Genomic DNA, 57,241 nt, shown 5'->3' with positions numbered 1-57,241 from the left:
GGGCCGAGCGGTTGCGGCAAGACCACGCTGCTGCGCATCGTCGCCGGGCTGATGCCCTACGACACGGGCGAGCTGCTGATGGGCGGGCGGGACCTCGGCGCCGTGCCGGCGCGCGACCGCGGCTTCGGCATCGTCTTCCAGTCCTATTCGCTGTTTCCCAACATGACGGTGGCCGAGAACATCGGCTACGGCCTGAAGATCCGCAAGGCGCCCGGCGACCGCATCGCGGCGCGGGTGAAGGAGCTTCTGGAGCTGATCAAGCTGCCGCAACTCGCCGACCGCTACCCCTGGCAGCTCTCCGGCGGGCAGCAGCAGCGCGTGGCGCTGGCCCGCGCGCTGGCCGTCGACCCGTCGCTGATCCTGCTGGACGAGCCGCTGTCGGCGCTCGACGCCCGTGTGCGCGCCGACCTGCGGGCGGAGATTCGCGACGTGCAGCGCCGGCTGGGCATTCCCACCATCATGGTCACCCACGACCAGGAGGAGGCGCTGACCCTGGCCGACAAGGTCGTCTGCATGAATCACGGGCTGATCGAGCAGGTCGGCACGCCGCAAGACCTCTACCTGCGCCCGCGCACCCGCTTCGTGGCCGATTTCATGGGCAGCAGCAACCTGTTGCCGACCGGCTGGGTGCGCGACGCCATGCCCCACCTGCTGCCCGGCCGTCCGAACGGGGCGGAGAACGCCTACGAGGCCTGCGTCCGCCCGGAGCGGGTCGCCGTGGCTGCCGCGGCGGAGGGGGAAGGGCGGGTGATCGACCTGACCTTCCTCGGCAACATCCGCCGGCTGCGCCTGTCCTGGCGGGGTCGGGAGCTGCTGGCCGAAACCCACCAGGACCCCGGCGTCGGGCCGGGTGCGGCGGTGGACGTGTCGGTGGCGGCGGACGCCTGCGCCTGGGTGCGCGCATGACCATGCCCGCCCTGACCCTTCCCGGCAAGACGCCCAACGCCGCCCGGCCCCGCCGCCTGCACCGCCCGCTGGACGAGCGGCTGCTTTACGGAGCCTGCGTTCTGGTGCCGGTGGTGGCGCTGGTCCTGTTCTTTCTGCTGCCGCTGGGCACCATCGTCTGGCGCAGCGTCCTGGAGGAGGAGGGCGGCGTCGGCCTCGCCAACTATCTGGCCCTGTTCCGGACGCCGGGCATCCTGCGCGCGGTGGGCAACAGCCTGCTGGTCGGCGGCGCCACCACGGTGGTCTGCCTGCTGCTGGGCTTCATGGTCGCCTACGCCGTGCAGCGGACGCGCATCCCGGGCAAGCGCTTCGTCGCGGCGGCCCTGTCGCTGCCGCTGCTGGCGCCGTCGCTGGTGCTCGGCCTCGGCCTGATCTTCCTGCTGGGCCGCAACGGGCTGGTCAGCAACCTGATCGGCACGCGGCTGAACATCTACGGCTTTCCCGGCCTGCTGATCGCCAACGTGCTCTACGCGCTGCCCCAGGCGGTGCTGATCATCCAGGCGGCGCTGCGCCAGTCCGACGCCCGCTATTACGACGCGGCGGAGGTGATGGGGGCGACGCGCTGGCAGCAGTTCCTCGGCATCACCCTGCCCAACGTGAAGTTCGGCCTGCTCAGCGCCGGCTTCGTGGTCTTCACCGTGACGATCACCGACTTCGGCAACGCGGTGACCATCGGCGGCGACTTCTCCGTCCTGGCGACCGAGATCTACAACCAGGTCACCGGCCAGATGAGGTTCGGCATCGGCGCCGCGGTGGGCATCCTGCTGCTGCTGCCCACGGGCATCGCCGTCTACATCGAGCGGGTGGCCGCCCAGCGCCAGTTCGGCACCGCCTCGGAAAGCGCCCTGGCGCCGGTGCCCGATTACGTGCCGATGCGCGACATTCCGCTGTTCCTCGCCACCATGACGCTGGCCCTCTCCATCGTCGCGGTGGTGGCGACGGTGGTCTTCGCCAGCTTCGTCCGGCTGTGGCCCTACCGGCTGGACCTCACGCTCAAGCACTATTCAATCACGCTCAGCGGCGGCTACGACCCGCTGTGGACCTCGCTCGCCGTGTCGGCGGGGGCGGCGGCGATCGGAACGGCGCTGCTCTTCGCCCTGGTCCTGGGGCTGCGGCGGATGCCGCCGGGGGTGGCGAAGGCGGTCTATCTGCTGGCCGTCCTGCCGGTCGGCGTGCCCGGACTGGTGCTCGGCCTGTCCTACATCTTCGCCTTCAACCTTGCGGGAACGCCACTGCACATGCTGTATGGCACGGTGCTTCTGCTGGCGCTGTGCAACTTCTACCACTACCACACGCAGGGTTTCCTCACGATGGTCACCGGAATGCGCGCCGTGCCGCCGGCGCTGGAGGAGGCGGCGAGCTGCCTCGGCGGCGGCGTCCTGCGGGTGCTCGGCGACGTGGTGGTGCCGGTGATGGTGCCGACTCTGCTGTCGGTCTTCTTCTTCCTGTTCATGCGCTCCATGGTCACGCTGTCGGCGATCATCTTCCTGGTCACCCCCTCGACCAACCTCGCCGCGGTGACGGTGATGCGGCTGGACGAGGCCGGCTTCGTGTCGCAGGCGGCGGCCTTCTCCACCTGCATCATGGCGGCGGTCGCGGCGGCGGCGCTGGCCATGCGCGGCGCCCTGTCGCTGGCGACCCGGCGCAAGGTGGCCTGAGCGATGCTTCAGGAGGAACGCCACCAGCGCATCCGCGCCCTGCTGACGGCGCTGCACCGTGTGTCCACCGACCGCATCGCCGGGGACCTGGGCGTGTCGCGCGAGACGGTGCGGCGCGACATCGTGGAGCTGGAATCGCGCGGCGAGCTGCGCCGCGTCCATGGCGGCGTCGTCGCCGTGGGGCCGGAGCCGGAGCCCCCGATCGCCGTGCGCAGCCAGGTCCGCCTGAAGGAGAAGCGGGCCATCGCCAAGGCGGCGGCGCGGCTGGTCTCGCCCGGCCAGACGCTGTTCCTCGACTTCGGCAGCACGGTGTCGGCCCTGGCGGAGGAGCTGGCGAGCCTGCCCGGCCTGACCATCGTCACCAACTCCTTCGACGTGGCGCAGACCGTCGCCAACCAGAACCGCAGCCGGGTGGTGCTGCTCGGCGGCCGGGTGGACGAGGGATTGCCCGCCACCTTCGGCGAGGGCACGGTGGCGGAGATCCACCGCTACCGCGCCGACATGGCGCTGCTGTCGCCGGTGGCGCTGCACCCCCGCTACGGCGCCACCAGCTTCGACCCGCGCGAGGCGGAGGTCGCCCGCGCCATGGTCGGCAACGCCGGCCGCACGGTGATCCTGGCCGACCACAGCAAGATCGGGCAGGCCAGCCGGGTCAGCTTCTGCCCGGTGGAGGGCATCGACACGCTGGTCACCGACGCCCGCTCCCGCGACCTGCCGGAGCTGGCCGCGCTGGCGGTGCCGGACATGGTGTTCGCATAGCCCGGCCCAGAGGGGCGGGACGAAGAAAGCGCTTTACAAATCAAGGAAAATAATCCTTAGTGCAGGCATCAGCACCCGAACTGCGCCCGCCCGGCTCCGCCGCGGCGGGCGTCGTCGTTTTGGCCGTGCGTTCCGCCGCCGGTGCGGACCCGTGATGACCCGCCGGCCTCGAACGACACCCGTCCCGATCCTTCGCAGGAGCGACCATGACCACCACCCTCCGGGCGGCGCCGCCGCCCGCCGCCCTCGATCTGGCCCGCCATTTCGAGGGTTTGTCCCGAACCGCCTACCGCTGTCCCGCCGGCGTCTGGACCATCGGCTACGGCCACACCCGGGCGGTGACCCCCGGCGACGCCATCACGACCGAACAGGCCGAGCGCCTGCTCGCCGAGGATCTGGCCGAGGCCGCCCGGGTGGTCGACGGCGCGGTGACCGTGCCGCTGACCGACGGGCAGCGGGCCGCGCTGATCGACTTCGTCTTCAACATCGGGGCGGGGCGGTCCAGGAAGGGCAAGGACCCGGGAAAGGACGGCTTCGTCCGCCTGCGCAGCGGAAAGCCCTCCACCCTGCTGCGCAAGCTGAACGCCGGCGACACCGACGGGGCCGCTGCCGCGTTCGGCGCGTGGGTCTATGGCGGCGGCCGGGTGCTGCCCGGTCTGGTGCGGCGCCGGAGGGCCGAGGAACTGCTGTTCCGTGGTGCGGACTGGCGGCGCGCCCTCGACGACGGACCGATGGCCCAGACGGTGGAACCGGCGACGCCGTCCGTGCCCGCCGGTGCCGTCCGGGCCGCGGCGGGGACGCTGGCGATCGGCGGGTCCCTCGGCGTGGTCGCCGAGGTGGTGGCGCCGGTGCTGCAGGTGACCCAGCAGGTGCAGGACCTTGCCGAGCAGGCGCAGGGCGTGGCCGCCCAGGCGCAGGGCGTGTCCGCCGGCATTCGCGGGCTTGCCGGGCTGTTCGGGTGGGCGCCGTCGCCGGCGGTGGCCGTGCTGTTCACCGGTCTGGTGGTGACGCTGGCCCTGCTCTGGCGGGAACGCCGCTCCCGCGGCTGACCGCCGCAACGGGCGGCGGAGCGGATGGCGGCGGAGCGGATGGGGCATTGGCGCGGACGCGAAGTCGCGTGCGTTGGCGGTGGCGGATGTGTTGTACTCCTTCCGCCGCTCCAACCCCGCCGCTCCCGAACCGCCGCCATGCCGACTCCCTCCGCTCCCGGACATCCCGCCCCCCAGACCGCCCCCCAAAGCGCGGAGGCCGTGCTGCGCGGCATCCTGGCCGTCGATGGCGGCAACGAGGAGGCGTGGCTCCGGCTGGGCGGCCTCGCGCTCAAGGAGGGGCGTCACAACCGCGCCGCGCGCTGCTTCGCGCGCGTCATGCTGCTCGCTCCGGACCGGGCGCAGGCCATGCACAATCTCGCCGAGTCCCTGCGCCTGACCGGGCGGAAGGGACGGGCGTCCATCGCCTTCACGCGGGCCTTGCGGCTGCGTCCGGACTATCCCAAGGCGCTGACGGCCTTCGCCATGATGATGCAGGACCAGGGCACGGGAGGCGTGGCGCGCCGTCTGGCCGTGCGCGCCCTGATCGCCGACCCGGCCTTCGCCATGGGATGGCGCAATCTGGCGGTTCTGTTCCAACCCCTGAACCAGCCGGACACCGTGGTCCGGCTGCTGCGCCGGGCGGCGCTGTCCGATCCCGGCGACACCGGCATCCAGGCCGCCCACGGTGTCGCCCTGTGCGAAATCAAGGAGACCCGCCGCGCCGTGGAGGCGCTGCACCGCGCCGTCGCGCTGGCTCCGGATCAGGCCGAGCCTCTGGGCCACCTCGCCTTCGGCCTGATGCATGCCGGCGATTGCGACGGGGCGCGGCTGGCGGCGTCGCGGTGCCGCCGCGTCGACCCGATGGCGGCGGCGGCGGACGCGCAGGAATCCCTGGCCTGGATGATGATGGGCGACTTCCGGCGCGGCGACGCGGCGATCCGGCGCGCGGTCACGCTCGACCCCGGCAATTCCGGGATCCTGGTCAACGCGGCCCTGCTCCGGCACACGCTGGGCGACGGGGCGGCCAGCGTGCGCTGGAGCAAGCGCGCCCTGCGGCTGGACCCGGACAGCGGCGTCGGGCGCTTCAACCTGTCGCTGACCCTGCTCCAGCAGGGCGATTTCCGCCATGGCTGGGCGCTCTACGAGGCGCGCTGGTCGATGTGGGGCAACGCCTTCCCGCGCCACGCCCCGCCCTGGGACGGCGGCCCGCTGAACGGGCGGAGCATCCTGCTGACCGCCGAGCAGGGCCACGGCGATACGCTGCAGTTCGTGCGCTACGCCACCCTGCTGGCCGAGCGCGGCGGGCGGGTCGTCCTGCACGTCCAGCCCCTGTTGAAGCGCCTGCTCGCCAACACCCCCGGCGTCGCGGCGGCGTACGGGACGGACGAGGAACCGCCGGCCTGCGACCTGTGCGCGCCGCTGCTCAGCCTGCCCGGCCTCGTCGGAACCCGGCTGGACAGCGTTCCCGCCATGCCCTATCTGCGGCCCGACGAGGCCGACCGCCCGGCGTGGCGGAACCGGCTGGCCGGGGAGCGGCGGCTGAAGGTCGGTCTGGTCTGGGCGGGCGAGCCGCGCAAGGAGGACGTGAAGGCCAACTCGGTCGACCGGCGGCGCAGCCTGACGCTGAACGCCCTGGCGCCGCTGGCTGGAATTCCGGGCGTGGTTTTCTACAGCCTGCAGATCGGCGCGGCGGGCGCCCAGGCCAAGGCGCCGCCGCCGGGGATGGAGGTCGTCGACTGGACCGGCCACATCCGCGATTTTGCCGACACGGCGGCCTTCATCGACGAACTCGACCTCGTGGTGACCGTGGACACGTCGGTCTGCCATCTGGCGGGCGGGCTGGGCAAGCCGGTCTGGGTGCTGTCGCGGTTCGACGCCTGCTGGCGCTGGCTCGGCCATCGCGAGGACAGCCCCTGGTACCCGAAGATGCGGCTCTTCTACCAGGAGGAGCCGGGTGTCTGGGAGCCGCCCATCGCGCGGCTGGCGACGGCGCTGAGCGCCCTGTCCGCCGGCCGCCGCGCCCTTCCGGGACCGGAGGCCCGGCCGGCTGCGGGGCCGGTTGCGGGGCCGGCATCGGACCCGCTGGGCGCCGGGCTGGCGGCGGCGCTCGCCGCCCACCGCTCCGGACGCCTGAGCGAGGCCGCCACCGGCTACCGCCGGGCGCTCGCCGCCGATCCGGCGAAGGGCGACGCGCTGCATCTTCTCGGGCTGACCGGGCTGGCCGAGGTTTTTCTGGAGGCGGCCGGGCGCTGGCTCGACCGCGCCGTCGCCGTCGAGCCGGCGCGCGCGGTCTTCCGCAATTCGCTGGGCGAGTGCCACCGCTCGGCCGACCGGGTGGAGGCCGCCGTGCGGTCCTACCGGCAGGCTGTCGCGCTCGATCCCGCCTATGCCGAGCCGCAGGTCAATCTCGCCAAGCTGTCGGTCGCCGCCGGCCGGCCGGGGATCGGAATCCGGCAGGCCCGGCGCGCGGTGCGCCTGTCGCCCCTGCTGCCGGACGGGTGGCGCAGCCTTGGTCATGCGGCCCTGGAGCAGGGCGAGGCGGTGGTGGCCGAGCGGGCCGGCCAACGGGCGCTGGCGCTGCTCCCCACCGATGGGGAAGCGCTGGGACACGCCGCGCGCCTGGCCGGGCGGCGCGGCGACCGGGACCTGGCGGAGCGGCTGCTCGGGCGCGTCCTGCGCCTCGGCCCGGACTCGGCGGCGGCGTGGCGCGAACGGGCCGATCTGTGTCTGAAGAAGGGCGGCCACGCCCTCGCCCTGCCCATGCTGCAACGCGCGCTCGCCCTCGCCCCCGATTTTCCGGAGGCGCTCAACAACCTCGGCGGCGCGCTGCTCGGGCTGCGGCGCCGCGAGGAGGCGGGACACCAGTACCGCCGGGCCATCCGGCTCCGCCCCGGCTATCCCGACCCCTGGAACAACGCCGGCAGCGCCTTGCAGGAGCGCGGCGACACCGCCCAGGCCCTGGATCATTACCGGCGCGCGGTGGCGCTGTCCCCCGACCATCCCGTGGCCTACGCGAACATGGGCGAGACGATCCGCTCCTCGGCGGCCGGGCTGGCGGATTTCCGGACGGCGGAGGCGCTGTGCCGCCGCGCCCTGACCCTGGTGCCGGACCATGGCGCCGCCCTCAACGCGCTGTCCGTGCTCTGCCTGGACCTGCGGCGCCTGGAGGAGGCGGAGGCCGGCTTCCGCACCCTCATCGGGCAGGACCCGGAAAGCGCCCAGGCCCACTTCAATCTGTCGCTGGTCCTGCTGACCGGCGGCCGCCTGCGCGAGGGGTGGGAGCATTACGAGGAGCGCTGGCGGATCGGCGAGATCCCGGTTCCCAAGGCGCCGGGCCGGCTGTGGACCGGTGAACCGCTGGAGGGCCGCAGCATCCTGCTGCACGCCGAGCAGGGCCATGGCGACACGCTGCAATTCGTGCGCTACGCCCCGATGGTGGCGGAGCGGGGCGGGCGGGTCCATCTGGCCGTCCACAACGGGCTGCGGCGCCTGATCGAGCGCATCCCCGGACTGGAGGGCGTGTACGACCTCTACGGCCGGTTGCCGGCGACGGAGGTGCATTGCCCGCTGCTCAGCCTGCCGCGGGCCTTCGGAACGGAGCTTGGCAGCATCCCCGCGACCGTCCCCTACCTGACCGCCGATCCGGCGGAGGTGGAGCGGTGGCGGGCGCGCCTGCCCGCGGACGGGCGGCTCAAGGTCGGGCTCGTGTGGTCCGGCGACCCGCGCCCGCACAGCCCGAAGGCCAACGCGGTGGACCGGCGGCGCAGCCTGACCCTGGCCGCGCTGGCCCCGCTGGCCGCCGCCGGGGACATTCTGTTCGTCAGCCTGCAGAAGGGCACTCCCGCCGCCCAGGCCAAGGGGCCGCCGCCGGGCATGGCGCTGATCGACCCGATGGACGCGGTGACGGATTTCGCGGACACGGCGGCGCTGATGCGCTGCCTGGACCTGATCGTCACCGTGGACACGTCGGTGGCCCATCTGGCGGGCGGGCTGGGCCTGCCGGTCTGGGTGCTGTCGCGATTCAACGGCTGCTGGCGCTGGCTCGAACACCGCACGGACAGCCCCTGGTACCCGACGCTCCGCCTGTTCCACCAGCCCGCCCCCGGCGATTGGGAGCCGGCCGTCGCGCAACTGGCCGGGGCGCTGGCCGGGTGGCGGCGCTCCCGCGCGGCCCATCCGTTCTGACCGGCCGGCGTGACCGGGGAGGGCCGTCGCGGGATCCGGTTCAGCGGAACCGTCCGCCGCCGTCCATGTCGACCACCGAGCCCGACAGGTAGGTGACGCGCGGCGAGCTGAGGAGCGTGACGAGGGAGGCGATCTCCGACGGCTCGGCGAGGCGTCCGAAGGGAAGATCGCCCAGGGCCTCGGCCCAGCGCTCCTCGTCGTCGAAGCGCGTTTTGGCGCGCTTGCGGTAGACCGCCGCGACCCGGTCGGTGCGCGTCGCCGAGGGGTTCACCCCGAAGACGCGGACGTTCCAGTCGGTGCTGCGGGCGCCCACCGCCTGGGTGAAGGCGATCAGCGCCGCGTTGCCCGCCGAGCCGCAAGCGTAGTCCCAGCGCGGCGTCATGCCCATCATGCCGATGACGTTGACGATGGTGCCGCCGCCGCGCTGGCGCATCGCCTCGACGAAGAGCTTCGTCATGTGGATGTAGCCGAAGACCTTCAGCTGCCACGCCGCTTCCCACTCGGCCATGCCGAGGTCGAAGACGCTGCCGCCGGGGATCGCCCCGGCGTTGTTGACCAGCACGTCGATCTCGGGAAGCGCCGCGGCGAGGCGTTCGCGGGCCTCACCGTTTGCAAGGTCGGCGGCCATCGTCTCGACCGCCACGCCGTGACGCTCGCGGATGCCCGCCGCCGCCGCCTCCAGCGCCGCTGCGTTGCGGGCGACCAGGACGGGCAGGGCGCCCTCGGCGGCGAAGGCCTCGGCGCAGGCGAGCCCGATCCCCTTGGAAGCCCCGGTGACGAGGACCCGCTTGCCGGACAGGTTCAAATCCATCGCTCAGCCCTCCGCTCGGTCGGTTGCCGGTTCCGCTGCCGCGTACCAGTCGGCGATCTGCGGGCCGGTGGCGAAGGCGACGTGCGGCGAGGCCTGCAACAGGTCCAGCATGGCCTCAAGCTCGTGCAGCCGGTGCGGCACCGCGATCAGGTGCGGGTGCAGGCCGATGGCCAGGACGCGCGGGTTCTCCGCGCATTCCCGCTCGAACAGCCGCAGCGTGTGGCCGAGCCGGCGCAGCATCTCGCCCGTCGCGTGCTTCTCGATAGCGTAGACGATGGAGTCGTTGATCTCCAGGTTGTAGGGCATGGCGAGCAGCGGGCCGTGGGCGGTGCGCATCCAGCTTGGCAGGTCGTCCACCACCCAGTCGAACACATGGTCGATGCCCTGGCGGCGCAGCAGGTCGGGCGTCTGCACCGTCTCGCGCAGGCCGGGGCTCAGCCAGCCGCGCGGGCGCGTGCCGGTGAAGCGCTCGATGCGGTCCAGGGCCGCCTCGATCAGCGCTTCCTCGCCGTCGCCGGCGTGGTTGATCGCCTTCTGGTGCATGCCGTGGCCGATGAATTCCCAGCCGGCGGCGAGCATGGCCTCGGCGGCCTGTGGGTAGGCGTCGATGACGCCGGCGTTGAGGCTGGTCGAGGCCGGCACGCCGCGGTCGCGGAACAGCGTCAGGATGCGCGGCAGGCCGCTGCGCATGCCGTAGTCGGCCCAGCTGAAGTTCGGCACGTCCGGCACCGTCTCCCGCCCGTGGGGCGGGGTGATGATGGTGCGCGGCATCGCCTCGTCGAAGCGCCAGTTCTCCACGTTGACCACCAGATGGGCGATGATCCGCCGCCCCTGGAAGTCGGGCAGCGCCGGCCGCGCGTCGGACAGGCGGTAGCTGATCCGGGGGTTGGTCATGCGTGTTCCTTCTGGGCTTCGCGCATCTCGGCCATGATGGCGGCCTTGTGCCGGATGAAGGCCGGGTCGGTGAGCTGATCGACGGAGCGGGGCCGCGGCAGGTCCACGGTGATCTCGCGGGTGATCCGCCCCGGCCGGGCCGACATGATGCAGATGCGGTCGGCGAGCAGGATCGCCTCGTCGATGTCGTGGGTGACGAACAGCACCGTGGTGCCGAGCGACTGCCAGACGTCGAGCAGAAGCTGCTGCATGCTCATGCGCGTCTGGGCGTCGAGCGCGCCGAACGGCTCGTCCATCAGCAGCGCCTTGGGGTCCATGACCAGGGCGCGGGCGATGCCGACGCGCTGGCGCATGCCGCCGGAGAGCTGCGAGGGCAGGGAGTGGGCGAAGCGCTCCAGCCCGACGAGGCGGAGAAGCTCGCGGATCTTCGGCTCGTATTCGGCGCGCGGGCGCTTCTGGACGCTCGGCCCGAAGGCGATGTTCTGCTCCACCGTCAGCCAGGGCAGCAGGGCCGCCTCCTGGAAGACGACGGCGCGTTCCGGGCCGGGGCTGTCGACCGTGCCGCCGTTGAAGGACAGCGCGCCGGAGGTCATCTCCTCGAAGCCGGCGATGAGGTTGAGCAGGGTGGACTTGCCGCAGCCCGAGGGGCCGAGCAGGGCGACGAACTCACCCTCGCCGATGTCGAGGTTGACGCGGTCGAGCGCGATGACCGGCTGCTTGCCGGGGTAGGTCTTCACGACCTCGCGGAAACGAATGGTGCCCATGTTTGTCTCCGTGCTTCAGCGCGAGGCGGATTGGAGGCGGCGCCAGCGCAGGGCCCAGTGCTCGACGGTGACGATCAGCCGGTCGCTCAGCAGGCCCATGGCGCCGATCGACAGCATGTCGGCGATGACCACGTCCATGCGGCCGACGTAGTAGGCGTCCCACAGCACGTAGCCGAGCCCAGACTTGACCGCGACCATCTCCGACACGATGACCGCCGTCCAGGCGATGCCCAGGCCGATGCGCAGGCCTGTGAAGATGGCCGGCAGCGCGGCCGGCAGGACCACGCGCCGCAGCACGTCGAACCGGCTGGCCCCCATCATCTCGGCCGCCCGGATCCAGTTGCGGTCGACGTCGCGGGCGCCGTGCGTGGCGTTCACCACGACCGGGTAGAAGCCGCCGAGAGCGATCAGGAAGATCGCGCCCATGTCCTGGATGCCGAACACGGCGATGGAGAAGGGCAGCCACGCGGTGATCGGGATGGGGCGCAGAAGCTGGATGGTCGGGTCCACCGTGCCGGACACGGCGCGGCTCCAGCCGATCATGACGCCTGCCGGGATGCCGATGGCCATGGCGAGCACGAAGCCCTGAGCCACCCGCATGGACGAGAACAGCACGTTGCTCAACCAGGTGCCGCTGTAGGGGTTGAGGCCCATGCCCTGCGGGCCGAAGGCCCAGACGACCCAGGCGTCCCACACCCGGTCGGGCGTCGGCAGTACGCCGCCGGCCAGCGAGCCGCCCGATCCGGCGAGCTGCCACGCCACGATCACCAGGATGGGCAGCAGCGCCGCGCGCATCGCCGCCCCGGTGCGTCCCGCCGGGAACAGGCCCCGGCTCTTCACCTTGGGAGCCGCCGGCACGGGGGCCGCGTCCAGGGCTCTTGCGGGCGCGTCATTCATCACTCCAGTCCTCCGCCATTCTTGTCGGCCGCCACGCTGTCGGAAGGCCGCCCGCCGGAGCGGGCGGCGGCGTTCCAAATCACTGAGCCTTCTCGACGAAGGAGGCGTCCCAGTACTTCTCGATCTCGCCCGACACGTCCTTCGGGATCACGCCCAGCTCGTTGAAGGCCTTGGCCTGACGCTTGATCTGGTCGACCGTGGTGACGGAGCCAAGCTCGATCACCTTGGACGCCTCGGCGGCGAGCTTGGTGTCGAGGCCGGTCAGCGACGCATAGGCCTTGGTGAACTCGTCCGGCGAGGCGGCGAGCTTCTTCTGCGCCTGCAGAAAGGCCCAGACGAACCGCTCCATGGCCGGGCGCTTCTCGGCCATCGACTTGCGGTTGGCGGCCAGCATGCCGAGCTCGGCGCCGACCGACTTGGACTGGCTGTATTCGAGATTCTTGGCGAAGAAGCCGTAGCCCTCCATCACCGGGATGGATTCGAAGGGCTCCCAGGTGACGATGGCGTCGACCTCGCCGCGCTGCAGGGCTTGGTCGAAGTTGGCGCCGCCGCCCTGGATGTTGACGGCCTGGAAGCTGTTGTAGGGGATGTTCTTCTCGGTCAGCGTCGCGGCGAACTGGAACCACACCGCCGAACCGGGGGCGATGGCGACCTTCTTGCCCTTCAGGTCGTCCCAGCTGTCGAGCTTCACGCCCTTGCGGCCGATCACGTATTTCGGCGAGCTGCCGACGCCCATGACGCCGACCATGTCGGTGGCGCCCTGGGCCAGCGAGATTGCGAGGTCGGCCGGCCCGACCGTCGCCATGTCGAGGGAGCCGGCGAGCAGCGCGGTGCGCGCGTCGGCGTAGCGGGCGAACTCGACCGTCTTCAGCTCGACGCCGAGCTTCTTGAGGTCGTCAGTGATCATCACCACCGGGGCGAGATGGCCCACCTTCTGATAGCCCACCGTCAGCTCGACCGGCTTCGGCAGGGGAGCGGGTTCCGCCGCGTGCGCGGCGGGCGACAAGGCCAGACATCCGGCGATGACCGCGCCGATGGTGTTGAGACCCAGATGCTTCCAGTTCATGACTTGTCTCCCTGTTTATGGTTCGCCGCCCCGTGGGGCCGATCCTCCGCGTTACTCTCCCTTGAACCCGGGTTCTCTTTTTTGCGCGAAGGCGGCACGCCCCTCCGCGTAATCGGCGCTGGCGAAGCAGCGGGCGACGAGGGCGTCCACCGCTTCCACGTCGGCCGGACCGTCGGTCCGCAACGCTTCCAGCATGGCCCGTTTCGCCGCGCGCAGCGTCAGCGGCGCGTTTCCGGCGATCAGGCCGATATAGTCCTCCACCGCGCCGTCGAAGGCGGACGCGGCGGCCACGCGCTGGACGATGCCGAGGCTCGCCGCCTCGTCCGCCGTCACGATGCGCGCGCTGAACAGCAGGTCGGCGGCGGCCGCTGCCCCCATCCGCTGCACGACGAGGCGCACCAGGGGAAAGCCGTAGCCGAGCCCGAGCCGGGCGCCCGGCATGCGGAACCGCGCGCCGTCGTCGCTGAGCCGCAGGTCGCAGCACAGCGCCAGCTCCAGCCCGCCGCCGAAGCAGATGCCGCGGATGGCCGCGACCGTGGGCACCGGGGCGTTGAGCAGCGCTTCGGTCGCCGCCGACACCGCCTCTTCATAGGCGGCGGCCTGGGCGGCGTCGGCCCGGACAGTGCCGAATTCGGAAATGTCGGCCCCGGCGGAAAAGGCGCGGTCCCCGGCGCCGCGGACCAGCAGGACACGGACCGCGGGATCGGCAACGGCGCGGCCGATGCGCTCGGGCAGGGAGCGCCACATCTCCAAGGTCATGGCGTTCAGCCGCCGGGGCTGGTCGAGCGTTAGACGGGCGACCCCATCTGACACGTCGAGCCCCACCACGCCGCCAACAGCGCCCGGTTCCTGCTCGGCCATCAGACGATTCCCTGCGCCTTGAGGGCGACGACGTCCGCCGGGGACAGGCCGATGGCGCCCAGCACCTCCGCCGTGTGCTCGCCCGCGTCGGGGGCGGGCCGCTCGATGCGGGCGGGCGTGCGCGACAGGCCGACCGGCTGGCCGACGAGGCGCATGGCGCCGCGCGCGGGATGCTCGCAGGGCACGGCGATGCCGAGATGCCCGACCTGCGGGTCGGCGAAGACCTCGTCCATGCGGTAGATCGGTCCCGCCGGAACCCCTTCCTCCTCCAGCCGCGCCAGCCAGTCCGCGGTCTTGCGGGTGCGGAACACCTCCTCCAGCAGCGGCTTGAGCGTCGGGCGGTTGCGGAAGCGCTGCTCCTGCGTGGCGAATTCGGGGGCGTCGGCGAGGTCCTCGCGCTCGATGGCCCGGCAGAAGGACCGCCACTGGCCGTCGCCGCCGACGCCGATGTTGAGGTGGCCGTCGGCCGTCGCCATCACGCCCATGGGGGTCGAATAGGGGTGGTCGTTGCCCGCCGGCTGCGGGACCTCGCCCTCCACCAGATAGCGCGCCGCCTGAAAATCCATCAGGGCGATCTGGGACTCCAGAAGCGAGGTCTGGACCCACTGCCCCTCGCCGGAGCGGTCGCGCTCCGACAGGGCGACCAGGATGCCGATGGCCGCATACAGGCCGGAGGCGCTGTCGGCGACCGCGATGCCCGCCCGCACCGGTCCCTGGCCGGGAAGCCCGGTCACGCTCATCAGCCCGCCCATGCCCTGGGCGATCTGGTCGAAGCCGGCGCGCTCGCGGTAGGGGCCGGTCTGGCCGTAGCCGGAGATCGAGGCCAGGATGATCCGCGGATTCACCGCCTTCAGCGCGTCGTAGCCGATGCCGAGGCGGTCCTTCACGTCGGGCCGGTAGTTCTCGACCACCACGTCGGCCGTGCGCACCAGCTCCAGGAACAGGTCGCGGCCCTGCGGGGTGCGGAGGTTGAGCGACAGCGACCGCTTGTTGCGGTGCAGGTTCAGCATGTCGTAGCCGTGCCGGGGGCCGCTCATCCCCTCGTTGCGGTCGACGCCCGGCGGGGCCTCGACCTTGATGACGTCGGCCCCGAAGTCGGCGAGCACGCGGCAGCAGGTCGGGCCGGCGCGCACGCGCGTGAGATCCAGGACTCGGATGTGCTCAAGAGCTTTTGCGGGTTCGGATCGGGTCATGAGCCACGCTGTGCAAGAGGGCTGGGAAAATCGGTGATCTCGGTTGGCCGCCGCCGGTGCCAGCCGGTCCGCGCCTGCAGCGCGGCGGCCAGCGCCAGCAGAGCGCCGTCCGTTCCGGGACGGCCGACGATCTGGAGCGCCACCGGCATCCCGCGGTCGTCGAACCCGACCGGGACGGCGACCGCCGGCAGGCCGAGGGCGTTGACGAAGCGGGTGTAGGCGCTGAGCCGGTAGAGCGTCGCCGCGTGGAAGTCCGCGGAGGCCGGGTCGGCCACCGCGACCGGCGGTGTGCGGATCGGCATGACCGGCAGCAGGAGGGCGCCGGCCGCGCCGAACAGGTTGTCCAGGACGGGTGCCGTGGCCTCGGCCAGCGCCGCCTTGGCCGCCGCGAGGCGGTCCGGCGCGATGTCCAGGCCCTTGGCGAGCCGCCGGGCGAGGGTCGGCTCCCGCGCGGCGAGGGCGAGCCCGCCATGCTGGGCCGCCGCCTCCGCCTGGAGAATGAGAAACAGGGGGTCGGACAGCGCTTCGATGGTCGGCAGGCCCGAGCGCTGTTCCAGGGTAACGCCGCAGGCGGCGATGCCCTCCGCCCCGTCGCGGCAGGCCGCCCGGATCGGCGCCTCGGACGCCTCGACCGCGTCGGAGAGGAGAGCGGCGCGGGCCGGCGGCTCCGATGGGAACGTCCTATCCGTCGCCAGAACGGGCGCCAGGAGCTGGATGTCGCGCGCGCTGCGGGCGAGAAGCCCGATGGTGTCGAGGCTGGGGGCCAGCGTCATCGCCCCGGCGACCGGCACCGCGCCGAAGGTCGGCTTCCAGGCGGTGACTCCGCAGGCCTGCGCCGGAATGCGCAGGGAGCCGGCGGTGTCCGACCCTAGCGCGGCGAACACCGCGCCCGCCGCCACCGCGACCGCCGACCCGGCGGAGGAGCCGCCGGGGACGATCTCGCGGTTCCAGGGGTTGAGCGCCTTGCCCACGCCGGACGGCTCGTAGGCCAGCGCCGTCATGGTGGTGAAGCCGACCCGCCGCGCCCCGGCCCCGTCGAGCCGGTCCAGCACCGCCGCCGCCCGCTCCGGTGCCGGGCCGGATGCGTCGTCCCCGGCAGCGGGGAGGCCGCAGCCGGGCGAGCGGCCCACGCTGTCGAACATGTCCTTGGCGGCGTAGGGCAGGCTGGCCAGCGGGCCGGCGGCGTTCGTTTGAGCGGTACAAAGCTCGGCGAAGCAGCCGAAGCGGGCCTGAACCTCCGGCGCCCAGGCCGCGCAGGCCGCGGCGGCCTCCGCGCGGGCCGTGGTCGGGAGCCCGCTCCAATCCGCGAAACCGGGACCGGCCCCGCGGGGGTCGTCAGGAACATCGGGGTTCTGGCTGGTCCAGGACATTCGGCCCACTCCCTCATCGCCGGACCTGATGATGAGGGGCTGCACAGTTGCCTAGAAGAACAATTGCGACACACCTGATTTCGAATTTCTCGAAATCACGGCTTCGGCACCGCCTGCTCCCGCAGGAAATCCAGCAGCCGCTGGCTGGGCGCGTCCAGAGCGTCGGGTGAACGAACGCAAATCTCGAAGCTGCGTTCCGCCCAGTCCTCGTCAAGGGCGACCAGCTCCACGCCGAGCGCGGTCGAGAGGGGCTGGACGGCGCGCTTCGGCAGGACGCCGACGCCCAGCCCCAGGCTGATCATCTGGCACATCACCTCGAAGCTGCGGACCTGGACGCGCACCTTGATGAAGCGGCCCTCCGCCCGCGCCCGCTCGGCGAGCAGGCCATGCACGGCGGTGCCGCCCTCCAGCGCCACATGCTCCTCGTCCAGAAGCTCGGCGAAGCGCAGGCTGGGCCGGTCGGCCAGACGATGCCCGCGCGGCAGGGCCACCCACAGCCGGTCTTTGGCGTAGGGGTAGCGGACCAGCCCCTCGGTCCCCCGGCCGCCGACGATCACCCCGATGTCGGCCTTCTTGCGGTAGAGCGCGTCCAGCGTGTCGGCGCTTGGGCGCTCCTCCAGCTCCAGCTTGATGCCGGGATTCTCGGCGGCGAAGCGCGAGAGGTCGGCGGCGAGGCATTCCACCAGCGCCGAGGACGACGCGTAGACCCGCACGTGGCCGCGCACGCCGGACCGGTATTCGGCGAGCATCGCCTCCAGTTGCGCCCCCAGATAGACCATGTCGTGGGCGTAGCGCAGCACGAGCAGCCCGGCCGGGGTCGGCTCGATGCCGTGCGGGCGCCGCTTCAGCAGCGGCATTCCGGCGTCGTGCTCCAGCAGCCGGATGCGCCGGCTGGCCGCGGACACCGCGAGATTCAGGGCCTCGCTGGCGCGGCTCAGGCTTTTCAGCTCGCAGGCTTTCACGAACAGCCGAAGCGTCGCCAAGTCATGGTGAAGCACGGTCCACACACCCCATCCGCAAGTCACCGGCCATCCTCTATCCGCCGGTCCCGACAGAGTGCCATTACCGGCGCGGGCGGGCGAGTGCGTTGACAGGGTGACGGGACTCAGGGTTCCCGGATCACAGCGACAGGTCGAGCACCCGTCCCTCGAACACGCGGTCGCGCGACCCCTCCAGATGCCGGCGCATGCGGGCGCGCGCGGTGTCGGCGTCGCGGTTGCGGATGGCTTCGAAGATGCCCCGATGCTCCTCCAGGACATGGGACAGCCCGCCGCTCGGCCCCAGCAGCGACGAGCCGTGGAACTTCATGCCCACGGCGATGTGGTCCTTCAGCGCCTGCATCGACGACGCGTAATAATGGTTGTTCGCGGCGTCCGCGATGGCGGCGTGGAAGGCGAAATCCGCGTCGTCCCGGTGCCGGTGGGCGCGGGTCGCGTCGGCCATCAGGTCGAGCGCCGCCACGATGTTGGACAGCGCCGCGTCGTTCCGGCGCAGGGCGGCGTGGTAGGCGTGGTCGGGCTCGATGGTCAGGCGGAATTCATAGCAGCGCTGGATGTCGGCGATGGTCTCCACCGGTGCGTAGCCGAGCAGCGGACGGCTTTCCTCCACCGTCGTCCGCACGAAGCTGCCGGCACCCTGGCGCGAGTAGATCATCCCCTCGTCGCGCAGCCGGCGCAGCGCCTCGCGCACGATGGGGCGCGACACCTGGAAGCGCGTGGCGAGTTCGTTCTCCCCCGGCAACCGCTCGTTCGGCTGGTAGTCGCCGGCGCTGATCTGGGTCAGCAGAAGCTGATAGACGCGCTGGACGAGAGGGGTGTGGCGCCCCCGCGCCGCGGCGTGGCCCTCGCCATCCCCGGGCATCGGCGACGCGCCGTCCTCCAGCCCCCGTTCGCGTGACTCCATACGGCCTTCTCCTGCGGCGTTCTGTCAACTTGTAAAGATGTAAACCCATTCGGACGGGTGGTTCAAGCGAAAAACCAGCAATCAACATTACAACATGTTGACAGGTGGTTTGTTGTGTGTCTCAATGATCCCGCCTTGAACAACGGGTCGGAACGTCATGCCGCCGCTTCACCTGATCGCCGACGACCTGACCGGCGCGCTGGACAGCGCGGCGGCCTTCGCTGGCCCGTCCCGTCCGGTCGCGGTCCACTGGGAGGGCGTTCCCGCCGGTCTGGCGGCGGGCGCCTCGGTGGCGCTCGATACCGGGACGCGGGACATCGGCGACGCGGCGGCGGCGCGGCGGCGGGTGACGGCTCTGGCGACCCGCCTTCCGGGCGGCGACGCGCTGCGCTTCGCCAAGCTGGACAGTTTGCTGCGCGGCCATGGCGCGGCGGAGATCGCCGCCTGGATGGCGGTGGACCGTCCGGACCATTGCATCGTCGCCCCGGCCTTTCCCTTCCAGGGGCGGGTGACGCGCGGCGGCCGGCAGCAGGTCCGCCAGCAGGTCCGGGGCGTGGACGGCTGGACGCCCGTCGCCACCGATCTGGCCATGGCCCTTGAATCGGAGGGCGAGCGGGTGCGGCTGTGCCGCCCCGGCAACGCGGTGCCGCCCGGCGTCAGCCTGTGGGACGCCGAGACCGACGCCGACCTCGCCGCCATCGCGGCCACCGGGCTGGCCTTGTCCGGCCGGGTGCTGTGGTGCGGCAGCGGCGGCTTGGCGGCGGCCCTGGCGGCGGTGATGGACACCGGTCGCGGACCGGCGCCGTCGCCCGACCCCTTGCCCCGGCCGCTGTTGGGGCTGTTCGGCACCGACCACCCGGTGACGATGCTCCAGCTCGACGCCTGCGGCAACGACGTTCTGGCCCTGCCGGATGGCGGGACGGCCGCCGCGGCGCGCGTGGCCGCGCGTCTGGCGGAGCGTAGCGCCGCGCTGGTCCGTCTCGACCTGCCCGACGGGCTGGCGCGCGACGCGGCGGCCGAGCGCATCGGGCGGGAGCTGGGCGCGCTGGCCCGCCGCCTCGTCCCGCCGGCGACCCTGCTGGTGTCGGGCGGGGAGACGCTGCGCGCGCTCTGCCAAGCGCTCGGCGCCGACCGCCTCGACCTCGACGGCGCCCTGCTGCCCGGCGTGCCCTGTTCGACCCTGCGCGGCGGCGCTTGGGAGGGGGTGCGCGTCGTCTCCAAATCGGGCGCCTTCGGCGACCCCTCGCTTTTGCGCCGGCTGATCCGCGGGGACGCCCCCGACGCGGACCGGGCGGCACCGGAACCAACGCGCCAGGGCACGCCCCGGCCGCATCGAGGAGAACGAGCATGACCCCCCATCTGGCCATCACCATGGGTGATCCGGCCGGCGTCGGACCCGAGATCATCGTGAAGGCCTGCGCCCGCCTGAAGGAGCGGCTGGACGCCGGAAGCCTGCGGCTTCTGGTGATCGGCAGCAACCCGGCGCTGATGGCGGCGCGCGAGGCCCTGGGCAGCGACCTCGCCTTCCCCGAGGTGACGGCGGACGAGGAATGGCCGGCGCTCGCCTGCCTGCAGGCCGGGCCGGAGGGCGAACCGATCCGCCCCGGCGAGCTGTCGGTGGACGGCGGCCGCTTCGCCTATCTGGCGGTGGAGCGCGCGGTGCGGCTGGCCGAGGCCGGGCGCATCCACGGGCTGGTCACGGCGCCCCTGAACAAGGAGGCGATGAACAAGGCCGGCTACCACTTCGCCGGCCACACCGACCTGCTGGCCGAGCTGACCGGCGCCCGCGGCTCGGTGATGATGCTCGCCCACGGCAACATGCGGGTCAGCCACGTCACCACCCACATCGCGCTGGAGGACGTGCCAAAGCGCCTGACGCCCGAGCGGCTGCGCTACGTCATCGACCGCACCGACGAGACGTTGGCCGGGCTGGGGCTGGAGCGCCGCCGCATCGCCATCGCCGCCCTCAACCCCCACGCCGGGGAAGGCGGGCTGTTCGGCCGGCAGGACATCGAGATCACCGCCCCGGTGATCGAGCGCTGCGTCGCCGAGGGGCTGGACGTGGTGGGGCCGGTGCCGGGCGACACGGTGTTCGTCAAGCTGCGCGCCGGCCAGTTCGACGCGGTGGTCGCCATGTACCACGACCAGGGGCACATTCCGGTCAAGCTGCTGGGCTTCCACGTCGATCCGGCGACCGGCCGGTGGGACGCGCTGAGCGGGGTCAACATCACCCTGGGGCTGCCGATCATCCGCACCTCCGTCGATCATGGCACCGCCTTCGACATCGCCGGCAAGGGCATCGCCAACGAACTGAGCCTGATCGAGGCCATCGATTACGCCGAGAAGCTGGCCGCCGCCCGCCGGCTCGCCGGCTGAGGAAGGAGCACCCGCCATGACGGAATCCATCCACGCCACTCCGCCGGATACGTTCGCACCCATCGAACTGGTCCGGCCCCCGCGCGTCCTGTTCGGCGGCGGTCTGGTCGCCTCGGTCGGCGCCTGGGCGCGGGAGAACGGCATCGCCCGCACGCTGGTGGTGGCCGACGCCTTCAACGCCGCCCGCGTCGGGCTGCTCGACCTGCCGGGCGCGGTGACGGTCTTCGACCGCGTGCGGCCGGAACCGGACACCGCCGACCTCGACGATCTGCTGGCCGTGGCCGAGGCGGCGGAACCGCAGCTCGTCGTCGGCTTCGGCGGCGGCAGCGCCATGGATCTGGCCAAGCTGGCGGCGGTTCTGCCGGGCAGCGGCCAGACCCTCGCCGAGGTGGCCGGAGTTGAACGGGTCCGCGCCAAGCGCGCCGCCCTGGCCCAGGTGCCGACCACCGCCGGCACCGGCAGCGAGGCGGGCACCCGGGCCCTGGTCACCGACCCGGCCACCGCCAGCAAGATCGCCGTGCAGAGCCTGCGCATGCTGGCCGATCTGGCGGTGGTCGATCCCGACCTGACGATGACCGTGCCGCGGGCGGTGACCGCCGCCACCGGGGTGGACGCGCTGGCCCATTGCGTCGAGGCCTACACCAACCGCAAGGCCCATCCGGCCATCGACCTTTACGCGCTGGCGGGCATCCGGCTGATCGGGCGCTGGCTGCCGCGCGCCGTCGCCGACGGGTCCGACCGCGAGGCGCGGGCCGGTCTGGCCCTGGCCTCGCTCTACGGCGGCTTCTGCCTGGGGCCGGTCAACACGGCGGCGGGCCACGCCGTCGCCTACCCGCTGGGCACCCGTCACCATGTACCGCACGGGGCGGCCAACGCCCTGGTCTTCCCCCACGTCCTGGCCTTCAACGCCCCGGCTGTGCCGGAGAAGACGGCTGGGGTGCTGGCGGCGCTGGGGCTGAAGCCGGTCAGCGAGCCGGCGGCGGTCCTCCAGGCGGCCCACAGCTGGTGCGTGGCGCTGGGCTGCACCATGTCGCTCTCCGACCTCGGCGTGCCGGAGGACGATCTGCCGCGCATGGCCGAGGAGGCGCACGCCATCCGCCGCCTGCTGGACAACAACCCGCGTCCGGTCGAACGCGAGGACATTCTTGCGATGTACCGCGCCGCCTACTGACGACGGACCGGACCGAAGCCGGATCCCCTTAAGAAAACGCCCCAGGAAACGCCCAAGGTAGATGCGATGAGCAAGATCACAGGACCCTTCGTCGCCGTCGTCACCCCCTTCGACGCGGAGGAGCGGATGAACGAGGCGGCGCTGCGCCGGCAGGTGGCGCGGCAGGCGGCCGCCGGCAACGGCGTCTTCTGCGCGGGCACCAACGGCGAGTTCTACGCGCTCTCCGTCGACGAGAAGCGCCGCGCCGCCGAGCTGTGCGTGGAGGCCGCCGACGGCCGCGTGCCGGTGCTGGCCCACATCGGCGAGATCTCCACCCACCAGACCATCGCGCTGGGCCGCGAGATTGCCCGGCTGGGCGTCAAGGCGGTGTCGGCGATCACGCCGTCCTTCATCGCCTGCTCGCAGGAGGAGCTGATCGGCTACTACCGCCGGGTGGCCGACGCGCTGACCGTGCCGCTCTACCTCTACAACATCCCGGCGCGCACCGGGAACACGCTGACCCCGGAAGCCGCCCGCACCCTGGCCGACCACCCCAACATCGTCGGCATCAAGGACAGCGCCGGCTCGCAGGACAGCCTGGACGGTTTCCTGGCCGTGGCCCGCGAGCGGGACGATTTCGACGTGATGGTCGGCCCGGACTCGCTGATCTTGCACGGGCTGCGCAACGGCGCCGCCGGCTGCGTCTCCGGCCTCGGCAACGTCGCGCCGCTGACGCTCAACCGCATCTGGACCGCCTTCATGGCGGGCGAGAACGAGGCCGCCGAGGCCGCCCAGGCCCATTTCGGCCAGCTCCGCAAGGACCTCTACGCGCTGGGCTTCCCGCCCTCCATGGTCAAGCGGGCGCTGTGCCACGCGATTCCGGAGGTCGGCCACAGCCGCGGCCCGGTGCTGATCGACGGCGAGACCGACCGCGCCATCGCCACCCTGGCCGCCCGCTACGCCGAGGCCGCCGACGGTTCGCAGGAGTGACGACCATGATCACCGCATCGACCCTGTCCCAACAGGCCGCTCCGCCGCCGGCTCCGGAGCGCCGCGGCCCGCTGGTCCCTGCGGCCGGCGATCCCCGCCGCGTCGACGCCTACCTGCCGTCGCCCTGCGTGCAGAACCACGCCGCCAATCTGGCGCTGCTGCCCAACGGCGATCTGCTGTGCGCCTGGTTCGGCGGCACGCAGGAGGGCATCCCCGACGTCTCCATCCACGTCGCCCGGCTGCCGGCCGGCGGCGACCGCTGGGAGGCGCCGGTCAAGCTGTCCGACGACCCCGCCCGGTCGGAGCAGAACCCGGTTCTGTTTCCGGCGCCCGACGGCACGCTGTGGCTGATGTACACCGCCCAGGTCTCCGGACACCAGGACACCGCCATCGTGCGCTGCCGCGTGTCGGCCGACCAGGGGCGGAGCTGGGGGCCGGTGCGCACCCTGTTCGAGGCCGAGGGCCACACCGGCGTCTTCATCCGCCAGCCGGTGGTGGTGCTGGACAACGGTGACTGGCTGTTGCCGACCTTCCTGTGCCATGGCACGCCGGGCCGCGCCTGGGTGGGCGACCACGACACCAGCGCCGTGCGCCTCTCCAGCGACGGCGGCCGGACCTGGACCGAGCATGCGGTTCCCGGCAGCATCGGCTGTGTCCACATGAACATCGTTCCGCTGGCCGACGGGCGGCTGGCCGCCTTCTACCGCAGCCGCTGGGCGGACCACGTCTACCGCAGCCTGTCCACCGATGGTGGTCGGAGCTGGACCACGCCGGAGCCGACGGAGCTGCCCAACAACAACTCCTCCATCCAGGTGACGGCCCTGTCCGACGGGCGGTTGGCCATCGTCTACAACCACGCCAGCGCCGCCGACGCGACCGGCCGCCGGCTGGGCCTGTACGACGACATCGAAGAGGCTGGCGAGGCGGCGAGCCCCGCCGCTCAACCGGCCGCCGAGCCTGCGGCCGAACCGCCGGCGGAGGGGCGGACGGCCTTCTGGGGGGCGCCGCGGGCGCCGCTGTCCCTGGCGCTGTCCTCCGATGGCGGGGTGACCTGGCCGCTGCGCCGCGACCTGGAGGTCGGCGACGGCTACTGCATGACCAACAATTCGAAGGAGAAGCTGAACCGGGAGTTCTCCTACCCGGCCATTCTCCAGACGCCGGACGGCCGGCTGCGCATCGCCTTCACCTATTTCCGGCAGGCGATCAAATACACCGAACTGCCGCCGGGCTGGGTCGATGCCGGCTGGGTCGAATCCGGCAGCGGGCGATAAAGGGGAAGGAAGCATGCCCATGAGAGCGACACAGATGGCGCCCGTCACCGGCCTGCGGCCGGTCGCACCGACGCTGATCCAGATCCGCAACCTGAAGAAGACCTACGCCGCCGGCCGGGTCCAGGCGCTGTCGAACATCAACCTCGACATCGCCGACGGCGAGTTCGTCTGCGTCGTCGGCCCGTCGGGCTGCGGCAAGAGCACGCTGCTGCGGATTCTGGCCGGGCTGGACGACTACGACAGCGGGCAGGTGATGCTCGGCACCAAGACCGTCTCCGGCCCGTCGCGCGACGTCGGCGTGGTGTTCCAGCAGGCCAACCTGCTGCCCTGGCTGACGGTGCGCGAGAATGTGGCGCTGCCGCTGCGCGTCGGCGGCGGCCGGCCCGACGGGGCGGACGACGTGGACCGCCTGCTGGAGGTCGCCGGCCTGAAGGACTTCGGCGGCCGTTACCCCTACGAGCTGTCGGGCGGCATGCAGCAGCGCGCCGGCATCTGCCGCGCCCTGGTGCGCAACCCGCGAATCCTGCTGATGGACGAGCCGTTCGGCGCGCTGGACGCCCTGACCCGCGAGCGGATGAACCTGGAGCTTCAGCGCATCTGGCAGAGCACCGGCAAGACGGTGATGCTGATCACCCACTCGATCTCCGAGGCGATCTTCCTCGCCGACCGGGTGATCGTGATGTCCGCGCGCCCCGGCCGCGTGCTGCGGGAGCTGACCGTGGACATCCCGCGCCCGCGCAGCAACGACACCATCATCAGCCACCCGGATTACCCGGCGCTGGCCAAGGAGATCCGCGCGCTTCTGACCGGACAGGGAGAGGAATGATGAGCAAGCCCGACATCACGCTGGCGGTCGCCGATCCCACCATCGAGAGCGCCCCCGCCTCCGAATCCCCGCCGCGCGCCCCGCGCCCGGTCAACGGAACGCTGATCGCCGGCCTTGGGCTGGTGGCGCTGTTCGCCGGCTGGGCGCTCGCCGTCCGCTTCCTCGACGTGCCGTCCTACATCCTGCCGTCGCCGGCCGCGGTGTGGAAGGCGCTGTGGTCCGGTCTGGCGGTGTCGCCCTCCGACCCGCTCGGCTATTATCTGCCGCTGTGGGGCACGCTGAAGAACGCCGCCATCGGTCTGGCGGCCGGCGGCGGGCTCGGGTTGCTGCTCGGCTCGCTGATGGCGGAGAGCCGCACCATCGAAAAGCTGCTGATGCCCTACGCCTTCGCCCTGCAGAGCCTGCCCAAGGTGGCCATCGCGCCGCTGGTGGTGATCTGGTTCGGCTTCGGCGACGGATCGAAGATCGCCATCGCCGGGCTGCTGTCCTTCTTCCCGATCCTGATCAACAGCTTCACCGGCCTGCGCTCCGTCGATCCGGAGAAGATCGACCTGATGCGCTCGCTCTCCGCCTCGCGCTTCGAGACCTACCGCATCGTCAAGCTGCCGAACGCCGCCCCCTACATCTTCGCCGGCCTGGACATGGCGGTGGTCTACGCCCTGCTCGGCACCATCGTGGCGGAGTTCCTGGGCGCGCAGCAGGGCATGGGCGTCGTCATCACCCAGGCCCAGGCGGTGACCGACGTGGCCGGCGTCTTCGCCGCGCTGGTGATCCTGGGCGCCTTCGGCATCCTGCTGCACGGCATCGTGCGCGGGCTGGAGCAGCGCGTCGTCCATTGGGGCAACCGCGGCCGCAAGTGAGCCGCGGCCCGAACAGCTTGACTTCAAACAACATGATCAAGGGGGAGGACACCATCATGACCAACTTCAGCGTCACCCGCCGCCAGTGCCTGCAGGCCGCCGGCGTCTTCGCGGCCGCCATGGCGCTCGGCCCGCGCTCGCTCTTCGCGCAGTCCGCCCCGCGCACCGTGCGGCTGGGCGTCGGGCTGAAGTCGCTGAACGCCAGCGTCATCAACCTGTTGATCGGCGAGGCGCTGGGCTACAACGCCGCCGAGGGCTTCACCGTCAAGGGCATGGCGGTGGGCGGCAACGCCAACGTCCAGGTCGCGGTGGACCGCGGCGACGTGGAGGTCGGCATCGCCGTGCCGTCCTACGCGCTGCCGATCCTCGCCAAGGGCGAATGGGGCGAGGCCATCAGCTTCTACCAGTACACCTACCCCTACAAATGGGACGTGGCGGTGAAGCCGGGCTCGGCGCTGAAGACCTATGCGGACCTCAAGGGCAAGAACATCGGCGTATCCGACTTCGGCGGCACCGAATATCCGGTGACCCGCAACGTTCTGAAGAATCTGGGCATCGACCCCGACCGCGACGTGAAGTGGACGGCGGTGGGCGGCGGCGTGCCGGCCGGCGTGGCGCTGCAGCGCGGGGCGGTCGACGCGCTCGCCTACTACGACACCGGATTCGGCCTGATCGAGGGGGCGGGCATCCCCTTCGAGATTCTGACCCGCCCGCAGGGCCTGCCGATGATCGGTGGCCAGTTCCTGATGGCGCTGCGCGAGCGGCTGAAGACCGACCGCGCGCTGATGGTCGGCTTCGGCCGGTCGGCGGCCAAGGCCTCGACCTTCCTGCTCGCCAACCCGACGGCGGGGGCCAAGGCCTTCCTCAAGCTCTATCCGGAGACCGCGCCGCGCGGCAGCAGCGAGGAGGAGGCGGTCAAGGCGGTGCTGGTCGCGGTCAGCCGCCGCATCAAGCTCTACCAGCCGCCTTATCCGGGCTTCAAAATGGGCCAGATCAACCCGGACGAGTTCACCACCGAGATGGCGCTGAACGGCATGGAGGCGAAGGACCTGTCGCGCTTCTACACCAACGACCTGATCGCCGACATCAACGCCTTCGACGCCGAGGCGGTGAAGGCCCAGGCGATGAGCTACAATGGCTGAGAAGCCGGAGGTGGAGCGGCCCGTGTCGCCGGGCCGGGCGCTGGTGACCGGGGTCAGCTCCGGCATCGGCGCCGCCATCGCGGCCCGTCTGCTGGACGACGGCTGGGAGGTGGTGGGGCTGAGCCGCACGGCCCCCGCCATCACGCATCCGGCTCTGCGCTTCGTCGCCGTCGATCTGATGGACGCCGGGGCGCTGGCCGACGCCCTGGCCGGCCTGCCGCCGGTGCGGGCGGTGGTCCACGCCGCCGGCATCCTGCGCGTCGGCCGGCTGGGCGAGACGGACGGCGCCACGGCCGACGCGCGGGCGATGTGGCGCCTGCATGTCGAGGCGGCGACCCAGCTCGTCGAGCACGCCGTCCCCGCCATGGCGGAGGGCGGGCGCGTCGTGCTGATCGGCAGCCGCACCTCGGACGGCTCGGCCGGGCGCGGCCAGTACGCCGCCAGCAAGGCGGCGCTGTCGGGGCTGGCCCGCTCCTGGGCGATCGAGCAGGCGCCGCGCGGCGTCACGGTGAACGTCGTCGCCCCCGGCGCCACCGACACGCCGATGCTGGCCGATCCCAACCGCGCCGGCGTGCAGCCGAAGCGTCCCCCCATCGGCCGCTTCGTGAAGCCGGAGGAGGTGGCGGCGCTGACCGCCTTCCTGCTGTCCGACGCGGCGGCCAGCATCACCGGCCAGCGCATCGTGGTGTGCGGCGGCGCCTCGCTGGTGTGAGGCGCCTTTTCCGGCTCAGCGCGCCGGCACGAGGCGCGGCACCCAGCGGACGTAGGTGAGCATCGCCACCAGCTCCACCAGCGTCTGCGTCACCACCACCGCGGGCACCAGCGCCCCGCCGTCCGGGACGGCGAAGGCCAGCGGCAGGACGACCAGGGAGTTGCGTGTGCCGCCGCTGAACACGACGGCCCGCGCCGCCGCCGTCTCCAGCCGGAACAGGCGCGCCACCGCCCGTCCGGCGTAGGGCATCACGATCGCGAAGGCGATGTAGAGCGGCACGGCCAGCGCCACCGCCCGCGCCTGGGCGGCCACGTCGGCGGCGACCGCGGCGATGACGAGGAACAGCACCAGCGCCATCAGCGGCACCGGCAGCCACGCCAGGGCGTCCGCGGCGGCCTTTCCGGCGCCGCCGCGCGCCGCCCAGGCCTGCGTCGCCCCGGCCAGCGCCAGCGGCGCGGCGATCAACCAGACGAAGGCGTCGATGAAGGGGCCCGGCTGGATCAGCGCCGCCGCGTCCGCCCCGGCGAACAGGCCGAGATAGACGGGCAGAAGCAGCATCTGGACGAGCAGCAGCACCGGCGTCGCCGCCAGCACCAGCCGCGCGTCGCCGCGCCCGAGATGGGTGAAGACGACGACATAGTCGATGCAGGGCGCCAGCAGCACCAGCAGCACGCCGAGACGCACCGCCGCCTGCTCCGCCGGCAGCACCGACACCAGCGCGAAGACGACGCCGGGCACCACCGCGAAATTGACCAGCAGCAGGGCCGACAGGAAGCGGGTGTTGGTCATGCTTCGCTTCAGATCGCCCAGCGGGACCTGGAGAAAGGTCACGTAGATCAGCGCGGCGAGGGCCGGGTTGATGGCCGCTCCCCAGAGTTCGCCCGGCAGGACGGCGGCGCTCAGCAGGCCGGCGGCGACCGCCGCGGCATAGATGGGGACCTGATGGGTTTCCAGATCCGCGCGGGTGACGGCGGCCATGGCTCGGTTCCTGTTGGTGAAAGCGTGTTTGCCGGAGGTCTGGCCGGGTCACGGGCAGCAGCGGCCGTCCTCGTGATGGGGCGACAGCGCCTCGATGATGCGGCAATCGGCCACCCGGCCGCCGCGCCGGCACTGGTGGGCCAGCCGGTCCAGCTCGTCGCGCAGGCGTTCCAGGTCGGCGATCTTCCGCTCCACCTCGCCCAGCTGTTCGACGACCAGCGCGTCGACCTCGCCGCAGGGGCGGTCCGGCTGGTCGGCGAGATCGAGCATCGCCCGGACCGTCTCCAGCGGGAAGCCGAGGTCGCGCACCCGCCGGACGAAGGTCAGCCGCCGCACATGGTCGTGGCCGTAGCTGCGGTAGTTGCCCGCCGTGCGGGCGGGCGCCGGCAGGATGCCGATCTTCTCGTAGAAGCGGATGGTCTCCACCTTGGTGCCGGTCAGCTTGCCGAGCGCGCCGATGGACAGCTCCTGTTTCGCCATCACAAACCCTCTTGACCCTGTAGTAACTCCAAGGTCCATGGTAGCGCACGACAGGCAGCCGCGCACCCTCCAATGGCGCGGCCCGCCGCACCGCCGGTCGGAGTGGATCATGCAGGACAGGACAATCGAGGCCGCCGCGCCGGGCACCGGGCAGGCCCTGCGCTACAAGGTGGCGGGCATGGATTGCCCGAGCTGCGTCGGCAAGATCGAGACGGCGCTGCGTCGCCTGCCGGGGGCGTCCGGCGTCGGGCTCAACCATCATTCGCAAATCCTGAGGCTGACGCTGGACGAGGCGGTAACGCCGCGCGCGACGGTCGAGGCGACCATCCGCGGGCTCGGCTTCGGGGTGGAGCCCGCCGACACCATCCACATCGCCGACGGCGGTGGAGCGGTGGCCGACGGCGTCGCCGCGACGGAGCCCCGCTGGTGGCAGACCGGCCGGGGCCGCATCACCATCCTGATCGCCCCGCTGGTCGGGGGCGGTTCCCTGCTGTCCTGGCTGGCGCCGGCCGTGTCGGAGGTCGCCCTGATCCCCGCCGCCCTGTTCGGGCTGGCCGTCTTCGGACGCCGCGCCGTCCGGCTCGCCCGCTCCGGGTCGCCCTTCAGCATCGAAATGCTGATGTCGGTGGCGACGCTGGGCGCTCTGCTCATCGGGGAGGCCGAGGAGGCCGCAGTGGTCGTCCTGCTCTTCGCCATCGGCGAACTGCTGGAGGGTGTGGCCGCCGGGACCGCCCGCTCGGGCATCCGGGCGCTGTCGGCGCTGGTCCCGCGGACCGCCCTGCTCATCGAGGGGGAGAACGCCCGCGCGGTGCCGGTTGAACAATTGGAGGTCGGGCAGCTCGTGCTCGTCCGGCCCGGCGACCGGGTGTCCGCCGACGGCGTGGTCGAGGAGGGCGAGTCCGACATCGACGAATCCCCGGTGACCGGCGAGTCCGTGCCGGTCGCCAAGGCCGTGGGCTCCCCGGTCTTCGCCGGCGGCATCAACGCCACCGGGGTGCTGCGCGTCCGCGTCACCCGCAAGGCGTCGGACAACACCATCGCCCGCATCGTCCAGCTCGTCGAGGAGGCGCAGGCCGCCAAATCGCCCACCGCCCGCTGGATCGAGCGGTTCAGCGCCCGCTACACCCCCGCCGTCATCGCCGTGTCGGTCCTCACCGTCCTGGTGCCGCCGCTGGCCTTCGGCGGGGACTGGCACACCTGGATCTACCGCGGTCTGGCGCTTCTGCTGATCGGCTGCCCCTGCGCGCTGGTGCTGTCCACCCCGGCGGCCATCGCCTCCGGGATCGCGGCGGGCGCCCGGCGGGGCCTGCTCATCAAGGGCGGCGCCGCGCTGGAGGCGATCGGCAAGGTGCGGACCATCGCCTTCGACAAGACTGGCACGCTGACCCTGGGGCAGCCGCGGGTCACCGACCTCGTCCCGCTCGACGGAAACGAGCGCACGCTGCTCGGCCTTGCCGCCACCGTCGAGAATGGCTCGGCCCACCCGCTGGCCCGCGCCATTCTGGAGCGCGCGGCGGCGGACGGCGTGCCGCTGCGCCCGGCCCGCGACCGCAAGGCCGTTCCGGGACGCGCGGTGCAGGCCATGGTCGGCGGGCGCCTGATCGAGGTCGGCTCCCCCCGCCACGCCGTCGAGCGGGGCGCCGCCGGGTCCTTGCCCGCCGACACCGTCGCCGCCTTCGAGGCGGAGGGCAAGACGGTCGCCGTGGTCCTGGCGGACGGACGGCCCGTCGGGCTGCTGGCGCTGCGCGACGAGCCGCGGCCCGACGCCGCCCGGGGGATCGCCGCGCTGCGCGGTCTCGGCGTGCGCAGCGTCATGCTGACCGGCGACAACCGCCGCACCGGTCAGGCGGTTGCCCGGACGCTCGGGCTGGAGGTCGAGGCCGAGCTGCTGCCGGAGGACAAGCTGCGTGCGATCGCCGGCCTGAAAGGGCAGGGGACGGTCGCGATGATCGGCGACGGCATCAACGACGGCCCAGCCCTGGCCGCAGCCGACGTCGGCATCGCCATGGGCGGCGGCACCGACGTCGCGCTGGAGACCGCCGACGCCGCCCTGCTGGGCAACCGCGTCGAGGGGGTGGCCGACCTCGTCACCCTGTCGCGGGCGACGCTCGCCAACATCCACCAGAACGTCGCCTTCGCCCTCGGCCTGAAGGCGGTCTTCCTGGTGACGACGCTGTTCGGTATCACCGACCTGTGGCTGGCCATCCTGGCGGACACCGGGGCCACCATCCTCGTCACGCTCAACGCGCTGCGCCTGCTCCGCCGCAAGGGCGCGAGCCCGGCGCCGGCACTTTGAAGGAGATCAACATGGCCTTGTCATGGACGGCCCTGTCCGCTGGTTCGAGGTCCACTGGTCTGAAACTGGCGGGCACCGTCGGCGCCGCAGTCCTGATCCTCGACCAGCTCACCAAATGGGTCGCGCTGAAGCATCTTCTGGACCCGCCGCGGCTGATCGAGGTCGCGCCGTTTCTCAATTTCGTGCTCGGCTTCAACACCGGCGTCAGCTTCGGCCTGCTGGAGAACGACAGCGTCTACGGTCCCTGGCTGCTCTCCGGAGCGGCGCTGCTCGTCGTCGCGATCCTCGTGGTCTGGGCGGCCCGTTCGGACAGCCGCGCCGAGGCGGCGAGCTTCGGGGCCATTGCGGGTGGCGCGGTGGGCAACGTCGTCGACCGTCTCCGCCAGGGCGCCGTCACCGACTTCATCGACCTCCACGCCTTCGGCTGGCATTGGCCGACCTTCAACGTCGCCGACATCGGCATCACCGGCGGTGTCGGGCTGATGCTGATCTCCGGGCTGTGGCCGCGCAAGGCGTCCGGCGGCGACTCTCCCCGCTGATCCGGAGACTACGGTTCGGCCGCCGCCACGGCGCGCCTCAGAACCGCGAAGACGCGCGGGTCGCCCATCTGGGCGACGTTGAAGCGCAGGAAGCCGGCGGCCGACTGGCCGACGCTGAAGACGTTGCCGGGGGCGAGGACCATTTTTTCGTCCAGCGCCGCCCGTGCGACGGCCGCCGCATCCCGGCCGTCCGGCAGGCTGCACCACAGATAGAAGCCGCCGCGCGGCATCAGCCAGGGGTGCAGGCCGATGGTCGCCAGCCGGTCGGCCATCTCGCGCCGCAGCCGGGTCAGGCGGCGGCGGAGGCCGTCGAGATGCTTGCGGTGGCCGCCGTCGCCGAGGGTCGCGAGGACGAGTTCGGCGGCGACCGGGCTGGGGCCACCGAAATTCGTCGCGACCTGGAGATCGACCAGCGCCTCCACCCAATCCGGCCGCGCCGCGAGGTAGCCGCAGCGGACCGAGGCGGAAAGCGTTTTCGAGAAGCTGCCGATCCGGATGACCTCGGTCAGCCCGTCCAGAACGGCGAGGCGCGGCGAGGGATCCGGCTCGAAGCCGGCGAAGATGTCGTCCTCGACGATGGTGACGTCGTGGGCGGCGGCGGCCTTGAGCAGCCGGTGCGCCGTCTGCGGCGACATCGTGGCGCCGGTCGGGTTGTGCAGCGCCGAATTGGTGATGTAGAGGCGGGGCCGATGCTCGGCCAGCACCGCGGCGAAGAGCGCGGTGTCCGGACCGCTCGGCGTGTAGGGGACGCCGACGATGCGGACCCGATGGGCGCGCAGCAGAGCCTGGAAGTTGAAATAGCAGGGGTCGTCGACCAGCACCGCGTCGCCGGGGCGCAGCAGGAAGCGGCAGATCAGGTCGATCGCCTGGGTTCCCGACCCGGTCAGCAGGATCTGGTCGGCCCCCACGGCCAGCCCCTCCTCCGCGAACTGCCGGGCCAGCAGCCGGCGCAGGGCAAGCGAGCCGCGTGTGCCGCCATAGTCCGCCAGAACGGCGTCGTCGGCGTGGGCGAGACGGCGCAGGGCGCGGCGCAGGGCGGTGTTGGGCATCCAGTCCGCCGGCAGCCAGCCGCAGCCGGGCTTCAGCATGTCCGCCTCGGCGTCGAGCGACTGGCGCGACACCCAGAAAGGATCGATGGCCCGGTCGCGGCGCGGTTCGGCTTCGGCCAGGGCCAGCGGCGGCACGGCGCCGGACACGTAGAAACCGGAGCCGGGCCGCGAGCGGATCACCCCGTCCGCGGCGAGACGGTCGTAGGCCTCCACCACGGTCGAGGGCGACACGCCCATGGTCGCGGCGAAGCGGCGGATCGAGGGCAGCCGGTCCCCCGGCGACAGCCGGCGGTCCGCCATCCTCTGGCGGATCGCCTCCATCACCTCGACCGTCCGCGTGCCCGTTCGGGTCGTCATCACGCCACCTTCGGCAAGTGTACCGCACCCGGTACCAATACAGTTCGGTGCGATTGTATGGGTCCGTGGCTGTCTCCGCCAGCGCCCGCCGCGCTAGGCTCGTCCCGCAATGGGCACGGAACCGGAAAGGATCAGGGAATGCGGTGGGTGACGGCGGGCTGGGGCAGCGGGTTGCTGGGCGTGCTCATCTTCAGCGGGTCGCTGCCGGCGACGCGCGTCGCGGTCGGCGGCTTCTCGCCCCTGTTCCTGACCTCGGCGCGGGCGCTGATCGCCGCTGCGCTGGCGGGTGCCCTGCTAGCCCTGCTGCGGCAGGCCCGCCCGCGGCGCCGCGACCTCGCGCCGCTCGCGGTCGTGGCGCTCGGCGTGGTCGTCGGCTTCCCGCTGCTCACCGCGCTGGCGCTCCGCCACATCACCTCCGCGCACTCCATGGTCTTCATCGGTCTTCTGCCGCTGTCCACCGCCCTGTTCGGCGTGCTGCGCGGCCGGGAGCGGCCGAAGCCGGTCTTCTGGCTGTTCTCGGGCCTGGGCAGCCTCGCCGTGGTCGGCTTCGCCCTGGCGCAGGGCGGCGGCGCGTCGCTCACCGGGGCCGGCCTGATGGTGGCGGCCATCCTGCTCTGCGGGCTGGGCTACGCCGAGGGCGCGGTGCTGTCGCGCCGTCTCGGCGGCTGGCAGGTGATTTCCTGGGCGCTGGTGCTGACGATGCCGGTGATGGCCGGGCTGGCGCTCGCGACCATGCCGGATGTCTGGGCGGGCATCGAAACCCCGGCCTGGATCGGCCTCGCCTACGTCTCCGTCTTCAGCATGCTGATCGGCTTCGTCTTCTGGTACCGGGGGCTCGCGCTCGGCGGCATTGCGGGGGTCGGGCAATTGCAACTGCTCCAACCCTTCCTCGGGCTGTCGCTGGCGGGCCTTCTGCTGAACGAGCCGGTGGCCTGGAGCATGATCGCCGTGACCGGGCTGATCGTGCTGTGCGTCGCCGGAGCGAAGCGCTTCGCGTGAAAGGGGTGCTCCTGGCCACCGCTTTCGGGTTTAAAGTCTCGGTCTATGGCTATTGGGCTAACAAATCGTTTCTCGCCGCCGCCCCTCCGATCAGCTTAAAGTGGCGTCCCGCTGTGCGGCAATGGCCGCGCCCCTGTTGTAGAGGGGGTTTGGAACAAAGGACGGGACGCCTGCGTATGTCCAACGAGACCGACGTCTCCACCGCTCCCGATTTCCTCGCCAGCGGCGGCGAGATGGGCGCCCAGATGCGCGCGTTCGATTGGGCGTCGACGGCGCTCGGCCCGCCCGAGGACTGGCCGCGTAGCCTGAAGACCGCGGTGCGGATCATGCTGACCTCCCGCCAGCCGATCTGGGTCGGCTGGGGGCGGGACCTGATCTACTTCTACAACGACGCCTACAAGTCGATCATCGGCGGCAAGCATCCCTGGGCGCTCGGGCGACCGACCTCGGTCGTCTGGCGGGAGATCTGGGGCGACATCGGCCCGATGCTGGCGACCGCCATGACGGGGGACGAGGGGACCTACGTCGAGGGGCAGCTCCTTCTCATGGAGCGCAACGGCTATCCGGAGGAGACCTACTACACCTTCTCCTACAGCCCGGTCCCCGACGACGACGGCAGCCCCGGCGGCATCATCTGCGCCAACACCGACGACACGCAGCGGATCATCGGCGAACGCCAGCTCACCCTGCTGCGCGATCTCGCCGCCGGCACCGCCGACGCCCGCACCTTGCCGGAGGTGTGCGAGCGCAGCGCCCGGGCGCTCGCCACCAACCCGCGGGACCTGCCCTTCGCGCTGCTCTACGTGGCCGAGCCCGACGGCGCCAGCGCGGCCCTTGCCGGGTCCTGCGGCATCGAGCGCGGCCACCCCGCGGCTCCAGAGACGCTGGCGGTGGACGGCACCTCGGCCTGGCCGTTCACCCCCACGCTCCACGACCCGGTGCTGGTCGGCGATCTGGCGGTCAAGTTCGACGCCGACCTGCCGCCCGGCGTCTGGCGCCGCCCGCCGGCCCAGGCCGCCGCCATTCCGATCCCGGCCAGCGGCGAGACGGGCCGGGCCGGCCTGCTCGTCGTCGGGCTGAACCCGTTCCGCCTGTTCGACGACGATTACCGGCGTTTCCTCGGTCTGGTGGCCGGGCAGATCGCCGCGGCCATCACCAACGTCCAGACCTACGAGGCCGAGCGCAAACGGGCCGAGATGCTGGCCGAGATCGACCGCGCCAAGACGGTGTTCTTCTCCAACATCAGCCACGAGTTCCGCACGCCGCTGACCCTCATGCTGGGGCCGCTGGAGGAGGTGTTGCAGGCCGAGCCGGAGCGGATGCCGGCCCACCGCGAGGATCTGGTGGTGGTCCATCGCAACGGCCAGCGCCTGCTCAAGCTCGTCAACGCGCTCCTGGACTTCTCGCGCATCGAGGCCGGGCGGACCCAGGCGCGCTACGAGCCGACCGACCTCGCCTCCTACACGGCCGAACTGGCGAGCGGCTTCCGCTCGGCCTGCGAGCGGGCCGGGCTGAGCCTCACCGTCGATTGCCCGCCGCTGCCCGCGCCGATCCATGTCGACCGCAACATGTGGGAGACGGTCGTCCTCAACCTGCTGTCGAACGCCTTCAAGTTCACCTTCGACGGCGGGATCGCGGTGTCCCTGAGGCCGGTCGGCGGGGGGGCCGAACTGGTGGTGCGCGATTCCGGGACCGGCATCCTCGAATCCGAACTGCCGCGCCTGTTCGAGCGCTTCCACCGGGTCGAGGGTGCGCGTGGGCGCAGCCACGAGGGCACCGGCATCGGCCTTGCCCTCGTCCAGGAACTCGTCAAGCTGCACGGCGGGACGATCCGGGTCGAGAGCGAGATGGGGCGCGGATCGGCCTTCATCATCGTCCTTCCGTTCGGCACCGCCCACCTGCCGCAGGAGCGCGTCCTGGCGGAGCCGACCGGCGCGCCGGGCGGCGCGCGCACGCAGACCTTCGTCGAGGAGGCGCTGCGCTGGCTGCCCGGGACGGGGGGCGCCGACGGGGAGGAGGAGGCTCCTTTCATCGCCGCCGCCGAGATGGTGGCGGCGCGGGAGACGGGCGCGTGCCCGCGCCTGCTGCTGGCCGACGACAACGCCGACATGCGCGACTATGTGAGCCGCCTGCTGAACGGCTGCTACACCGTCGAGGCGGTTCCCGACGGTCAGTCCGCCCTGGCGGCCATCCGCATGACCCGTCCGGATCTCGTCCTGACCGACATCATGATGCCGGTGCTGGACGGCTTCGGGCTGCTGCGCGCGATCCGCGAGGATGCCGACCTGCGCGACCTGCCGGTCATCCTGCTGTCGGCCCGCGCCGGCGAGGAGGCGAGCGTCGAGGGGCTGTCGGCCGGCGCCGACGATTATCTGGTCAAGCCCTTCTCCGCGCGCGAACTGATCGCCCGTGTGGACACCGCCCTGGCCATGGTGCGCCTGCGCCGCGAGGCGGACAACGCGCTGCGCGAGAGCGAGGCGCGCTTCCGGAACCTCGCCGACCACGCCCCGGTGATGGTCTGGGTCACCGAACTCGACGGCTCCTGCACCTATCTCAACAAGTCCTGGTACGAGTTCACCGGCCAGACCCCCGAGACGGGGTTGGGCTTCGGCTGGCTGGACGCGACCCATCCCGACGACCGTCAGGCCGCCGAGGACATGTTCCTGGCCGCCAACGCGAAGCGGGAGGCGTTCCGGGTGGAGTATCGGCTGCGGCGGACCGACGGGGTTTACCGCTGGGCGATCGACGCCGCCGCCCCGCGCTTCGACGCGGAGGGCGGATTCCGCGGCTACATCGGTTCGGTGATCGACATCACCGAGCGCAAGGAGGTCGAGGACGCGCAACGGCGCCTCAACGAGCTGCTGGAGCAGCGCATCGCCTCGGCAATCGCCGAGCGGGAGCGGGCCGAGGCGCAGCTTCGCCAGGCCCAGAAGATGGACGCGGTCGGCAAGCTGACCGGCGGTGTGGCGCACGATTTCAACAACCTTCTCCAGGTGATTTCCGGAAACCTCCAGCTTCTGGTGAAGGACGTCGCCGGGAACGACCGCGCCGAACAGCGGTTGCAGAACGCGCTGAGCGGCGTCAGCCGGGGATCGAAGCTGGTCGCCCAACTCCTCGCCTTCGGCCGGCGCCAGCCCCTGGCCCCCCGCGTGGTCAATCTGGGCCGCCTCGTCCGCGGGCTCGACGAGATGCTGCGCCGCGTGCTCGGCGAGGGTGTCGAGATCGAGACCATGATCACCGGTGGCCTGTGGACCACCTTCGCCGACGAAAGCCAGGTCGAGAACGCGCTGCTCAATCTGGCGATCAACGCCCGCGACGCCATGAACGGCCACGGCCGGCTGACCATCGAGGCCGGCAACGCCTTCCTCGACGATCCCTACGCCGCCCGGCACGCCGAGGTGGAACCCGGACAGTATGTCATGCTGGCGGTGACCGACACCGGCTGCGGCATCCCGGCGGATGTGCTGGATCACGTCTTCGAGCCGTTCTTCACGACCAAGCCGGAAGGGCAGGGCACCGGCCTCGGCCTCAGCATGGTCTACGGCTTCGTCAAGCAGTCGGGCGGGCACGTCAAGATCTACAGCGAACCCGGTCAGGGAACCACGGTCCGCGTCTATCTGCCGCGCGCGCATCGGGCGGAGGACGTCGTGACGGTGATCGACACCGGGCCGGAGGCGGGCGGGTCGGAAACCGTGCTGGTGGTCGAGGACGACGACGACGTGCGGGCCACCGTGGTCGAGATGATGGCCGATCTCGGCTACCGCGTGCTCAAGGCGCGGGACGCGCAGAGCGCGCTGGCCATCGTGGAAAGCGGGGTGCCCATCGACCTGCTGTTCACCGACGTCGTCATGCCGGGCCCCCTGCGCAGCCCCGAGCTGGCGCGCCGCGCGAAGGAACGGCTGCCGGGGATCGCCGTCCTGTTCACCTCGGGCTACACCGAGAACGCGATCGTGCATGGCGGGCGGCTCGACCTTGGCGTCGAGCTGCTGAGCAAGCCCTACACCCGCGAGGCGCTGGCCCGCAAAGTCCGCCATGTCCTGCGCAACCAGCAGCAGAGGGAGCAAGGGGGGGCCGCAAATCCCGCTGGGGCACCGAAGCCGCCCGCCGATCCCACGCCGGCACCGCCGTCCGGCCGTCAGGGTCTGCGCGTGCTTCTGGTGGAGGACGACGCGTTGATCCGCCTCGTCACGGTGGAGATGCTGACCGGCCTTGGCCACACCGTCTTCGAGGCCGGCAACGCCGAGGAGGCCATGGCGATCGCCGGGACGGAAGCGGTCGACCTCCTGCTGACGGACATCAGCCTGCCGGGAATGTCGGGAGAGCGGCTGGCCGCCGCTCTGCGCGAACGCCACCCGGGCCTGCCGGTCGTCTTCGCCTCGGGGGCGGACCGGGCGCCCAACGGCGGTGTCCACCTGCCGAAGCCCTACGACGACGCGGCGCTGGCCGCGGCGTTGGAGAGGGCGGTGAGCCGGCCAGGCTGATCGCCGTTCCGGGGACGACGGCCGTGCCGCGCCCCGGCGCACCAGCCGGGCCACGGGGCGGAGGGCTCACGGTGTCAGGAACAGGGCCGAGGTCCAGACCCGCGACTGGTCGCGCTGGCGCGCGGTCAGGAACAGCGGATGCTCGCTGCCCGGGGCGAGGCCGAGGTCGGCAAGCGGGATGCGCCCGGCGAGGTCGCGGGGCAGCGGCGCCTCGGTGACGCGCTCCACCGTCACCTCCAGCTCGGTGCCCGGCAGCACGCGGGTGACCCGCCCGGCGTCCGCGTCCGCCAGCAGTGCGTCACCGTCGATGTCCAGAACCGCCTCCGGGGCGTGCGGGTTGGGCGGCGGAGTCAGCGGGTTGCCGACCTTCACGTAGGTGCCGATGGCGAGCCGCACCTGGATGCGCGCCCCGGCCAGACGCGACAGCGCCAGTTCCACCCCGTCGCTGTCGCCGTGGGTGACGGTGCGGATGGCGACGGTGGTCGCGTCGCGGCGCCAGCAGCCCTGTTCCGGATGGTCGAAGCCGAAGGGCTCGACGCGCTGCACGGCGGCGCCGGTGACGGTGATTCCGCCATCCCAATAGGCGCCGCGGTAGCGGTCCTTGATGCGGGCGCCGCCCAGCCGCAGGCGGATCTTCGTCTCGGACAGGCCCAGCTCGCGGTGCAGGTCGCGCTCCCAGACCAGCCGGTCGCCGTCGAACAGGCGCAGGCTCTCCCACCCGCGGTCGCCGAGCAGGCGGTAGTCCAGCGCCTCGCCGTCGGCGCCCGAAACCACCTCGCCCATCCAGCGGTCGCCGAGCCGCAGGCTGGCGAAGCTGCGCTCGCCGGTCGTCGCGAAGGTCCGCCGCGCCCGCAGCGCCCGGCCCACCGACGCGCGGTCCAGCCGGTCGGCGAAGACGCCGGTCAGCCCGCCGCGCGCCCCGAACACCGCGGTTGCCGGCGCCCCGCCGCCGCAGCGCCCCTGATGCTCGTCGCTGCTCGCCGACGCGCCGAGCCGGTAGCCGCGGGCCAGCGCCTCGGCATAGACCCAGTGGAACTGGCCCCAGGCGGAGCCGATCTCGATCAGCCGCTCCAGCTCCGGGTGGTGCCAATCGAGGTTGCAGCGCCGCCCACCCACATGGGGGATCAGCAGATGGCCCTCCGGGTCGTCCCGATAGGCGGCGTAGAGGTCGTCGAGCGGCCAGGCGCCGGGGCGCAGCGCGCCGCGGGTCGACTCGTTCCATTCGAAGGAGCGCACCGGCTGCCCCCGCCCGTCCGCCGGGAAGCGCGGCTGGCCGTCGCGCAGGAAGATCACGTTGTGGTCGCCGCCCGCCGCGGAGTTGCCGCACCATTCCGTGCCGGGGTAGCAGACGAAGCGGTCCGGCTCGTTGCAGCGGTCGATCAGGCCGACCGCCTCGGTCCAGGCGCGCTCCGTCACGTTGAAGTCGTTGGCGGTGTAGCCCAGAACGTCCAGCCCGGCGACGTCGCGCCCGTAGGACAGGTTGTAGGCGGTGTCGTTGGTGCCGACCGTGTCGTTGGAATGGACGTGCAGGTCGGCGTAGACGGCGCGCGGCGCCCCGTTCTCGGCGGTGATGAAGGCTTCGGCGGGGGCGAGGCCCGGCGCCGTCGCGGCGATCCGCCATTCCCCGGCGCCGAGGTCGAGCGCCTCGCGCCGGACCAGCCAGCCGTTCGCCTGCGGGTCGGGAGCCAGCGCGACCGTCCGCGCGCTTTCGCCATGCAGTCCAGTGCCGGCCGGCCCGGTAACGGTCAAGGTGGCGTCCAGCGTGGCGTCGAGGCAGCAGTTGCCCCAGGCGTCGTCGGCGCGCAGCAGCAGCGACGCCGGGCCGGGGGCGGTCAGACGCGGCGCGACCAGCCGCAGGGCGGCGGGCGCGCCCGGCACGATGTCGATCACGCAGTCGCCCGGCACCTCCGCGTATTTTTGGCTGCCCAGCGGGTCGATGAAGACGCGGAAGCGGAAGCCCTGCTCGACGAAGGTCTGCACCCGCGTGCCCGGCCCGCCCTGGCGCCGGTCGCCTAACCGGATCACGATGCGGTCGCCGGGATTCAGGTAACCGTCGATCACGTCGATGACGATGGCCTTCTGGTAGGGCCGCTCATGCCCCTTCTGGTCGAAGCGCACCTTCAGCGCCTGCACGGTGGCCGGGCTCTGCCCCGGCACCAGCGGCCCGGCCTCGTACTCGGCGGAGACGAAGTTGGCCGCCGTGGGGTCGCTGGTCTGGAACAGCGCCCAGTCCGAATAGAACTTCATCGCCAGCTTGATCCCCGCCCCGTCGGCGAGACCCGACCCGCCGACCTCGTAGATCAGCGTCACCTCGGTCCATTCGCCGGCGACCAGCCGCCGGTCGGAGCAGGCGGTGGCGCCGAGGAAGGGACGGGCCTTGTTCCGCTCGTAAAGGCCGGCGGGGGCGATGTGGCCGGTGGGGACGGGATCGCTCATGGGACGGGACCTCGGGCAGGGGGGCGGCGTGCCGCGACGGCTAATACATTGCATAACAAGTTTGATGATACAATATAAGACATGTGGGGCGTCCCACCCGTTGAAGGCGCGCTTGAGCCGGCCGGACTGCGGTGGCATCAAGGCGCGGACGGATTCGCCAGAAGCGGGGGGAGGGGACGGTGGCCCCGATGCGGAACAGTTTGGTGCGGGACAGTTTGGTGCGGGAGAACGCGACGGCCCTCTACCGGCAGATCGCCGACCGTTTGCGCGAGGAGATCGCCGCGGGCCGGTTCGAACCATCGGGCCGCCTGCCGAGCGAGAGCGAGATCGGTATCCGCTTCGCGGTCAGCCGGGTGACGGTCCGCCTCGCGCTCGACCGGCTGGAGGCGGAAGGGCTGATCGAGCGGCGCAAGGGCAAGGGCACCTTCACGGCGGGCAAACGCGTCCGCCACCCGCTGGACCGGCTGCGCAGCTTCCACGAATCCCTGCGGCTCCAGGGGCTGAACGCCAGCATGCGTCCTCTGTCGGCGGGCATGACCATAACGCCGCCGGACCTGACGGACGCGTTCGGTCCGCGCTGCCTGGAGGTGCGCCGCCTGCATCTGGTGGATGGGGAGCCGGTGGCGCTGGGGCGCAGCCTGTTGTCTCCGGACCTGGCGGGCGTCGACTGGGCGGCGGTGGGGGAGAGGCCGGTCTACGCCATCCTGAGAGAGGTTACCGGGCAGCCGGTGGTCGGCGCCGATGTCGAGGTCAAGGCCGAGGCCGCCGGTGCGGCGGTCGCCGAACCGCTCGGCGGGACGGCGGGGATGCCGGTGCTGGTGATGATCCGGCGGTCATTCTTCTCGGACGGCGCCTGCGCCGACCACACCGTCTTCCATGTCCGTCCGGAGCGTTACAGCTTCGTGCTGTCCCACCGCTGGGAGGGGTAAAACCGCGGAGCGCTCAGCGCAGCGTCTCGGCGCAGCCGTCGAGGCCCAGCCCGCGGCACAGCGCCTGGGCCAGCAGGCGTCCGTCCGGGTTGTCCGGCCCGAGCGTGCCGGGCGGTCGTCCGAGGAGCGGGTAGAGCATCATGCCGCCCTGCGGGTCCTGCGCGACGGCCTGGGCGAGCCGCTCGGCCAGCGGCACCGTGTAGGTCGGCCCGCCGAGCTGGCTCGGCGGCACCTGGACGCCGAGGGCGAGCGGCCCTTTCCAGACCTGCCGGTAGGCTTGGTACGCCTGCCAGGGGTCGAAGGTCGGGCCGGCCTCGTAGGCCATGATAGAGACGAGGTCGATCGCGTCGGCCTGCGGGGAGCGCAGCAGGTTGAGGATCGACCCGGTGTGCGGGCCGCGCGGCTGGGCGTCGCGGAAGGCGCCCTCGCCATAGGCCCCGATGCTCCAGCCCGGCACGGTCAGCAGCAGGGGGCGTGGGAAGGCGGCGCGGAAACGCGCGACCAAATCCAGCCACATCGCGTCGGACAGGCAGCGCACCCGGCCCCGGACCGAACAGCCGGGGGACACCGGTTCGAAATCCAGATCGATCCCGTCGACCCCGAGATCGCGGACCAGCCGCACCAGCGCGTCGAGGTTCAGCGCGTCCCAATTGGCGTAGTTGGCCCCGCCGACGGCGAGCAGCACCCGTGTGCCCGGCTGGCGCTGCTTCAACAGCGCGATGGCGTCCCTCAGCACCGTGCCGGAAAAGCCGTACTGCAAGCCGGTTTCCTTGAGGTCGAGGCGGCCGGGATAGGCGGCGTCCGGCCGGACGAAGGACAGGGCGACCAGATTCATGTAGCCGGGAAGCGTCGCCAGCGTCGTGGCGGCCGGGCCGGTGGCCGGGCGCTCGTACCAGCTGTCGTGATAGACGAGCAGGGGACGCGCCGGCAGCCCGTCCGCTTTCGCACCCGTCATGCCACCCGCCAGCAGCCCGGCGGCGAGGGCCAGGGCGCCTAGAAGACGTCGCGCCCGAACAGGCCGGTGGTCACGGTGCTGATGATGATCTTTGCATCGAGCCATAGCGACCAGTTCTCGATATAGTGGATGTCCATGTCAACCCCGACGCGCGCCTTCTCGACGGTGTGGATGCCGCCGCGCATGCCGTTGATCTGGGCCCAGCCGGTGATCCCCGGCTTGACGCGGCTGCGCGCCGCGTATTCGCGCGCCACCTCGGCGTAGCGCTGGTTGCCGACCCGCATGTTCGGGACATGGGCACGCGGGCCGACCACCGACATGTCGCCGGTCAGCACGTTGAAGAGCTGGGGCAACTCGTCGATGCTGGTCCGGCGGAGAAAGCGGCCGACGCGGGTGATGCGCGGGTTGTCGCGGCTGGTGCCGACGGCGCCGTCGTCGCTGTCGTCCACCTTCATCGTGCGGAACTTCAGCATGGTGAAGGGGCGGTTGTTGAAGCCGACGCGGGTCTGCCGGAAGATGATCGGCCCCGGCGAGTCCAGGCGGACCGCGATGGCCGCGGCCAGCATGAAGGGCGAGGCGACGAGCAGGCCCAGGCCGGCGACGACGACGTCCTCGATCCGCTTCACGACGATCTGCATGCCGCGCAGCGGCTGCCGCATCACCAGCAGGGCAGGGATGTCGCCGATGTGCCGCAGGTTGGCGAGCCGCAGCCGGATGCTCTCCTCGTCCAGCGGAATCAGGATGTCGAGGGAGATCATCTGGAGCTGCATGCGCAGGCTGTGGATGCGCATCGCCGCCCGCCAGGGCAGGGCGATGACGACCATGTCGACGCGGTTGTCCGGCAGGAAGCGCTTGAAGTCCGTCAGGTCGCCGGACACCGGGAGGCCGGCCAGGGACACGGGCCGGCGATCGGCGTCGCGGTCGTCGAACAGGCCGAGGACGCTGTAGTTCGCCCGGTGTTCCGGCAGGCCGAGATGCGCGATCATCCGTTCCGCGACGTCGGTTGCGCCCAGGATGACCACCCGGCGGCGCAGCACCCCGCGCTCCTCCAGAAGCCGCACGCCCCGCGCCGCCAGGATGCGCCCCGCCCCGAGACAGGCGAGCGCCGTCCCGCCCCACAGGGCGAGCATGTCCGACGGGCCGACCTCCGGCAGGAAGGCCCAGACGAGCAGGGACAGCACCGTTCCGGCCGGCAGCAGGCCGCCCACCACGTCCAGCAGCGACTTTCCCCAGTGCCGGTAATTCTCGACGCGGTAGGCGCCGATGGTGGTCATGGCGCGCAGATAGACGCCGAGCGTGACGGCCGTGAAGATGAGCGCCTGAAGGAGCAGGCGGCCGTCGTCGAACGACGCCCCGTCCGTCCGGCGGGTCCAGGCGGCCCAGGCGGCGAGACCGGCGACCGCCAGCAGGACGCCGTCGGCTCCCTTGACCAGCCGGTTGACCAGCCCATGCGTCCAGTGCAGCCAGCCGTCCCGGGCGCCCGAAAAGTCGCCGGGCGGCGGCGCGACATCCGGTGCGGGTTCGGGCACGACGTCGGGCACGGCAGGGTCCGGAACGACGCTTCGCTCCTGAGCCGGAAAACGGACCTGCACGTCGTCGCGCATGGCGGTCTCTTTACCCCTGCACGAAGCGGCGGATGATCGGCTTCAACGCCTGCCCCAGCGGATGGGAGCGAAGCCGTCGGGTCAGGCCGGTCTGCCGGATGAGCTGCATCGGCGTCCGCGGCGTGCGGAACACGGTGACGGGCTGGCCGAACAGCTCGGTGTCGCGCACGTAATGGCGCGACGGCATCGCCCCGACCAGCAGGACGCGGTAGCGCTCCGCCCAGTCCGGCCGGGCCAGAAGCAGCTTGTTGTCGCCGATGGCGAAGGGGGCGAGGGCTCCCGGCCGGCCGGCCATGAAGCGGCACATGCCCTCGGACACGGCGGGGAATTCCGGGTTGAAGTAGTCGTCGAGCACGATCACCCCGCCGTCGCCCAGGCTGTCGTCGGCGACGCCCAGATCGTGGCGAGTGATGTCGGCGGTGTGGCCGCCGTCGATGCTGAACAGGCGGACCGCGGGGCCGAGCCGGCCGGCGAGGCCGCTCCAGGTCAGGTCCAGGGAGTTGCCCTTGACCACCTCGACCGACGCCGGCTCGATCCCGAAGCGGACGAGGTTGGCGCGAAAGGCCGTCTCGTCGCCTTGTCCCGACTGGTCGACGTTGAACTGCTGGTCGTCGAACAGGTCGATGGCGAAGGCCCGCTCACCCGGCCGGCGCGCCAGCGCCAGAAGGATGAACAGCCGTCCGTGATGAACGCCGATCTCGCCGACGCTTCCCGCCACGCCCTGGGCGCTCTGCCAGACGCCGACGGTGGCGATCAGGCTGGCGTCCAGGCGCGACAGCCAGCCGTCCACACGGCGGTGGCCGCCCTGGATGTAGCGGTGCAGCGGCGAGGAAAATGCTATTGGGGGTTGAGGCGACATGATGGCCACTTGCTACCACACTATTTAAAATAGATCATGACAGCATTGACATCGCTGGCACGATAATTTTCGACAAAGAGTCACAATCGGCTTTTGCGATTTCGTTGCATTTTGAAGAATTCCGGTGAGCGGTTGACTGATGGCTCCGTTGCGCCAGCCTTTTGACGGGCGGTGCGCCAGTAGAGGGCGAGCGCCATCACGCTGGCGACCTCTCCGGGCGTGAAGACGACGGAGTAGATGGTGGAGGTCGCAAGGGCGAACAGGACGTAGTCGCCCAACGCCTGGGTCATGGGATCGCCGGGGACGACGGAGCGGCGGGCGGTGCGCAGCGCCGCGACGTAGAAGGCCGCGATCAGCACCGCCCCGATGACGCCGTATTCGAAGACGATGCCGATCCAGCCGATGTCGGCGAGATAGAACTGGTTGTTGCCCAGGATGTCCGCCAGGGTCACGTTGCTGAAGCGGGTGATGGCGCCCACCCCCAGCAGCCAGCGCAACGGAGTGACTTCCAGGTAGTCGAGCGCCAGGACGATGGAGTTCTGCCGGATCGACAGGGAGGCGCCGAGCATCTGCTCGGCCCGGCTGGCGAGGTCCGCGCTGTAGACGGCGGCCAGGGCGACCGACGCCAGCAAGGCCATGCCGACCGCCAGGATCCGCCACCAGCCGCGCGCCGAGGTGATCATGGCGAAGCCGACCACCAGGACCACGCTGCCCAGCGCCGTGCGCTGCTTGTAGATCAACACCATCAGCAGCAGCCCGATCAGCAGCAGCGGGATGGTCCACCATTCCCGGTACGCGCAGAACCGCCGGGACAGGTAGAAGAGGAACAGCACGCCGAAGAACATCGGCATGAAGATGCGCGGGCCGCGCTCGACGTCGTACATCAGCAGCTTGCTCTTCAGCGGGTCGGTGGCGTAGGCCTCCGGCGGGAGAACCAGCCACAGAGCGAGCATGACGACGAAGGTGCCGGCGCCGAGCGCGATCAGCGCGCCGCGCACCTGGGGCAGCGTCGGGCGCAGCAACGTCAGAAGGGCGGCGAGGGAGAAATAATAGGCGAAGGGCCAGACCTTGACCGTGGTCGCCATCGCGTCGGTCAGCCCGTTGCCGAGCTGGACCATGGACACCGCCGGGGTGATCGCCACGAGATAGGCGAGCAGGGCGACGCACAGCGACTTGAACGGCAGCTCGATCTGCGCCAACGCGTAGACGGCAAGCGGGATGGTCAGGACCGGCCAGCTTTTCGACAGGGCGTAGAGCGGCGGAAGGTCGACCAGATAATGGAAGCTCTGCCCGAACAGGGGCAGCACCGCCAGCAGGATCATCACCGTCAGGGCGCGGGGCTGGGCACGGCGGGGCGCCGCCGCCCGGACGGGCGACAGGATGCGGCCGCGCTGCCGGGCTCCCAGCTCGACGATCATGGGCGCGCCGCCGGCTTCGCGCCCGCCCGGCCCCGCTGTTCCGCCCACCAGGCCGACAGCGCGATGCCGAGCAGCGGCAGGGACTCCACGAAGACCCGCCGGGCGTGGCCGCGCGGGTTCTGGGCCAGACGGTACAGCCATTCCAGGGCGAAGCGGCGGAACAGCGGCGGCGCGCGCTCGACCAGTCCCGTCACGAACAGGAGCGAGCTGCCGACGCACAGCCCGACGCCGCTGGCCTGTCCGGTGTTCCGGATGGCCAGCGCCAGGCATTCCGACTGCGGCGCGCCGACCGCCAGGAAGACGAAGCGGGCCGGGTGGTCCAGCACGAAGCGGACGCAGCGCTCGACCTCCCGCGGGTCGGCGGCGAAGCCCATGGGCGGGTCGTGCCGGGCCAGCCGGGTCAGGCCGAAGCGCTCGCGCAGGCGGCGCTCCAGCTCGTCGCTGCCGCCGATCACCGTGATGGAATCGTCCGGCGTGATGACGTGAGCGAACAGGTGGGCGGTCAGGTCGCTGCCGCTGGCGCTGGGCAACGGCTTGCCGAACAGCCGCCGGGACAGGTGCCGCATGATCTGGCTGTCGCACAGCCGCAGCCACGCGCCGTCGTAGGCGGCGCGGAAGCGGAGGTCCCCGCCGCGGTGAAGCCGCACCACATGCTGGGCGTTCGGCGTCACGACGTAGGCGAAAGGGGCCTCCGGCGCCCGCCCGGCGATCGCCTGGGCGGCGCCGGCCACGTCGAGGCGGGCGATGGCGACCCCGAAGACGGTGTCGGCGGGATGCTCCGGTCCCGGCTCGGTGGAGGGCTTCATCATGGGAAGGTCGTGGACCCGCCGGTCTGGCGGCCGATCGTGTAGCTGAACACACGCTCGAACGGCACGACGCGGTTGATGAACTGCTCGACCCACAGTCCGGTCTCGGCGATGGAGCTGCGCGGCACGAACAGGATGTCGCCGGCGACCAGCGGCACATCGCCGACCGCCGCCCCGGACTCCAGGAACCGGCGGGTGTCGATGGTGCGCAGCATGGGCTTGTTGTCGGAGTTGCGGCGGATCAGCACCACCTCCTCGTAGCGCGCCTCGCGGTCGAAGCCGCCGGCCAGCATGATCACCTCCATCGCGCCGATGCGGCCGTTCAGCAGGTAGGTGCCGGGGCGGGCGACGGCGCCGCCGATGTAGGCGCGGTTCGATGGCGTTTCCTTCAGCCCGATGCTGACCTGCGGGGCGCGCATCCACCGCCGCGCCCGCGTCTCGACCAGGGTGGCCAGCTCGCCCGGCGTTAGCCCGGCGGCGTCGACCTGCCCGGCGATGCGCAGCCCGGCGGAGCCGTCGGGGCCGATCATCACCTCCTCGTCCATGTCGGGGACGAGCATGAACTTGACCTGGAAGCGGTCGCCCGGCCCCAGCCGGTAGGGCGGGGTGGAATCCTCCCAGCGGGCGAAACCCTCCGGCATCGCCTCCCTGGGGTTTACGGATTGGCCGGTGCAGGCGCCGAGCGCCAGCAACGCCGCCAACAGGAAGCCCCGCATCACAGCCATCGGTAGATCACCTGGGGAATGTGGAAGTGACGGCCGGTCAGCACCAGCCCGACGATGTCGCCGCCGGACGCGAGGATGGAGTCGCGCATCCGGGCGGCGACCGGCGCACGGGTGTGTTCGGCGCGGGCGACCAGGATGTTCGCATCAACCATCGGCGACAGCCGCCGGGCAAGATGGCTGTTCCCGATCGGCGGCGACAGAATCAAAATGATGTCAAAGCGCTGGTTCAGCCGTTCCAGCATCTGGCGCGACTGGGCGATGGGGGTGCGCAGGCTGCCCAGCGCCGATCCCGTCGCCTGCCGCGACACCCAGAGCAGCGGCACGGCGGAGGGCAGCGCTTCGAGTTCGCCGGTCCCCTGCGGCTCGATGGTCGGCAGCCGCTCGCCGGCTCCGCCATCCGTCTCGCCGTCTGTCTTGTCGTCGGCGCCCGCGTTGATCGCCGCCAGCTGGCCAGTGCCGTCGCCGCAGAGGTCGATGACCAGCGTCCGCAGGCCCCGCCCCTTGGCGAATTCCAACGCGAGCCCGCGCGCCACGATGGCGTCGCCGTCGCCGTCGTTGGCGGTCACGAACTGGATCAGGGCCATCGGCTGGTCCTCCAGCCCGTGGTCGCGCAGCTGGGCGGCCAGATGGATCAGCTCCTGCTGGGCGCCGGGGGACACCAGCTCGCCGTCGGTGTCGGAGAAGCTGGCGATGGCCGGGACGCCCAGGTCGCGCTCGATCTCGTGCGGCAGGATGTAGACCTGGCGCAGCCACGTCGCCAGCACGCCGGCCGCGCCGCCGAGCAGGATGCCGCCGACCAGACCGGCGATGATGAAGCTCGGCGCCATGCTCGTCCCGGTCGCCGGGGCCACCGCCGGCTGCACGACGCGGACGTTGGAGAAGCGCACCTTGGCGGCTTCCTCCTCGGCGCGGGCGGCCTCGGTGCGCTGGGCGTAGTCGCGGTAGATGTCCTCCATCACGCCGCGGGTGCGCTCCAGATCGCGCAGTTCGCTTTCCGCCTTGCGCAGGCGTCCGACCTTCTCCACCGCCACCGTGTGCTGGCGGTTCAGCTCGTCGAGCTGCCGGGCCACGGCGTCCTGCTCGATCTCCAGCGTCAGCAGATGGTTGTTCAGGAAGGGGATGGACGGGTTGCGGACCTCGCGCGTGGTGTTGTAGACCGGCTTGTCGCCGCCCTTCATCGACTGCCGGACCGTCCGGATCTTCCGCTCGATCTCCTGAAGCGGCGGGTAGTCCGGCAGGAACTGCGAGGCCATCCGGTCGCGTTCCAGCTCCAGGCGGAGCAGCACGTTGCGGTCGTCGTCGTTCTGGGTCTGGTTGCTCTGCTCCCGGAAGTCGAACACCCGCTCCGGCAGGGCGGCGAGCCGCTTCTTGGCCGCCGTGACCTCCGCCTGGAGCGCCGCCTGACGCTCCTGGGTCTGGCGGCGGCGCTGCACGATGCTGTCCACCTGGTTGGCGGCGAGCAGGCTTTCCTGGCCGAGATCGACGATGTCGTACTCGGACTTCAGCGCCTGGATCTGCCCCTCGATGCTTTTCAGCTGGTCGGAGTGGCGGGCCAGTTCGGAGGCGAGGAAGGGCGAGCGCGGAACGTCGAAGATCGCGCGGCGGCGCTTCAGATAGGCGTCGGCCAGGGCGTTGACGGTGTCCGCGGCGAGGTCCGGGTCCTCGTGGCTGAAGCTGAGGCGCACGATGTTGGAGGAGGACTGCTGCTCCACCTGGAGGCGGCGCTTGAACTTGTCGATGGCCTTTTCGAGCTGGTCCTGCGGGCTGTCGGCGGGCAGCAGGCCGAAGAGGCGCGGGTGCGCGATCTCCGGGAACAGGGTGGCCGGTCCCAGCGCGCTCAGCGTGTCCTCGATCACCCGGCGGCTTTCCAGGATGCGGATCTCGCTGTCCACCGACTTCAGCCCGTCGATCGACAGGAAGGAGGGCAGGGTCCCGGCCACGTCGCTGATCCCGGCGTGCGAGCGGTCGATCATCATCATGACCAGACTTTCCGCGGCGTAGCGCGTGCGCGCATAGGTGGCGGCGGTCAGCCCGGCGATGATCGAAAGGAGGGCCACGATCAGGATGATACGCTTGTGATAAAAAGCGAGTATCAGAAGGTCGCGGGGTGTAAAGGCCGATACACCGCTGGAGAACAGCACCCCATGCGATTGCTGAGCCGGCGCGCCATCCGACTGGTCAGCCGATTGACTTTGCCTGCGATTTTCCAGATGTTGGGACAGCATCTTTTACGGGTACCATAGCGTGTGGATCGAACACTTAACCGCGATGGTTTACCACGCCCGCTGTAGAGCTGTCATGGGGTGGTTGGGGTTTTGAAGCATTTTGTCTCAATTTTTAGCTATTTGCTTTTTGCCGAAACCCCTCACTTTTGGTTGGGTCCCAGGATGCCGGCCCCAGCCCTATCGAGCCACGCGCCATGAACCACAGACTGTCCGCCCTGAAAGCCGCGATCGAACGCCGCCATCCGCGGACGTTCCGCCGGCTGACGTGGCTTCGCGACCGCCTCGCGCCCTATTACGCCGAGCCGGAACTGCGCCTGCTTCCCGCCCTGTGCGTTCCCGGGGAGGCGGCCTACGACATCGGCGCCAACAGCGGCATCTACACCTTCTGGCTCTGCCGGGTCGCGGCCAGCGTGACGGCCTTCGAGCCGAACCCGAAACTCGCGGCCTTGCTCGAAGCCAAGTTCGCGCCGCTGATCGCGTCCGGCCGGCTGCGGGTCGAGGGGTGCGCGCTGAGCGACGGCGATGGGTCCATCGTGCTGCACGTCCCGCGCTCGTCAGCATTGGCCTCGGTCGAGGCGGGGGCGGTGGGCGCCCATGGCGAGGAGGTGGAGGCGGTCACCGTCCCGCGCCGGACGCTGGACCGCTACGACGATCGCCCGGTCGGCTTCCTGAAGATCGACGTGGAGGGGCATGAGACCGCGGTGGTCGGCGGCGGCCTTGCCCTGATCGGGCGCGACCGCCCGAACCTGCTGATCGAAGCGGAGGAGCGGCACAATCCCGGAGCCCTGGCGGCGCTGCAGGCGCGGCTGGCGCCGCTGGGCTATCGCGGCTATTTCGTCCTGGCGGGACGCCTGTGCACGCTGGACGGCTTCGACCCGGATCGCCACCAGTCCCGCTCGGCCCTCAACGCGGCGGGCACCCACCGCGTCAAGGGGCGGATCTACATCAACAATTTCATCTTCGTCGCGCGCGACGGCGTGGCCGACCGGCTGCGCGCCGCGCTCGGGCAATCAAGCGGGCGATCAAGCGGGAGCTGACCGCGCCGGCGGCGGCATCAGCGGCGGCAATCGACCTCGGGCCAGGGCCGCTTCTGGTAGAAGGGGCGCAAGGTCAGGATCGTCGCCACCTTCCAGATGCGGCTCTGCCGCTCGGGGCACAGGTTGTTGACCGCCGAGGTCGGGTTGCCGCGCCACCAGTCGGGAAGGTGGACTTCGACCTCGTAGGTGTTCAGGTGCAGCTCGGGTTCGCGAATCCACCAGCCATAGGGCAGACGGTCGAAATGGGTGCGGATTTCCTGGCGGATGTCGATGGCGCGCCATTCCTCCGCATCCTGCGCGGCGGCCAGGCGGTCCTGCCCGAACAGCGCCGCGGCAAGGCACAACGCCAGCGCCGCCTGGATTTTCCGGTGCCATCGCCCTGTCGTCACCTTGGTCATCAACCGACTGCTCTCCTCGCGCGGCCCGGCACGACGGCGCGCCGAACGTCCTCAAATCTCTTCCGCTTCCGCAACAACCCTTTATCCCATAGAGCGTGATGCGTCTCCAGACATGGCGTGCCTTCGGGCGTTACGGCGTCGGCCTCGGGCTGCGCGGGGTGGAGGTCGTCGGCAAGCTCGGCCTCTATATCATAGCGGCGCGCGCGCTGGGCGCCCATGATGCCGGCCTGTTCTTCCTCTGCCTGACCTGGATCGGCCTGGCGTCGACCGTGGCGCGGCTGGGGCTCGAACGGGCGATCACGCGGCACATCGCCGCCGAGCTGGCCATCGGCCAGGGGAGGGCGGCCGGTCGCGACCTGCGGACCGGCCTGATCGGCACGGGACTCGCCGCCACCCTGGCCGCGGTGGTGGCCTACGCCCTGGCGGGGCCGGCGTCGCACCTGCTGTTCGGCGCGCCGGACCTTGAAACGCCGTTGCGTCTGTCCGCCCTGGTCCTGGTGCCGCAGACCCTGACCATCACCCTCGGATCGGCGCTCGCGGGGTTGAAGCGGGGAATCGCCGCGCAATTCGTGCAGAACGCGCTGTGGCCGGTTCTGATGCTCGTGGCCCTTCTGGCGGGGGTGGCCGATCTCGATTCCCTGATCCTGGCTCTGGCCGGGGCATGGACCCTCAGCGTCGCGGTCGGATTGGCCGTGCTCGCGCGCGACCGCCGCCGGTTCACGGACCATGCCATCCCCGCCGATGCCCTGTCCGCGGCCCGGCCGGCGGAGCTTTTGCCGTCGCTGTGGCACACGGCGCGTCCCCTGTTCGTCGTCGAGCTGGTGCAGGTGTCGCTGGCGTCGCTGCCGGTGCTCGCGCTGGGCGTGTTCGTGGACGCGGCGTCGGTCGGCGCGTTCAGCGTGGCGAACCGCATCTCCATGCTGGTGTGGGTCGTCGTCATCAGCATCGGGACCTTCGCCGCGCCCAACTACGCGGAACTGCATCGCCGTGGCGAGACCTCCCGCCTGCTGGCGATGAACCGCGGCATCATGCTGACCGTCGCGGTGCTGGGCCTGCCGATGGTGTCGGTGATGATGATCGCTCCGGAGTTATTGCTCGATCTGATCGGGCAGGGGTTCGGCAGCGCGGCGATGGCGCTGCGCATTCTCGCTGCGGGCCAGATGATCCACTGCCTTCTGGCGTGCCAGGACATTCTGCTGGCCATGACCGGGCATGGCGGCACGCTGCGCCGGCTCAACCTTTTGCAGCTGGCGGTGTGCATCGTGCTCGGCGCCATCTTGATCCCGGTCTTCGGCATGACCGGAGCGGCGGCGGTGACGGCCCTGACGGTTGCCCAGGGAGCGATCGGAACGACGCTGGTGCGCATACGGCTGTTCCGCCGCCGCTGACCAATTGGACGAAGTCCGCGACCTTTCATGATTTATTTTCCATAACCTATCTTATGAGATTTTTGTGCTCAGCCAAGTGAACTCCGTCCCGAAATCCATCCCCTGCATCAGTACGCGGGCTTACCGTCGTCGGGGGAGCCGACACGGACATCGCACCGCCGCCGGGCCCCTCACCTTTCGGCCAAGGTCCCTGCCCCCGTCGGCGCAAAAAGGCGCACCTGCCGGTTCAGGCAGTCGGCGCAGGCTTCCATGAGGTGCTCCGCGACGACCGCGACGCGGCGGTGGCGCCAGTCTTCCAGTGGCGAGCCCTTGACCCACTGGTTGAAGGCGCCGAGCGCCGGGCCGGTGTGCACCTGGTAATCCACGCGCTGGTCGCGATCACCGGCCAGGGCCAACCGCATGCTGTGCACGAAATACCATCGGAAGATCAGAGCCATCTTCACCTTCGGGTTCCGTTCGGCCCGTTCGATCTCCTCCGGTGCGGCGCGCAGATAATGGTCCCGGATTTCCCGGTACACCTCGTCGAAGCCGCGCCGGAAATACTTTTCCTGTATCTCCCTGCGGGTGGCCCCGTCGATCCGATCCAAGGCGCCGTGAGTGCGCCACAGGTCGTAGAGCTTGTTCGCCCGGGTCGGGAAGAACACGCCTTTCTTCATCACCTGGATCTTCGAGCCCATCTCGAACATGTCACCGGCTGGAGCGTAGGCCGTGTCCTGCACGCCAAGGCCTTGCAGGATGTCCTTGACGGCGTCGCTGGTGCCGGCCTCCCGCGTGCACTGGTTGATGGACCCCGTGACGATGAAATCGGCCCCCAACAGGAACGCGCAGGCCGCCGCTTCCGGCGTTCCGATGCCGCCGGCGGCCCCGACCCGCACCGGGCGGGCGTAACGGAATTGCTCCTGCGCGTCGTCGCGCAACCGGATCATGGCCGGAAGCAGCACCGACATGACGCCCATGTCCGTATGCCCGCCGGAATCGGACTCGACGCAGAGATCCGACGCGACTGGCAGGTGCTGCGCCAGCGCCGCCTCGTCCGGCGTCAGATGCCCCTGCTCGACCAGACGGGTGACCATCGCTTCCGGCGCCGGCCGAAGGAAAAGCTGCGCGATTTCGGGGCGGGAGATCTTCGCGATCACCCGGTTGACCGCCGCCGCCCCGCCCTGCCCGTCTTTCCGCGCGCCGGTCAGCCGGAACTTCAGCAGGGCCGGGGTGATCCGGGTGTAGGCCGACGCCTCGGCGTTGCGCACGCCGTGGCGCAGCAGCAGATCGACCATCTCCATTTCCTCGCCGGGCCGCGCCGGGTTGGCCAGGAGATTGACGCCGAAGGCCTGCCCGTCGGCCAGCCCCTCCCGGATGCGGAGGATCGCGGCTTCGACGGCGGGTCGCCGCACGCCGCCGGCGCCGAAGAATCCCAGGGCGCCCGCCTTGCCGACCTGGATCACGAGGTCGGCCGAAGCGATGCCCTTGACCATGGCGCCCGTGACGTAGGCGAGCCGGAGGCCGTAATCGCTCCGGAAGGCTGCCGATCCTAGGGTCTGCGGTGTGATCACGGAACACTCCCTTCCAAAGACCGCGCGGCGGCGCCCCGAACGAGCGCGCGCGCCGCCTCCAGGTTTTCCAGGTCCTGGCCGAACGGCGACAGGATCGCCATGACCCGGCCATGGTCGCGCGTCGGCATGTTGTATTTCACGAAGGACGCCATCGTCCCGGACGGGCTCAGGTCCACATAGAGCGCGTCGGGGTGCCGCCGCCGGAACGCGTCGAACGCGTCCCGGAAGGCGATCGGCCGCCGGATCACCTGCCACCAGTAGGCCGGGGAGAAGCGGTCCATCGCCAAACCGGTCCCGCCGTCCGGCAGGGGCGCGCAGCTGACCACCGGAATCCGCGCCGGTCCGTACAGCCGGTCGGCGAAGGCGGACAGGAAGACCTCCTCGACCGCGTCCACCTCCGCCGAATGGAAGCCCACCCCGACCGGCAGGATCTGGTGTGCCACGGATCGCCGGCCCAGCTCCGCGGCGATCCGCCCGATGTCCTCGCGCCGTCCGGACACCACGAAGCAGCGGTCGAAGTTGACGCCCGCCAACGCGACGCTCCCGAAGACCGGGTCGCCGAAGGTGGCGACGTCGTCGATCACCACCAGCATGGCGCCGCCGCCGCAATGCGAATCGAACAGCCGCGCCTGCTTGATGATGTCGAACAGCATCGATTCCTCGCTGGCCACGCCGGCGACGGTCGCCGCGACGAATTCCCCCAGGCTTGCGCCGATCATGGCGTCCGGCGGCGGGAACCCCTGGGCCAGCAGGGCGCGGGCCAACGCCACCTGGACCATGAAGATGGCCGGATGGCTGTGCAGGATGTCGTCGAAGGGACGGCCCGCCGGCTGGTCGTCCGCGTGGACGACCTCCAGGATCGAGTGCCCCACATAAACCGAGGCCACGGCGTCGAGCCGGTCCAACCACGACCGGAAATGCGGACATCCCCTGTACAGCGACCGGCCCATCCGGAAATACTGGGAACCCTGGCCGGCGAACATCCAAACCACCGGGCCGGGCGGATGGGAAGGCGGATGGGAAGTCGGTGGCGCCCGGTTCGGAAAATCGGCGTGAAGCATCGGGGCCCCGCATCGTTCGGCGTGTGCAGACCATACTTTATGCTATCATCGGATGGTAGTGACGGTTGCATCCACCATCCATCCGGGCGGCACGATGAACGCATTCCTTTTTCCCGGCCAGGGTTCGCAGCATGTCGGCATGGGCGACGGCCTGTTCGACGCCTTTCCCGATCTGACCGCCGCCGCGGATGCGATCCTGGGCTATTCCATCAAGGATCTGTGCCTGAAGGACCCCGACAAGACGTTGGGGCAGACACAGTTCACCCAGCCGGCCCTGTTCGTGGTCAACGCCCTGGCCTGCCGCCGGCGCCTGGAAGACGGCGGCAGCCCGCCCGATTTCACCGCCGGGCACAGCCTCGGCGAATACAACGCGCTGGAATGCGCCGGCGTCTTCAGCTTCGAGGACGGGCTGCGCCTCGTGCAGCGGCGCAGCGCCCTGATGGCCAAGGCGAAGGGCGGCGGCATGGCGGCCATCCTCGGCATCGGTCCGGACAAGGTGGCGGGGGTGCTGTCCGAGAACGGCTTCGACGCCATCGACGTCGCCAACTACAACGGTGACAGCCAGACCGTCATCTCGGGCCTGCGCCAGGACGTCGACCGCGCCCAATCCGCTTTCGAAGCGGCCGGGGCCATGTTCATCCCGCTGAACGTCAGCGGCGCCTTCCATTCCCGTTACATGCAGCCGGCCGGGACCGAATACGCCCGGTTCCTGGCGGATTTCACCTTCGCCGCGCCCCGCCTGCCGGTGATGTCCAACGTCACCGCCCTGCCCTATCAGGCGGGCACGGTCCGGCAAGGCCTGTCCGAACAGCTCACCCACTGCGTGCGCTGGGCGGAGAGCATGCATTACCTGCTCGACCAGGGTGTGACGGAGTTCACCGAAGTCGGCCCGCGCGACGTCCTGACCAAACTGATTCGCGGCATCCGCAACCGGTACCAGCCGTCCGCCCGGCCCAAGGCTTCCCTCCCCGCTGCGCCGCCGTCTACATGCAGGGCTACAACGGCTAT

Annotated in this window: 46 protein-coding genes (1 of these 46 cut by a window edge); 22 read left to right on the top strand and 24 right to left on the bottom strand. The window is 71.2% G+C overall.

Going from position 1 to position 57,241, the window contains the following annotated elements; translation table 11 throughout:
- From DXK32_RS03590 to DXK32_RS33400, 5 genes are all read left to right on the top strand, one after another.
- On the top strand, window positions 1–906 hold the 3' portion of the coding sequence (locus tag DXK32_RS03590; protein ID WP_114857275.1) for an ABC transporter ATP-binding protein. It extends 102 nt beyond the left edge of the window; only the last 906 of its 1,008 coding nucleotides appear in the window; its start codon lies off the left edge, out of view; the stop codon is at window positions 904–906.
- Window positions 903–2,603, top strand: a complete 1,701-nt coding sequence (locus DXK32_RS03585) for an ABC transporter permease subunit (protein ID WP_205215636.1) — start codon at window positions 903–905, stop codon at window positions 2,601–2,603. Before DXK32_RS03590 ends, DXK32_RS03585 begins: the two co-directional genes overlap by 4 nt.
- A 3-nt stretch (window positions 2,604–2,606) precedes the next feature.
- Window positions 2,607–3,362, top strand: coding sequence for a DeoR/GlpR family DNA-binding transcription regulator (locus DXK32_RS03580; protein WP_114857274.1), 756 nt, complete (start codon window positions 2,607–2,609; stop codon window positions 3,360–3,362).
- A 206-nt stretch (window positions 3,363–3,568) separates the two neighbouring features.
- Window positions 3,569–4,411 carry a glycoside hydrolase family protein gene (locus DXK32_RS33610; protein WP_114857273.1) on the top strand — a complete coding sequence of 281 codons (843 nt, stop codon included), beginning with the start codon at window positions 3,569–3,571 and terminating at the stop codon, window positions 4,409–4,411.
- A gap of 138 nt (window positions 4,412–4,549) precedes the next feature.
- Window positions 4,550–8,578 carry a tetratricopeptide repeat protein gene (locus tag DXK32_RS33400; protein WP_162801059.1) on the top strand — a complete coding sequence of 1,343 codons (4,029 nt, stop codon included), beginning with the start codon at window positions 4,550–4,552 and terminating at the stop codon, window positions 8,576–8,578.
- 40 nt (window positions 8,579–8,618) lie between these two features.
- Here the strand turns inward: DXK32_RS33400 and DXK32_RS03565 are convergent, their stop codons facing one another.
- From DXK32_RS03565 to DXK32_RS03520, 10 genes are all read right to left on the bottom strand, one after another.
- Window positions 8,619–9,389, bottom strand: coding sequence for a short-chain dehydrogenase/reductase (locus DXK32_RS03565; RefSeq protein ID WP_114857271.1), 771 nt, complete (start codon window positions 9,387–9,389; stop codon window positions 8,619–8,621).
- Window positions 9,390–9,392: 3 nt separating this feature from the next.
- Window positions 9,393–10,283 carry a polysaccharide deacetylase family protein gene (locus DXK32_RS03560; protein ID WP_114857270.1) on the bottom strand — a complete coding sequence of 297 codons (891 nt, stop codon included), beginning with the start codon at window positions 10,281–10,283 and terminating at the stop codon, window positions 9,393–9,395.
- On the bottom strand, window positions 10,280–11,047 hold the full coding sequence (locus DXK32_RS03555) for an ABC transporter ATP-binding protein (protein WP_040137559.1): 768 nt from the start codon (window positions 11,045–11,047) through the stop codon (window positions 10,280–10,282). The genes DXK32_RS03560 and DXK32_RS03555 overlap by 4 nt, the downstream gene beginning before the upstream one ends.
- Window positions 11,048–11,062: 15 nt before the next feature.
- Window positions 11,063–11,944: an ABC transporter permease gene (locus DXK32_RS03550; protein ID WP_162801058.1), complete on the bottom strand. Its 882-nt coding sequence runs from the start codon at window positions 11,942–11,944 to the stop codon at window positions 11,063–11,065.
- 79 nt (window positions 11,945–12,023) lie between these two features.
- The gene (locus DXK32_RS03545; RefSeq protein WP_114857269.1) at window positions 12,024–13,010 is read right to left on the bottom strand and encodes an ABC transporter substrate-binding protein; all 987 of its coding nucleotides are present in this window, start codon (window positions 13,008–13,010) and stop codon (window positions 12,024–12,026) included.
- A 51-nt stretch (window positions 13,011–13,061) separates the two neighbouring features.
- Window positions 13,062–13,871 carry an enoyl-CoA hydratase gene (locus DXK32_RS03540; protein ID WP_114857268.1) on the bottom strand — a complete coding sequence of 270 codons (810 nt, stop codon included), beginning with the start codon at window positions 13,869–13,871 and terminating at the stop codon, window positions 13,062–13,064.
- Entirely contained in the window at window positions 13,871–15,064 is a 1,194-nt protein-coding gene (locus DXK32_RS03535; RefSeq protein ID WP_114857267.1) for a CaiB/BaiF CoA transferase family protein, read from the bottom strand. Before DXK32_RS03535 ends, DXK32_RS03540 begins: the two co-directional genes overlap by 1 nt.
- Window positions 15,061–16,434 (bottom strand): amidase family protein, encoded by a 1,374-nt coding sequence (locus DXK32_RS03530; protein WP_114857266.1) that lies wholly within the window; start codon window positions 16,432–16,434, stop codon window positions 15,061–15,063. The genes DXK32_RS03535 and DXK32_RS03530 overlap by 4 nt, the downstream gene beginning before the upstream one ends.
- 95 nt (window positions 16,435–16,529) lie before the next feature.
- Complete coding sequence (locus DXK32_RS03525; RefSeq protein ID WP_114857345.1) at window positions 16,530–17,432, bottom strand: LysR family transcriptional regulator; 903 nt, start codon at window positions 17,430–17,432, stop codon at window positions 16,530–16,532.
- Between the two features lie 121 nt (window positions 17,433–17,553).
- A complete protein-coding gene (locus tag DXK32_RS03520) occupies window positions 17,554–18,336 on the bottom strand; it encodes a FadR/GntR family transcriptional regulator (protein ID WP_114857265.1) in 783 nt (260 codons plus the stop codon).
- Between the two features lie 157 nt (window positions 18,337–18,493).
- Here DXK32_RS03520 and DXK32_RS03515 point away from each other — a divergent pair, with 157 nt between their 5' ends.
- The 9 genes from DXK32_RS03515 (at window position 18,494) to DXK32_RS03475 (ending at window position 27,663) form a co-directional block, all read left to right on the top strand.
- Window positions 18,494–19,687, top strand: coding sequence for a four-carbon acid sugar kinase family protein (locus tag DXK32_RS03515; protein WP_114857264.1), 1,194 nt, complete (start codon window positions 18,494–18,496; stop codon window positions 19,685–19,687).
- Window positions 19,684–20,712 (top strand): 4-hydroxythreonine-4-phosphate dehydrogenase PdxA, encoded by a 1,029-nt coding sequence (pdxA, locus tag DXK32_RS03510; protein WP_114857263.1) that lies wholly within the window; start codon window positions 19,684–19,686, stop codon window positions 20,710–20,712. Before DXK32_RS03515 ends, pdxA begins: the two co-directional genes overlap by 4 nt.
- Window positions 20,713–20,728: 16 nt before the next feature.
- Complete coding sequence (locus DXK32_RS03505; RefSeq protein WP_114857262.1) at window positions 20,729–21,883, top strand: iron-containing alcohol dehydrogenase; 1,155 nt, start codon at window positions 20,729–20,731, stop codon at window positions 21,881–21,883.
- Window positions 21,884–21,949: 66 nt separating this feature from the next.
- Window positions 21,950–22,852 (top strand): dihydrodipicolinate synthase family protein, encoded by a 903-nt coding sequence (locus DXK32_RS03500; protein WP_114857261.1) that lies wholly within the window; start codon window positions 21,950–21,952, stop codon window positions 22,850–22,852.
- A gap of 5 nt (window positions 22,853–22,857) precedes the next feature.
- Window positions 22,858–24,123, top strand: coding sequence for a sialidase family protein (locus tag DXK32_RS03495; RefSeq protein ID WP_114857260.1), 1,266 nt, complete (start codon window positions 22,858–22,860; stop codon window positions 24,121–24,123).
- A gap of 19 nt (window positions 24,124–24,142) precedes the next feature.
- Entirely contained in the window at window positions 24,143–24,949 is an 807-nt protein-coding gene (locus DXK32_RS03490; protein ID WP_244947836.1) for an ABC transporter ATP-binding protein, read from the top strand.
- Window positions 24,949–25,809, top strand: coding sequence for an ABC transporter permease (locus DXK32_RS03485; RefSeq protein WP_247876954.1), 861 nt, complete (start codon window positions 24,949–24,951; stop codon window positions 25,807–25,809). Before DXK32_RS03490 ends, DXK32_RS03485 begins: the two co-directional genes overlap by 1 nt.
- A gap of 56 nt (window positions 25,810–25,865) precedes the next feature.
- Window positions 25,866–26,951 carry an ABC transporter substrate-binding protein gene (locus DXK32_RS03480; protein WP_114857344.1) on the top strand — a complete coding sequence of 362 codons (1,086 nt, stop codon included), beginning with the start codon at window positions 25,866–25,868 and terminating at the stop codon, window positions 26,949–26,951.
- The gene (locus DXK32_RS03475; RefSeq protein ID WP_114857257.1) at window positions 26,944–27,663 is read left to right on the top strand and encodes an SDR family NAD(P)-dependent oxidoreductase; all 720 of its coding nucleotides are present in this window, start codon (window positions 26,944–26,946) and stop codon (window positions 27,661–27,663) included. Before DXK32_RS03480 ends, DXK32_RS03475 begins: the two co-directional genes overlap by 8 nt.
- Before the next feature lie 15 nt (window positions 27,664–27,678).
- On the opposite strand, the gene DXK32_RS03470 is transcribed toward DXK32_RS03475, so the two are convergent.
- The gene (locus tag DXK32_RS03470; RefSeq protein WP_114857256.1) at window positions 27,679–28,641 is read right to left on the bottom strand and encodes a bile acid:sodium symporter; all 963 of its coding nucleotides are present in this window, start codon (window positions 28,639–28,641) and stop codon (window positions 27,679–27,681) included.
- 48 nt (window positions 28,642–28,689) lie between these two features.
- The gene (locus DXK32_RS03465) at window positions 28,690–29,121 is read right to left on the bottom strand and encodes a MerR family transcriptional regulator (protein WP_114857255.1); all 432 of its coding nucleotides are present in this window, start codon (window positions 29,119–29,121) and stop codon (window positions 28,690–28,692) included.
- Between the two features lie 109 nt (window positions 29,122–29,230).
- On the opposite strand from DXK32_RS03465, the gene DXK32_RS03460 reads away from it, so the two are divergent.
- Together DXK32_RS03460 and lspA are read left to right on the top strand one after the other, a co-directional pair.
- The gene (locus tag DXK32_RS03460) at window positions 29,231–31,417 is read left to right on the top strand and encodes a heavy metal translocating P-type ATPase (protein ID WP_114857254.1); all 2,187 of its coding nucleotides are present in this window, start codon (window positions 29,231–29,233) and stop codon (window positions 31,415–31,417) included.
- An 11-nt stretch (window positions 31,418–31,428) separates the two neighbouring features.
- A complete protein-coding gene (gene lspA / locus DXK32_RS03455) occupies window positions 31,429–31,956 on the top strand; it encodes a signal peptidase II (protein ID WP_114857343.1) in 528 nt (175 codons plus the stop codon).
- Window positions 31,957–31,964: 8 nt separating this feature from the next.
- Here lspA and DXK32_RS03450 read toward each other — a convergent pair whose 3' ends face one another.
- Window positions 31,965–33,362: a PLP-dependent aminotransferase family protein gene (locus tag DXK32_RS03450; protein ID WP_114857253.1), complete on the bottom strand. Its 1,398-nt coding sequence runs from the start codon at window positions 33,360–33,362 to the stop codon at window positions 31,965–31,967.
- Window positions 33,363–33,500: 138 nt separating this feature from the next.
- Between DXK32_RS03450 and DXK32_RS03445 the strand changes: the two genes are divergently transcribed.
- Window positions 33,501–34,361, top strand: a complete 861-nt coding sequence (locus DXK32_RS03445) for a DMT family transporter (RefSeq protein WP_114857252.1) — start codon at window positions 33,501–33,503, stop codon at window positions 34,359–34,361.
- Window positions 34,362–34,537: 176 nt separating this feature from the next.
- Entirely contained in the window at window positions 34,538–38,842 is a 4,305-nt protein-coding gene (locus DXK32_RS03440) for a response regulator (RefSeq protein WP_205215635.1), read from the top strand.
- A gap of 66 nt (window positions 38,843–38,908) precedes the next feature.
- Here DXK32_RS03440 and DXK32_RS32905 read toward each other — a convergent pair whose 3' ends face one another.
- The gene (locus DXK32_RS32905) at window positions 38,909–41,278 is read right to left on the bottom strand and encodes a hypothetical protein (RefSeq protein WP_114857251.1); all 2,370 of its coding nucleotides are present in this window, start codon (window positions 41,276–41,278) and stop codon (window positions 38,909–38,911) included.
- A 203-nt stretch (window positions 41,279–41,481) separates the two neighbouring features.
- Between DXK32_RS32905 and DXK32_RS03430 the strand changes: the two genes are divergently transcribed.
- On the top strand, window positions 41,482–42,207 hold the full coding sequence (locus tag DXK32_RS03430) for a GntR family transcriptional regulator (RefSeq protein ID WP_247876953.1): 726 nt from the start codon (window positions 41,482–41,484) through the stop codon (window positions 42,205–42,207).
- 13 nt (window positions 42,208–42,220) lie between these two features.
- Here the strand turns inward: DXK32_RS03430 and DXK32_RS03425 are convergent, their stop codons facing one another.
- The 7 genes from DXK32_RS03425 to DXK32_RS03395 form a co-directional block, all read right to left on the bottom strand.
- Window positions 42,221–43,162 (bottom strand): glycosyl hydrolase family 18 protein, encoded by a 942-nt coding sequence (locus DXK32_RS03425; protein ID WP_114857249.1) that lies wholly within the window; start codon window positions 43,160–43,162, stop codon window positions 42,221–42,223.
- 38 nt (window positions 43,163–43,200) lie between these two features.
- Entirely contained in the window at window positions 43,201–44,766 is a 1,566-nt protein-coding gene (locus DXK32_RS03420; RefSeq protein WP_114857248.1) for an exopolysaccharide biosynthesis polyprenyl glycosylphosphotransferase, read from the bottom strand.
- 10 nt (window positions 44,767–44,776) lie between these two features.
- A complete protein-coding gene (locus tag DXK32_RS03415) occupies window positions 44,777–45,625 on the bottom strand; it encodes a class I SAM-dependent methyltransferase (RefSeq protein ID WP_247876952.1) in 849 nt (282 codons plus the stop codon).
- Window positions 45,626–45,705: 80 nt separating this feature from the next.
- Complete coding sequence (locus DXK32_RS03410; RefSeq protein WP_205215634.1) at window positions 45,706–47,043, bottom strand: hypothetical protein; 1,338 nt, start codon at window positions 47,041–47,043, stop codon at window positions 45,706–45,708.
- Window positions 47,040–47,852, bottom strand: a complete 813-nt coding sequence (locus DXK32_RS03405; RefSeq protein WP_114857246.1) for a WecB/TagA/CpsF family glycosyltransferase — start codon at window positions 47,850–47,852, stop codon at window positions 47,040–47,042. The genes DXK32_RS03410 and DXK32_RS03405 overlap by 4 nt, the downstream gene beginning before the upstream one ends.
- Window positions 47,849–48,574 (bottom strand): polysaccharide biosynthesis/export family protein, encoded by a 726-nt coding sequence (locus DXK32_RS03400; RefSeq protein ID WP_247876951.1) that lies wholly within the window; start codon window positions 48,572–48,574, stop codon window positions 47,849–47,851. The genes DXK32_RS03405 and DXK32_RS03400 overlap by 4 nt, the downstream gene beginning before the upstream one ends.
- On the bottom strand, window positions 48,565–50,631 hold the full coding sequence (locus tag DXK32_RS03395; RefSeq protein WP_162801057.1) for a GumC family protein: 2,067 nt from the start codon (window positions 50,629–50,631) through the stop codon (window positions 48,565–48,567). Before DXK32_RS03395 ends, DXK32_RS03400 begins: the two co-directional genes overlap by 10 nt.
- A gap of 362 nt (window positions 50,632–50,993) precedes the next feature.
- Between DXK32_RS03395 and DXK32_RS03390 the strand changes: the two genes are divergently transcribed.
- Window positions 50,994–51,836, top strand: a complete 843-nt coding sequence (locus tag DXK32_RS03390; RefSeq protein ID WP_114857243.1) for an FkbM family methyltransferase — start codon at window positions 50,994–50,996, stop codon at window positions 51,834–51,836.
- A 17-nt stretch (window positions 51,837–51,853) separates the two neighbouring features.
- Here the strand turns inward: DXK32_RS03390 and DXK32_RS03385 are convergent, their stop codons facing one another.
- A complete protein-coding gene (locus DXK32_RS03385) occupies window positions 51,854–52,234 on the bottom strand; it encodes a hypothetical protein (RefSeq protein ID WP_247876950.1) in 381 nt (126 codons plus the stop codon).
- Between the two features lie 98 nt (window positions 52,235–52,332).
- Here DXK32_RS03385 and DXK32_RS03380 point away from each other — a divergent pair, with 98 nt between their 5' ends.
- Window positions 52,333–53,622 (top strand): oligosaccharide flippase family protein, encoded by a 1,290-nt coding sequence (locus DXK32_RS03380; protein ID WP_114857241.1) that lies wholly within the window; start codon window positions 52,333–52,335, stop codon window positions 53,620–53,622.
- Window positions 53,623–53,792: 170 nt separating this feature from the next.
- Here DXK32_RS03380 and DXK32_RS03375 read toward each other — a convergent pair whose 3' ends face one another.
- Both DXK32_RS03375 and DXK32_RS03370 read right to left on the bottom strand, forming a co-directional pair.
- Window positions 53,793–55,172 (bottom strand): PfaD family polyunsaturated fatty acid/polyketide biosynthesis protein, encoded by a 1,380-nt coding sequence (locus DXK32_RS03375; RefSeq protein WP_114857240.1) that lies wholly within the window; start codon window positions 55,170–55,172, stop codon window positions 53,793–53,795.
- On the bottom strand, window positions 55,169–56,155 hold the full coding sequence (locus DXK32_RS03370) for an acyltransferase domain-containing protein (RefSeq protein WP_162801056.1): 987 nt from the start codon (window positions 56,153–56,155) through the stop codon (window positions 55,169–55,171). Before DXK32_RS03370 ends, DXK32_RS03375 begins: the two co-directional genes overlap by 4 nt.
- Window positions 56,156–56,327: 172 nt before the next feature.
- On the opposite strand from DXK32_RS03370, the gene fabD reads away from it, so the two are divergent.
- The coding region (fabD, locus tag DXK32_RS03365; protein ID WP_162801055.1) for an ACP S-malonyltransferase at window positions 56,328–57,241 on the top strand (914 nt) is incomplete at its 3' end.

It is taken from the genome of Azospirillum brasilense, assembly GCF_003349955.1.
In the GTDB taxonomy this organism is placed as follows: domain Bacteria; phylum Pseudomonadota; class Alphaproteobacteria; order Azospirillales; family Azospirillaceae; genus Azospirillum; species Azospirillum brasilense_B.
The sequence above is the reverse complement of the archived record's forward strand: the minus strand, read 5'-3'. Positions and strand labels throughout refer to the sequence as shown.

What these genes read in the sequence shown, in the direction of transcription:
- DXK32_RS03550 (WP_162801058.1), bottom strand. Translation starts at nt 11,944, where the DNA reads ATGAATGACGCGCCCGCAAGAGCCCTGGACGCGGCCCCCGTGCCGGCG.
- DXK32_RS03385 (WP_247876950.1), bottom strand. Translation starts at nt 52,234, where the DNA reads ATGACCAAGGTGACGACAGGGCGATGGCACCGGAAAATCCAGGCGGCG.
- DXK32_RS03520 (WP_114857265.1), bottom strand. Translation starts at nt 18,336, where the DNA reads ATGGAGTCACGCGAACGGGGGCTGGAGGACGGCGCGTCGCCGATGCCC.
- DXK32_RS03515 (WP_114857264.1), top strand. Translation starts at nt 18,494, where the DNA reads ATGCCGCCGCTTCACCTGATCGCCGACGACCTGACCGGCGCGCTGGAC.
- DXK32_RS03540 (WP_114857268.1), bottom strand. Translation starts at nt 13,871, where the DNA reads ATGGCCGAGCAGGAACCGGGCGCTGTTGGCGGCGTGGTGGGGCTCGAC.
- DXK32_RS03505 (WP_114857262.1), top strand. Translation starts at nt 20,729, where the DNA reads ATGACGGAATCCATCCACGCCACTCCGCCGGATACGTTCGCACCCATC.
- DXK32_RS03560 (WP_114857270.1), bottom strand. Translation starts at nt 10,283, where the DNA reads ATGACCAACCCCCGGATCAGCTACCGCCTGTCCGACGCGCGGCCGGCG.
- DXK32_RS03545 (WP_114857269.1), bottom strand. Translation starts at nt 13,010, where the DNA reads ATGAACTGGAAGCATCTGGGTCTCAACACCATCGGCGCGGTCATCGCC.
- DXK32_RS03485 (WP_247876954.1), top strand. Translation starts at nt 24,949, where the DNA reads ATGAGCAAGCCCGACATCACGCTGGCGGTCGCCGATCCCACCATCGAG.
- DXK32_RS03405 (WP_114857246.1), bottom strand. Translation starts at nt 47,852, where the DNA reads ATGATGAAGCCCTCCACCGAGCCGGGACCGGAGCATCCCGCCGACACC.
- DXK32_RS03470 (WP_114857256.1), bottom strand. Translation starts at nt 28,641, where the DNA reads ATGGCCGCCGTCACCCGCGCGGATCTGGAAACCCATCAGGTCCCCATC.
- DXK32_RS32905 (WP_114857251.1), bottom strand. Translation starts at nt 41,278, where the DNA reads ATGAGCGATCCCGTCCCCACCGGCCACATCGCCCCCGCCGGCCTTTAC.
- DXK32_RS03410 (WP_205215634.1), bottom strand. Translation starts at nt 47,043, where the DNA reads ATGATCGTCGAGCTGGGAGCCCGGCAGCGCGGCCGCATCCTGTCGCCC.
- DXK32_RS03490 (WP_244947836.1), top strand. Translation starts at nt 24,143, where the DNA reads ATGAGAGCGACACAGATGGCGCCCGTCACCGGCCTGCGGCCGGTCGCA.
- DXK32_RS03390 (WP_114857243.1), top strand. Translation starts at nt 50,994, where the DNA reads ATGAACCACAGACTGTCCGCCCTGAAAGCCGCGATCGAACGCCGCCAT.
- DXK32_RS03450 (WP_114857253.1), bottom strand. Translation starts at nt 33,362, where the DNA reads ATGACGACCCGAACGGGCACGCGGACGGTCGAGGTGATGGAGGCGATC.
- DXK32_RS03370 (WP_162801056.1), bottom strand. Translation starts at nt 56,155, where the DNA reads ATGTTCGCCGGCCAGGGTTCCCAGTATTTCCGGATGGGCCGGTCGCTG.
- DXK32_RS03460 (WP_114857254.1), top strand. Translation starts at nt 29,231, where the DNA reads ATGCAGGACAGGACAATCGAGGCCGCCGCGCCGGGCACCGGGCAGGCC.
- DXK32_RS03565 (WP_114857271.1), bottom strand. Translation starts at nt 9,389, where the DNA reads ATGGATTTGAACCTGTCCGGCAAGCGGGTCCTCGTCACCGGGGCTTCC.
- DXK32_RS03580 (WP_114857274.1), top strand. Translation starts at nt 2,607, where the DNA reads ATGCTTCAGGAGGAACGCCACCAGCGCATCCGCGCCCTGCTGACGGCG.
- DXK32_RS33400 (WP_162801059.1), top strand. Translation starts at nt 4,550, where the DNA reads ATGCCGACTCCCTCCGCTCCCGGACATCCCGCCCCCCAGACCGCCCCC.
- DXK32_RS03530 (WP_114857266.1), bottom strand. Translation starts at nt 16,434, where the DNA reads ATGTCCTGGACCAGCCAGAACCCCGATGTTCCTGACGACCCCCGCGGG.
- DXK32_RS03380 (WP_114857241.1), top strand. Translation starts at nt 52,333, where the DNA reads ATGCGTCTCCAGACATGGCGTGCCTTCGGGCGTTACGGCGTCGGCCTC.
- DXK32_RS33610 (WP_114857273.1), top strand. Translation starts at nt 3,569, where the DNA reads ATGACCACCACCCTCCGGGCGGCGCCGCCGCCCGCCGCCCTCGATCTG.
- DXK32_RS03425 (WP_114857249.1), bottom strand. Translation starts at nt 43,162, where the DNA reads ATGACGGGTGCGAAAGCGGACGGGCTGCCGGCGCGTCCCCTGCTCGTC.
- DXK32_RS03465 (WP_114857255.1), bottom strand. Translation starts at nt 29,121, where the DNA reads ATGGCGAAACAGGAGCTGTCCATCGGCGCGCTCGGCAAGCTGACCGGC.
- DXK32_RS03555 (WP_040137559.1), bottom strand. Translation starts at nt 11,047, where the DNA reads ATGGGCACCATTCGTTTCCGCGAGGTCGTGAAGACCTACCCCGGCAAG.
- DXK32_RS03535 (WP_114857267.1), bottom strand. Translation starts at nt 15,064, where the DNA reads ATGACCCGATCCGAACCCGCAAAAGCTCTTGAGCACATCCGAGTCCTG.
- DXK32_RS03475 (WP_114857257.1), top strand. Translation starts at nt 26,944, where the DNA reads ATGGCTGAGAAGCCGGAGGTGGAGCGGCCCGTGTCGCCGGGCCGGGCG.
- DXK32_RS03585 (WP_205215636.1), top strand. Translation starts at nt 903, where the DNA reads ATGACCATGCCCGCCCTGACCCTTCCCGGCAAGACGCCCAACGCCGCC.
- DXK32_RS03440 (WP_205215635.1), top strand. Translation starts at nt 34,538, where the DNA reads ATGTCCAACGAGACCGACGTCTCCACCGCTCCCGATTTCCTCGCCAGC.
- DXK32_RS03445 (WP_114857252.1), top strand. Translation starts at nt 33,501, where the DNA reads ATGCGGTGGGTGACGGCGGGCTGGGGCAGCGGGTTGCTGGGCGTGCTC.
- lspA (WP_114857343.1), top strand. Translation starts at nt 31,429, where the DNA reads ATGGCCTTGTCATGGACGGCCCTGTCCGCTGGTTCGAGGTCCACTGGT.
- DXK32_RS03400 (WP_247876951.1), bottom strand. Translation starts at nt 48,574, where the DNA reads ATGGCTGTGATGCGGGGCTTCCTGTTGGCGGCGTTGCTGGCGCTCGGC.
- DXK32_RS03500 (WP_114857261.1), top strand. Translation starts at nt 21,950, where the DNA reads ATGAGCAAGATCACAGGACCCTTCGTCGCCGTCGTCACCCCCTTCGAC.
- pdxA (WP_114857263.1), top strand. Translation starts at nt 19,684, where the DNA reads ATGACCCCCCATCTGGCCATCACCATGGGTGATCCGGCCGGCGTCGGA.
- DXK32_RS03480 (WP_114857344.1), top strand. Translation starts at nt 25,866, where the DNA reads ATGACCAACTTCAGCGTCACCCGCCGCCAGTGCCTGCAGGCCGCCGGC.
- DXK32_RS03495 (WP_114857260.1), top strand. Translation starts at nt 22,858, where the DNA reads ATGATCACCGCATCGACCCTGTCCCAACAGGCCGCTCCGCCGCCGGCT.
- DXK32_RS03420 (WP_114857248.1), bottom strand. Translation starts at nt 44,766, where the DNA reads ATGCGCGACGACGTGCAGGTCCGTTTTCCGGCTCAGGAGCGAAGCGTC.
- DXK32_RS03415 (WP_247876952.1), bottom strand. Translation starts at nt 45,625, where the DNA reads ATGTCGCCTCAACCCCCAATAGCATTTTCCTCGCCGCTGCACCGCTAC.